Origin of the sequence: Bacillus sp. 275, assembly GCF_001999205.1 — a bacterium.
Taxonomy (GTDB): Bacteria; Bacillota; Bacilli; order Bacillales; family Bacillaceae; genus Bacillus; species Bacillus velezensis.
In genome coordinates this window covers 2,025,001-2,082,671 of the sequence record NZ_CP019626.1, presented here as the reverse complement: position 1 = coordinate 2,082,671, position 57,671 = coordinate 2,025,001, and the positions used below count along the sequence as shown (strand labels likewise).

The following is a 57,671-nucleotide window of genomic DNA, read 5'->3' as shown; positions in this document are numbered from 1 at the left end:
AATAGAAAAGAGCAGCTTAGACGACTGCTCTTTTGACGCCGCAATGTCTCTTTCAAGACCTGAATTTTCCATAAACTCTCCAAAATACACGTATATATTTTAACATAAGTCGAAATCGCAAGTAAAATGAGCGCGGACAGCCGCAATGTTCCATGTGAAACATGAAAACAGACAAACGGACATCCCAGTGAAAGAATGCCCGTTGTATCAGTGATCCTGATCATCCATGAAACCAGAAGTATCTCTGTTTTTCTTTTTGGTTTTTCGTACATATAACAAGACGATAACGATAAGTAAGAGAGTGGTCGCCTGCAAAACCCCGCTGCTGAAAAGGAAGAAGTTCTTTATCATGTCCCACATATAGTTTCACCTCTATTTCGTATTTCCTTTACATTGAGTTTCCCTTTCTGGAAACTTCAAAACATCAGGAACAACATCGGGACCGGGGCATATGCTGAAAGTGAAAATGAAGGATAAAGGAGATTCTTACACCATGACTGAGCGGAGAACATTAGCATGGCATGAAACGTTAGAACTGCATGAGTTAGTAGCTTTCCAGGCAAACGGACTTGTGAAATTAAAAAGAACAGAGCGGGACGTAAGCGATGCCAGATTAAAACAGCTCTACAGATTTTCCATCCATTCGCTGGAACAAAATCTGCGTGAACTGCTTCCTTTCTTCCCTGAAGCTCCCGCTTTTCGTGAGGATGAAACAGAAGAGCGCGCTGATTCCTCCTTTTACAGCGGCGGCCTGCTCATTCTGGCCAAAACATCTGTCCGCAATTATGCCGGAGCCATTACAGAGACGGCCACACCTCAATTAAGACACGTCTTCGTCAAGCACTTAAACGCGGCCATCAAGTGGCACCAAATGGTCTTTGAGTATATGGAAGAACGGGGTCAATATCCGGCTTACAACCTGAGCGAATTGCTGAAAAATGATGTACGCAATGCCAGAAAAGCCATCGCGATGAAATAAAAAAAAGCAGCAAGGAATTTAATCCTTTGCTGCTTCTTATTTTTGAGCGGACTGATCTTGAGGAGACGTTTTTTCCCGGTATGCCTCGAGAAACTCCCGGTTGGCATCTCCCCATTTCTTCATTTGCAAAACGATCGGTTCCAGCGACCTGCCGAATTCGGTAAGAGAATACTCCACCTTTGGAGGCACCTGCTGATATACCTCGCGATGCACGATGCCGTCCGCCTCAAGCTCGCGAAGCTGAAGCGTCAGCATACGCTGCGTAATGCTGGGGCAAATGCGCCGAAACTCATTAAACCGCTTTTTTCCGCCGATCATATGATAAAACAAAATACCCTTCCACTTTCCGCCGATAACGGAAAGCGTCAGTTCAACCGGACAACCTTCTTTATTCGGATATATGTTCATTTTTCATCCTCCATAGTACCTTTTTTGATACTATATGCTGATTAGCATCTGACTTACCCAGTATTTTACTCGCAACCCTCCCCACCTCTCAACAAAAATGCTTCTTTTTCACATCAATTTTTAAGGTTTTGAAGATTACACCCTCCTCAAGACGTGTTAAACTATAAAAAGATTGTTTACACTACAAAAAAGGACAAGGAGTTATTATGGAAAAAATTCTTATTTTCGGACATCAAAACCCAGACACAGATACCATTTGCTCTGCCATTGCCTACGCTGATCTAAAAAATAAACTCGGCTTCAATGCTGAGCCCGTCCGCCTCGGACAAGTCAACGGCGAAACACAATACGCGCTTGATTATTTTAAGCAGGAAAGCCCGCGTTTGGTGGAAACAGCCGCAAACGAAGTAAACGGCGTCATCCTTGTTGACCACAATGAACGCCAGCAAAGCATCAAGGATATCGAAGACGTTCAGGTTCTTGAAGTTATCGACCACCACCGTATCGCCAACTTCGAAACAGCGGAACCTCTTTACTACCGTGCTGAGCCGGTCGGCTGTACGGCTACGATCTTAAACAAAATGTACAAAGAAAATAACGTGAAAATCGAGAAAGAAATTGCGGGCCTCATGCTGTCAGCAATCATTTCCGACTCTCTGTTATTTAAATCTCCGACTTGCACGGAGCAAGATATCGCAGCGGCAAAAGAGCTTGCTGAAATTGCCGGCGTAGATGCGGAAGAGTACGGCTTAAACATGCTGAAAGCGGGCGCCGACTTAAGCAAAAAAACTGTGGAAGAACTGATTTCTCTTGATGCGAAAGAGTTCACGCTCGGCAGCAAAAAAGTCGAAATCGCCCAAGTCAACACAGTTGATATTGAAGATGTTAAAAAGCGGCAGCCGGAATTAGAAGCGGCTCTTTCAAAAGTAATTGCTGAGAAGAACCTTGACCTGTTCCTTCTCGTGATTACGGATATTCTGGAAAACGATTCCCTTGCGCTTGCCATCGGTGATCAAGCGTCAAAAGTGGAAAAAGCATTCAACGTGACTTTAGAAAACAACACGGCTCTTTTAAAAGGCGTCGTATCCAGAAAGAAACAAGTCGTTCCTGTTTTAACAGACGCGATTGCAGAATAACCAACACACCCCGGAAACCAGCCGGGGTGTTTTTTTATTGCTCATTCATCAGACGGCCGTTTCGTAAGCGCTTTCCTCCGAAAATCATTTTGACGGAATTTAATATACAATATATAATATATCACATGGAGGACGTTCATTTCCTAATTATTGTTAGTTACTATCACAACGTCAGAATCGGGGGTGTCTATCCTGGAAAAACACGCTGCTCTTTCTTATTCACGAACAACAGGCATTTGGCTTGTGCTGACAGGAGCTATCTTATGGGGGGTCTCGGGAACGGTTGCCCAGTATCTGTTCCAGCACCGCCATTTTAATACAGAATGGCTGACTTCAGTGCGCCTTCTGGTGTCAGGGGCGCTTCTGCTCGGCATCGCGTACCGCAAAGAAAAAGGACGGATATGGGCTGTTTGGAAAGACAGACGGGACAGAATTCCCCTTCTTTTATTCGGGATTTTCGGAATGTTAGGCGTTCAATACACCTACTTCGCGGCAATTGAGTACGGCAACGCGGCCGCTGCTACCGTTCTTCAGTATTTAGGGCCGGCGATCATTACATGCTTTTTAGCGATTCGCGCAAAGAGAATTCCTTCAGCAAAAGAGCTGCTCGCCGTCTTATTGGCGGTTGCCGGCACATTCATTTTGGTCACGCACGGGAATGTCGGAAGCCTGTCCATATCCGGTCTGGCCGTCTTTTGGGGCATCAGTTCGGCGTTTGCACTGGCGTTTTACACCCTTCAGCCGCATCGTCTGCTGAAGAAATGGGGATCGGCCATTATTGTCGGATGGGGCATGCTGATCGGCGGAGCCGCCCTCAGCTTGATCCGCCCGCCCTGGACATTTGAAGGCGAGTGGTCCTTTCCTGCATATGCCGCGATCGTGTTTATCATCATTTTCGGAACGCTCATCGCTTTTTATTGCTACTTGGAAAGCCTGAAATATCTGAGTGCCTCTGAAACCAGCCTGCTCGCCTGTGCAGAGCCGCTGTCGGCAGCTTTTTTAGCTGTGATCTGGCTGCATGTTCCCTTCGGAATATCAGAATGGCTGGGTACTTTGCTGATTTTAGCTACCATCGCTTTATTATCTATCAAGCAAAAATAATCTCTCTTTTTTAGAGAGGTTTTTTCCTAGGCCCAGAGCACCCATTAGTCTCAATTACCCATATATTAAAAGGCCTTTTTTCATTTTACTATCATCCAAAAGAGGAAAATAGACCAGTTGTCAATAGAATCAGAGTCTAATAGAATGATGTCGACAAGTAAATCATGCAGGATTGTTACTGATAAAGCAGGCAAGACCTAAAATGTGTTAAGGGCAAAGTGTATTCTTTGGCGTCACCCCATACATATTTTAGGTCTTTTTTTCTGTAACAAACCTGCCATCCATGAATGCAGGAGGATCGAATCGGCAGATCGCAAAAAAAGGTACATACAAAAGGAGACATGAACATGAACATCAAAAAATTTGCAAAACAAGCCACAGTTCTAACTTTTACGACTGCACTTCTGGCAGGGGGAGCGACTCAAGCCTTCGCGAAAGAAAATACCCAAAAACCTTACAAAGAAACGTACGGCGTCTCTCACATCACACGCCATGATATGCTGCAGATCCCTAAACAGCAGCAAAGTGAAAAATACCAAGTGCCTCAATTCGACCAATCAACAATTAAAAATATCGAGTCCGCAAAAGGACTGGATGTGTGGGACAGCTGGCCGCTCCAAAACGCTGACGGAACAGTAGCTGAATACAACGGCTATCACGTCGTGTTTGCTCTTGCCGGAAGCCCGAAAGACGCTGATGACACATCCATCTACATGTTTTATCAAAAAGTCGGCGACAACTCGATCGACAGCTGGAAAAACGCGGGCCGTGTCTTTAAAGACAGCGATAAGTTCGACGCCAACGATGAAATCCTGAAAGAACAGACACAAGAATGGTCCGGTTCTGCAACCTTTACATCTGACGGAAAAATCCGTTTATTCTACACTGACTTTTCCGGTAAACATTACGGCAAACAAAGCCTGACAACGGCGCAGGTAAATGTGTCAAAATCTGATGACACGCTCAAGATCAACGGAGTGGAAGATCATAAAACGATTTTTGACGGTGACGGAAAAACATATCAAAACGTTCAGCAGTTTATCGATGAAGGGAACTATACATCCGGCGACAACCATACGCTGAGAGACCCTCACTACGTTGAAGACAAAGGCCATAAATACCTTGTATTCGAAGCCAACACTGGAACAGATAACGGATACCAAGGCGAAGAATCTTTATTTAACAAAGCGTACTACGGCGGCAGCACAAACTTCTTCCGTAAAGAAAGTCAGAAGCTTCAGCAAAGTGCTAAAAAACGCGATGCTGAATTAGCGAACGGCGCCCTCGGTATCGTAGAATTAAACAATGACTACACATTGAAAAAAGTCATGAAGCCGCTGATCACTTCAAACACGGTAACTGATGAAATCGAGCGCGCGAATGTTTTCAAAATGAACGGCAAATGGTATCTGTTCACTGATTCACGCGGTTCAAAAATGACGATCGACGGTATTAACTCCAACGATATTTACATGCTTGGTTATGTATCAAACTCTTTAACAGGTCCTTACAAGCCGCTGAACAAAACTGGTCTTGTACTGCAAATGGGTCTTGATCCTAACGATGTAACGTTCACTTACTCTCACTTCGCAGTGCCGCAAGCCAAAGGCAACAATGTCGTGATCACAAGCTACATGACAAACAGAGGCTTCTTTGAGGATAAAAAGGCAACATTTGCGCCAAGCTTCTTAATGAACATCAAAGGCAAGAAAACATCCGTTGTTAAAAACAGCATCCTTGAACAAGGACAGCTTACGGTTAACAACTAATAACAACAAAAAGAAAATGCCGATACTTCATTGGCATTTTCTTTTATTTCTCAACAAGATGGTGAATTCAATCATGGCACGAAAATGGCCCGTTGTAATATTGATCTTTTTGGGTGCGTTCCTGTTTGTCGGCTTACTGCCGAACAAAAACCACAATTCCTCTGACACAAACACGGAGCATAAGAAAGATTACCGGGCGGCGTATCATTTTACGACCCCGGACAAATGGAAAAACGACCCTCAAAAGCCCATTTTTTTCGAGGGGAAATATCATTACTACTATCTTTATAATCGGGATTACCCGAACGGCAACGGCACAGAATGGCGGCACGCCGTATCAGAGGACTTGGTGCACTGGACGGACGAAGGCACGGCTATTCCGAAATACACCAACGAAAACGGCGATATATGGTCCGGTTCTGTCGTCATTGATAAACACAACACCGCGGGCTTCGGCAAAAACGCGCTGGTCGCCGTCACGACGCAACCGACAGCCAAAACAAAAGCCCAGGAACAATATTTATGGTACAGCACGGATAAAGGAAAAACGTTTACTTCCTATAGTGATCAGCCCGTTATGAAAAACCCGGGAACTAAGGATTTCCGGGACCCGAAAGTGATCTGGGATGAACAGGATGACAAATGGGTGATGGCCATGGCCGAAGGCGAAAAAATCGGTTTTTATGAATCACCTGATTTAAAAAATTGGACATACACGGGCGGTTTTATCACTCAGCAGATCGGCCTCATCGAATGCCCCGACCTTTATATGATGCGTGCAGATGACGGAACAGCCAAGTGGGTTCTGGGCGCAAGCGCAAACGGCAAACCCGCAGGCAAACCGAATACGTACGCGTATTGGACCGGAAACTTTGACGGGAAGGAATTTACCGCCGATCAAGAAGAACCGCAATGGCTCGATTACGGCTTTGACTGGTACGGCGGCGTCACATTTGAGGACGGTAATAGCGAAGATCCGCTGACAAAACGCTATGCGCTGGCATGGATGAACAATTGGGATTATCCGAATGAAACACCGACACTAAAAAACGGCTTTAACGGTACGGATTCTATCGTCCGTGAAATCCGCCTTCAGCAGCAGGAAGGCGGCACATACAGCCTAGTGTCAGAGCCGGTTGAAGCATTGAACCAATTAACCTCTTCAACTGACAGCATAGAACACAAACAGGTGAACGGTTCAGAGACACTGCCGATCAAAGGTGACACATATCAGCTTGATATGGATATCGCTTGGTCAGATATCAAAAATGCAGGCGTCAGACTCAGAGAATCAGCAGACCAAAGCCGGCATATTGATGTCGGTATTTCAGCAGAAGACGGCTACGCCTATGTGAACAGATCGTTTACAGACCAGCCTGATAAAACCGGTGCATACGCCGAAAGCAAAGCCCCATTTGACGGAAACAAAGGGCGCGTCCATCTGAAAATTCTCGTGGATAAAACAAGTATTGAAGTATTTGCAGACGACGGAAAAACCGTTTTGACAAATGAAGTGTTCCCAAAACACGAAGATCAGGGAATCACGCTCTTTTCTGAAGGCGGCTCCGCTGACTTTCAGCATATTGAGATGAAGCATCTCGGTTCGATTCATTCTTAGACGTCCCTCTTCATTTCTAACCAGCGCCCGGACTGTGGTAAAATGCAAATATGTATACTACGATTCATGAGGTGTTCCATTGGATAATCAAAACAAAGAACCTGTGCTGAAAAGAACCATCATGCGGGACGAAGTGTATCGCACACTCAGAAACTGGATCATAACGGGCAAGCTCAAACCGGAAACAAAGTTAAAGGACAAGGATTTGTCGGAAACATTGGGAATCAGCCGCACCCCGATACGGGAAGCCTTATTGCGGCTGGAAGATGACGGCTTGGTGATAACAAAAGCGAACAGATGGACGCTTGTCGCTCCGATTGAGTTAAAAGAAGCGGAAAACTTGTATTCCATCGTCTGGACGCTTGAAAAACTCGCATTGCAGCAAGCTCTCCCGCGTATGGACGATGCCGTGATTCAGGAATTGAAACAGCTGAATGAAAACCTTCTTCAAACAATGAAAGACGGCGATAAACTGGCCATCCTGGAAGCGGACAATGCATTTCACCATCGCATCATTCTGCTTGCGGACAACGCTGAACTTCACAAATTGCTAGTAAGCCTGAAAGTCAAAATTCAGAGACTGGAAATCCGCTATTTCAGTGAAAACGGCGCTTTAAACAGATCATATAATGAACACTCTGATATCATTCACGCATTAGAACAGCAAGATGCCGCCGCTGCTTTTACAGCGCTTGAAGCGAATTGGAAAAACAGTTTAGAACGGCTGCAGAACATGGCATAGCAAACGAAAAAGCCAAATCACTCATATGATTTGGCTTTTTTACGGATATCACAAGACAGCCGCGTTGGCTGTCTTGTTTACTTTTTGTTTATATATAAATACATACCGTAATCCGTCGGCACAGAAGCATACCCGATCTGTCTGAGCATGGCTGTTATATTCCCGCGATGATACGTTCCGTGGTTCACAACATGCAGGATCATATCGGCCGCTGCGGTTTTCATGATGTCACCTGACGGATGCTCTATTTCAAGGGGGAGATTGATATTTTCTTCCTTTTGCAAAAATAATTGATACCGGTCTGATAATTCCGAGAACATATCTTCCAGCTCTTCTATCTCTTTAGACAAGATGTCCTCTTTTTGCTGTTCAGCTGATTTCAGCGTATCCTCCAGACGCTCTCCGGAGAACACATCAAACCACCCCTTATCCGACAGATACACATGAGTCAATACACCGGCTATCGACGGAAAGACACTTTGAATCTCCTTACGGTACACATCCTCCGGAAGCTCTTTAAGCCGGGTGAATATTTGCTGATTTGCCCAAAGATGATAATCATACAATTGCAGTGCCAGATGTCCCACATTACCCTCTCCTCTCTCGATATATAGAACGTACGTTCCTCATTATACTACACTACATGCGGCTTTGTACCAATTTCTTCATTCGCAGCTGAGAAAATCCGATAAAAGCCGAAATTAATAAGAGGAGGCCTGCACCAATATAAATAAACCGCACGCCGAATACATCCGAGATAACCCCCGTTCCGATAATGGAAAACATAAAAATGAACTGAACTAAAGCTGATCTCGCCGCTAATATATTAACCCGTGTCTTTTCGGTCGTGATGTTTTGAAGCAATGTTTCCTGCGTGAGATCTCGTAATACACAAGCCGGCCCCATACACAGCACCAGAAAAAGGGCCGTAACGGCGCTTGTGATCAACCCATAAATAAACGTGAACATTCCATATGCCAAGGCTCCCGTCAGCATAAGCGGAATGAGATGATGCTGAAACTTACCGGATAACTTATAGATGATCAGTCCGCCGATCATTGTCCCTGCATAATAGACTCCGTTGACATACCCCCACCAAGCCTCTCCTTTATGAAGGACGTCATGCACATAAGTCAAGGACACAGACCCAATCCATATCATGCCTGCCCACGATTCGATCACATCCATCACAATGAGAACCCTGAGCTGTTTTTGCTGAAATAAATACACCCAGCCGCTTGCCGCATCTGCAAAAAGGGAACGTTCCCTGACTGCTGCCGGCGCACACATGCGTACTTGAAGAAACAGAATGATGCCCAAAACCGAAGAAACCAATAACATGACAGTGACGATCATTGTATCGCTCTCTCCCAAGAACGCTATGATGACGCCGCCGAGAGACCACCCCGCAAACTGAACGGTCTGATCCGCCGCAGATAATAAACCGTTCGCTTTCGCCCTTCGATCAGGAGGAATGATTTCCCCAATCAGCGCGCTTTTTATCGGAGCAAACCATCCGTTGCAAAAAGAAATGCCTCCGATCAGACAAAACATCAGAAAAAAGAATGCGGATGAACCGGTTTGGATGACAAAAAACAAACAGACTAACAGTGTGATCTGAATCAATTGAGAACCGATTAACAAAGAACGAAGCGTGAACCGGCCGGTGACCAGCGGCAAAACGGCGCTGCCCAATACGCGACATACAATGCTGACGAACGTCATAAGAGAGGCCATCGCCGTCGAACCGGTTTTTGTAAACAAAAACAAGATGACAGCCATCGTATAAAGTGAGAACCCCAAGTTGATAGCGGTCTGGCTGTATAAAATAGCGTAATACGCTCTCTTCATATTCATCTTCTCACTCCCTGATTATGTAAATCATACCATATTTGCCGATCAGCTCTCTTTTTTTTTAAAGAAGGTAGGTATGGAGTCAAAAAACAGCTGGCTGACATCGAAAATGTCATTAAGATTCCGGACAAAAACAAAAGCCGATGCGCGCAGGCATCGGCTTTCAAATTAACCTATCATCTCAAGAACAAGCGACACAAAAGCTTCAGCGGCCGGAAGCTGCCATTTTTTCTTTTTGACCAGCATATGAGAATAAAGCCGCTCGAACGGCTCAGACTGCTGAAGAATTTTCAGCTTCCCCGCTTTTACCTCTTCTTTTACCGTAATATAAGGTAAAACGGAGAAACCGAGTCCGCTCATCACCGTCTGCTTAATGGCCTCTATACTCCACAATTCCATTGTTTGTAAATGACTGATATCATGTTTGACGAGAAATCGTTCAAACATGGTCCGATAGCTGCATCCTTCTTCATTTGTAATAAAAAAGTGCTTGCCGCTTTGTTGATAGTCGTCAAAATGATCCGGTGCGTCACTGCCCGCCACGAGGACGATGCGTTCCTCCAATAAAGAATGATGTATGCATTTTTCCATTTGTATCTCCGGATATACCATAAATGCAATATCCACGCGGCCGCTTACTAATTCCACCTGATTCTGCCCGCATGTTCCGTTGCTCAATATGATATTGACGTTCGGATACTTTATGGAATATTCTCTGATAATCGGCCCCAGTCTGGAAATGGTCAAAGACTCCGGCGCCGCAATTTTTAAAACGCCCTTCACCTCGTGAATGCTTTGCATATTTTTGATCTTGTCATGGGCGGAAAGTAAATCCTCGGCTAACGGTATCAGCTCTCTCCCTAAAGGCGTCAGTTTCAGACGCCTTTTTTCGTACGTAAATAATGCGCCGCCGATCTCCTGTTCAAGCGCCTGAATATGAGTCGTAATCGTCGACTGCGTGTATCCCAGCTTCGCCGCGGCCCTTGTATAGCTTCCCTTATCTACAATGGCCTGAAATGTAATAAGATGTCTGATCTCCATATGAATTCACCTCTAAGATGTATCGAAAAAATCAATAATGCGATTTTATTTTTCAATTTTATTTATAACTATTCTTATCATACAATAAAAAACGGTTCCATCACATTAGCAAATGAAGGTGATTTAATGAGTATCATAGCTTTTCTTTCTTATGTCCTGATGACATCTATTACACCCGGACCGAGCAATATTTTAATGATGAATGAAGCGCGCAGAGCCGGCTTTATCGGTTCATGGCGTTTTAACGGCGGAATCCTGACGGGATTTGCAGTGCTCGGCATTCTCAGCGGTCTGTTTACCATGAGTGTTTATCATTGGATTCCCGTCGTGGAACCTTACTTTAAAATTGCCGGAGCCGTCTATTTGCTCTATTTGGCTTGGCAGATCTCGCTGCCCAAAACATCAAAAGGCGATTCTGAAAAAACCCGATCGTCTTTTCTATCGGGATTTCTGTTTCAAATGATCAATATAAAGAGTATTTTATTCTTTTTAACCTTAATGAGCGCTTTTATATTGCCATTTCAGCACACGTATCCATTGATTGCGTTCTGGCTCGCGTCGGCTATTCTCCTGGGCTGGGCGGCTTTACTGCTGTGGTCGGCGTTCGGCTCTGTTTTTAAACATCTCTTTGAGAAACACGATAAAGCGTTTCGCATCGTGATGTGTCTGCTGCTCATCTATTCTGCGGTAAGCATTTATCTGTAATTCAAAAAAGATCCGCCTAAGGAATGATTTTCAAAACAGAATAAAAAAGAGGGCTTCCTTTCCGGAAGCCCTCTTTCCGTCTGCTACGCCAATAAAAGAAAAATAAGCGCTAAAACTGCCGGAAGTCCTTGTTTTACGATAATTGATTTGTTTGAAGTAAAGCCTCCGAAAATGGCCGCGATGACCACGCAGATGACGAAAAACATTTGAATCATATGGCCAATCGGATCAGCTCCGAGGATCAGCCCCCAAATGAGGCCGGCAGCCAGAAATCCATTATACAGACCCTGATTTGCAAACATGACCGCTACATTCCGATCACCTTCTAAATGCTTCGGCAATTTGAAGGACCGCTTAGCTGCCTTCGAATTGATAAAAAACATTTCAAGTATCATGATAAATACATGTTCTAAAGCTACAATTCCGACGAAAACAGCTGCAATAATCTCCACTGTCCCTCTCCCCTCAGCTTCACTTCAACCTTATTTCCATTGTGCGATTGTTTCGATAGGAAGACGGTAGGAAGCATATCCTTCGTCTGCCGCTTTTCCGATTGATAACAGCATGACCGGTACATAACGCTCTTTATCCATTCCGAAAACCTCGGCAATCTTTTCTTTATCGTAGCCGCCGATCGGGTTTGTGTCATAGCCGTGCGCGCGCGCCGTAAGCATCAGCTGCATGGAAACGAGTCCTCCGTCAATCAGAATCGTTTCACGGTTCACTTGCTCCGGCAGTTTTTCAAAGTGTGCCGTCAACGCAGCGATTTGTCTGTCTTTTACTTCCTGCGGCATGTAGCCCAGTTCGACCGCTTTTGAATAAATTTCTTCTAAATAGTCATCACTGTTCATATCTGCGAAAACCGCGATCACCGCAGATGATGTGCTGACTTGTGTTTGGTTAAAGCTGGCAAGCGGCGCGAGTTTTTCTTTTCCTTCAGGGCTGTCAATGACGAGAAAACGCCACGGCTGCGCGTTGACTGAAGACGGTGCTGTCGTTGCTTCTTCCAGGATTTGAGTCATTTCTTCTTTGCTGATTTTTACGGCCGGATCGTAATTCCGAATGGAACGGCGCCCTTTCATAATGTCCATAAAGTCGTTTGTTTTCAGTTCTGTTTTCATGTGTAAAACACTCCTATGCTTTCATATTTTCTATATTATTCTGCATCTGTGACAATACGTTTTTTAACATACTGCGTTCTTCCTCGCTGACACCGGCAAGCATTTCCTTTATGAAACGCTCCTTCTCCTTTTTGGAAGCCTCAATTCTCTCCCGCCCCTGTTCAGTAAGCCGGACAAGTATAATTCGGTTGTCCTCGGGCTTCCGCCTTCTTGTGACCATTTCTTTGGCTTCAAGCTGTTTCAAGTGTCTTGTCACGGCTGCGCCATCAATATTTACCTTTTTCTGAAGATCGCTTTGGCTGATCTCATCGACGTAAAAAAGCACGGCGAGAAGCTCAAGGCGGGATTGGCTGATTCCGGTGCACGCTTCAAACTTCGTGCCGATCACTTTATGCAGTGATTGGAGCTGATATAAAATCTCGCCTTCCTCTGAACAACATACTGTCAAAACCCATCCCCACTTTCTTTTGCGCAATTAATTGACTAGTCAACGTTTGATATATCAATAATATACAGCCGTCATTCTATTTTTGCAAGTTTTTTCTCCTTTTTAAAAAAAAAGCTGCCGATTAACGGCAGCTCGCTTCTTAATGATTATGGACTTTTCTGAAATTACTGCCTTTTACTTCTGCGACATCATATACCGTCACAAAGGCTTGTTTATCAATGTCATTAATAATTTCTTTCAGTTTGGTTTCTTCTAAACGGTTGATAACACACGTGATTTCTTTGAATTTTTCATGAGAAAAACCGCCGTATGCTTCTTTATACGTAGCGCTCCGGCCCAATTCTTCACGAATGGTCTCTACCATTAATGCAGGCTCATTGGTGATAATCTGAAATGTTTTAGAACCGCTTAAGCCTTCCTCAACCACATGAATGACCTTAGACGCAATGTAGTAAGCAATGACGGAAAGCAATGCGCCTTGCAGCCCGAATACAAAAGAAACAAAAATAAACACAAACATGTTTAAAAATAAAATGAGGTCGCTCGTGCCAAACGGCAATTTCCGTGACAGAAGCACAGCCAGCATATCAATTCCATCTAAGGCGCCGCCGTTGCGCAATGCCAATCCCATTCCAAAGCCGAGAATAATCCCGCCGACAACGGTGATTAACAGGGTATCTCCCTCAATGATAGCCGGTGTGTGGTGGAAAAAACTCGTGCCTGCGGCAAGTGAGACAATACCGATAATTGATAGAAACGCAAAACCTTTACCGATTTGCTTATATCCTAACCAGACAAACGGTATATTGATCACCGCAATTAAGATCCCAAGAGGCAAATGAAACAGCTGTGAACCGACAATGCTGAGTCCGGTCACACCGCCGTCAGATACACTATTCGGAATCAATACGGTTTCCAGTCCATACGCGGCAATAATTCCGCCGATGATGACCATGATGGCCCGTACGATTGATTTCACTCTGAATTTCTTACGTCTTTGTTTTTCGATTGTACTCATATCATTCCCCGCTTCAATTATTTTGTCTTATTTAAATATACCATAATTGATACTTTTCGTTAAAAATAAGCCTATTGGCTATGTTGAAGCAGGAACCGAGGAAGGAGATGTCACAGATAACGTATCCATTTATGACTTTAATCATTCACAATGTAATCATTCACTAAAAGGAATTAATGACCATTAATAATCTCTTTTGTTTCCCTTCTTCACAAATTCCCAATCATATTCTATATTTTTTCTCACCCGCTGAAGAAGGCTGAAAATGGTTTCTTTTTCCTCAGATGTAAATCCGGACAGGGCTACCTCCGCAGAATGCTCTCCTTCTCTTTGCAATAACGGATAAACCTTTTTCCCTTTTTCAGTCGGAAACAGTTTTTTTATTTTTTTATTTTGATCATCAGGACGCTTTTCAATAAACCCCTGTATTTCCAGTTTTTTGATTGCCCTCGCCGCTGTTGTTCGGTCGACTTTAATCATTTCCGCCACTTTTTCCTGTATCACTCCCGGGTTTTCACATATACGCACAAGATAGAGATACTGCCCTTTTGTTAAGTCTAATTCTTTAAATTCAATATTGCTGATGGAATCCAATGCCCGTGCAATCATGCCGATTTCCCGCAAAATATCAGTCATATCTTTTCAAACCCTTCGTATTTTTGTTGCATTTACAATATAATTGTTTTATCGTTACTTCTATAAGACCACAAGCAAGCCGTGCAGTCCAGACTAATATGTGAAAAGGATTGGTTAATGATGAGGATAAAAAGAATAACGACGGAAATTGATTTACAAGCAGCGCTTGAGATTAGAAAAGCAGTTTTCATTGAGGAACAGCAAGTACCCGAATCCGATGAGTTTGATCAGTTTGATACGCTTCAGGAACAGTGCGGGCATGTTTTGGTTTATCATGAAAATCAGCCTGCCGGCACAGGACGTGTCCGCATCGTAAACCATACAGGCAAGCTCGAACGAGTCTGCATCCTGAAGCCTTACCGCAAATACGGATTGGGCAATGTCATCATACGCGAATTAGAAAACATGATAAAAGAAAAAGGCATCACCCAATGTAAACTGCATGGACAAACACAAGCGGAAGGCTTTTATCACAAACTGGGATATCAGACAGATTCACCGGAATTTATGGAAGACGGCATCCCGCATGTCTTGATGACAAAAGAGCTGTGAGCTGTCACTGAATGAGCAGCCAAACGGCTGTATGAATTATTTACCGAAAGCCTTGTATAAAGGCTTTTTTTCTTAGCCTGAAACTCAAATTAAAAGGTATGTGTGCTCCTCAGCCGGTGCTTGTCACAAATGACCGCCACAAAAAAATCAAAGCTGGAATAAAACTACCAATTTATAACATTTTGATTTCTTGAATAGTCCGATCAAAAGCTTTTAATCTATTAAAAATTAACAGTTAAAGAGATTACATAAAAGGCTGATTCTCTCTAATGTGGACTGCTGACGCGTTACATTTTTTCTATCTTCACATATCTTTAATACTACGTACGTTATAAATAGATTCCAGGAGGAGATATGAAGTGGAAGAAACGAGTATGGAGCCATCACGGCTCTGCAAAGAATTTGCTAGAATTCTCAATTCAACGCCCAGTGTCGTAAACGGCGTATGTACGGCGACAAGAACTCGAAGCAACATTCATCCGGTGGTACTCGGAAGAAGAGCCGAGGCATTTCCTTTTATTCCTCAGGCCTTTTCATTTGAAAGCATGGATCGGGAAGGCAGAGCTTTATGTTTAGGTGAAACTGTTTTACTGCAGGAAGAAGTGAACCCGTTAATGAGTGAGCTGCGCAAATTCGGTATCATCGTAACTGCCGTTCATAACCATTGGCTGTTTGATAAACCGCGTCTGATGTTTATGCATTTTGAATCAAATGATAAACCTCTCAATTTTGCAAGAAAAGTGAGAGAGGCCCTGAGAGTTCTAACTACTAAAACTGTGCGTGCGGTACCAAAAACTGACGGGGAAATGATTGAACGGCATGGTCTTTGTGACGAGTTCAACGATATTCTAGGCGGAACCATGCATACGTTTGAAAATGGAATTTGTACAGTAATGAGATCACGAACGAATATAAAACCAGTAGTACTGGGACGGCCCGGAAGATCATTCTTGCTCATTCCGCAAATGTTTTCATTTGAATCAATGACAAAAGACGGCCGTGCTCTCTGCAGCGGAGAAACTGTCATTCTGCAAAAAGAAATCAATCCATTTATCAGCGTTCTTCGGAAACATGATCTGATTGTAACGTCACTTCACAATCACTGGCTGTTTGATAAACCGAGACTGATGTATATTCATTTCGAAGCGATTGATAAACCTGTCAACTTCGCCTTAAAGGTGAGAAATGCTTTAAAAGTGCTTACTGATAAAGAGGTCAAAGCTTAGCATGTTTTGAAGTATCAAAAAGCGATTAAAATGATCGCTTTTACATATGATCAACCGAAAACAAAAAAGAGACCATATATAGGCCTGGCACGACATTTTTTATGATAAGCGAGACTATTAAAAAACAGCCTTATAGGCTGTCGTTTTGTGTATGTTCTATTGATGAGTTTATACTAATTCATCCCGCATTCCATACAAGCTCTTTATTTCTCAATGGTTTTCTACATGTCGTTGTGCAAACACCTTCTTAGCCACTGAAAGAGCATTAAGTACACGCGGGAATCCTGTATAAGGAACCAATTGGGTGATACTCTCTACAATCTCAGTCGGTGTTAATCCGGATGTAAGCCCTGTATTGATATGAAGTTCAAGCTGCGGCTCGGTTCCTTGCGTTACAAGGGATGAAATGGTAACAAGCGCACGTTGTTGATTGGTTAATCCCGGTCGTGAATATATATCTCCATAAGCAAATTCTATCATGTACTTACTTACATCTGGGGCGATATCTTTCAAGTCTTCAGAAATCTTTAAATGCGTAGAGATTTTATCATCGCTTGTTAAAGTGTACTCCATTAATTTGTCTAAACCTTGTTGGTAACGGCTTTGATCCATTTGAATTTCCTCCTGAAAGGTACTTATTTTCTGACATAAGATAATATATCGCAGCCCTCTCTAACCGTAAAATACATAAAAACTATAAAAATCATTCATTTTTTTCATGAGTTATCTTGATTTACGTAATTACTCTTACAAAAAAATGAAATATACCGGATAAATTCGCGTACTGCGTGTGAAACATATTTGCCTTTTTTTAAAATAATCGCCACTTTCCAAGGAATTGATGGATTAACAATGGAAATTGCCTTAACTAAACTTTGATCAGTCTTTTTCACTATAGACTGAGGAAAAATGGAAATACCTAGTTCTTCTCCAATCATTTCGCTGATAAAATCCCATTGAGAACTTTCATAAACGATATTTGGACGAAAACCGGCTCTAATACACTCTTGAATAATCCGATCGTGAAGAGAGAAGTCTTCACTAAACAGGATGAAAGGTTCATTTTTCAAGTCTTGCATTTCCACAATCTCTTTATGAACAAGCGGGTGAGCGGAATGAACGAAGAGCATCAGTTCTTCATTAAGCAATGGAATGATATCAAACTGCTCTTCGTCCACTGGTTCAATAACCACGCCAAGATCCAGTACCCCATCTTCAACCTCCTGTTTCACCTTGTTTCCCCCATGTTCTATCAGCTTGATGTTCACATCAGGATACAATTGTTTAAATCCTTTAATGATTTTAGGAAAAAACAAGACACCGATAAGCGGCGGTATTCCAATTTTCACTTTTCCTTTTTTTAAATGTAAAAGATCGTATAAGTTCGTCGATAAGTCATCTATTGACTTCATAATCATTTGGCCTTGCTCAAATACAATTTCGCCTGCATCTGTCAAAGCGATTTGTCTAGCTGAACGATCAATGAGCTCAACCTTTAATTCCTCTTCCAAACTTTTCACCATCTTACTTAAGGCAGGCTGTGACAAATGCAAATTTTCTGATGCCTTAGTAAAACTGTTGGATTTAGCAACTTCAAGAAAGTAAGTGATTTGGCGTATATCCATCGTATGATCTCCATTCCATAAGTTTAACGAATACATTATATTACTTTTATTCATTTTACTTATACAACTGCTGGGTGTAAACTTTTAGGAGACCAAAATGAATCCTGGAGGGGTTACTATGAGTAAATTATTGGAAAGTAAAGTTGCTCTTGTTACAGGCGCGGCGAGTGGAATTGGTTTAGAAATTGCACGTGAATTCGCTAAAGAAGGCGCAAAAGTTGTGATTTCCGATTTGAACGAAAAAGCCGTGCAACATGCAGCTGAGGAACTTACGGAACAAGGATACGAAGTCCTCTCTGCGGTTTGTGATGTAACAAACGAAGAACAAGTAGAAAAAAGTGTCTCTAAGACACTTGAAACCTTTGGACGATTGGATATTCTGGTAAACAATGCGGGGATTCAGCATGTGTCGGATATAGAAAACTTCCCGACTGATAAGTTTGAATTTATGCTGAAATTAATGCTTACTGCTCCTTTTAGTGCGACAAAAAGAGTATTCCCTTTGATGAAAAAACAAAAATTTGGCCGCATCATCAATATGGCTTCCATAAATGGTTTAATTGGTTTTGCAGGGAAAGCGGCTTATTGCAGCGCTAAACACGGTTTGATCGGTTTAACTAAAGTATCAGCATTGGAAGGAGCGGAATACGGAATTACCGTCAACGCCTTGTGCCCGGGATATATCGACACTCCATTGGTGCAAAACCAGTTAAACGATATTGCAGAGACTAGAGGCATTTCTAAAGAAAAGGTGTTTGAAGAAGTCATTTACCCCTTGGTTCCTCAAAAACGTTTGTTAGCCGTGCAAGAAATCGCTGATTACGCAGTATTCCTCGCCAGTGACAAAGCGAAAGGCGTTACAGGGCAGGCAGTCGTAATGGATGGCGGTTATACAGCCCAATAATCTGAATTTCATCTGCAGGAGTCATAGCGCTTTGGATTAAATGATTTACTCTTCAAGAACCAAGCCGATGGTTTTTTAGGAAAGACATAGCTATACAGATTGAAGTTTGATATATATTTGGTATATTAACTTAAGAAAAGCCGCCCTGTTGGCGGCTTTTTTACTGGTTTTCATGAGGGGAAAAGAAGCATTTGAAAAAGCGAAACGCGAAAACAAGCCGATTCTTGTCATTGATAGCATGTCTCTTATATATTTATCTGCTTGCCAATTCCTTAATCATCAAACCCAATTCATAAATTCCCTTTTGAAGATCTTCAAGAGATGCATAAGCATATGATAAGCGAATATAATTCCCTTTTTCTTGAGCATAGATACTGCCGAGATTGAGAAGTATCCCTTTTGTCAAAGCTTTTGTATAAAGTAATTTCATAGACAGTGGAGGCAATATTTTTACCCAGACAAAGAATCCTCCCTTCGGCATATTCCATGCAGCGACATTCTTCAAATTGGTTTCTAAGAGACTCATGATCAATTGCCTTCTCACCTTTAATTGACTTCTCACCTGTTCTAGATGCTGCTGGTATTCACCGGATGTAAACCACTCTGCCGCTACTCTCTGGGATAACGAACTGGAGCCGTAATCTGTTTGCATTTTTATGTCGGATAAACGTTCAATCACTGGTTCCGGCCCGACAATCCATCCAATCCTCAAGCCCGGACTTAACGTTTTCGATAAACTGCCTATGTAAAGCACATGCCCATTTTTATCTATTGTTTTAATAGGATCTGGAGGAATCTCATCTATCCATAACTCACGATAAATGTCATCTTCAATAATGGGAAGCTGTGCATTCTCACTTGCCGCAAGGATTTCTTCCCGTCTCTTTTTTGTCATTAAAATACCTGTCGGATTATGAAAACAAGGATTTGTATATAAGATAGCCCTCCCCCGCTCCCCCCTTGCCATGTGGATATGTTCCGGCAAAAGCCCATCGTTATCCATAGGAACTCCAGTCAGCTTCATACCGGCTGATTGAAATACGTGTAATGAATAAAGATAGGAAGGCTGATCGAGAAATACGGTCGATCCCCTTTGTAACAGCCCCATTGATATAAGCTGCAAGGCTTGCAGTGCGCCCGAAACAATAAGAATGGAAGAAGGAGACGCTTGAATGCCGATTGTTCTTAAATAGCCGCTTAATGCCTCTCTCAAAGGTAAATATCCTTTTGGTTCCTCATACCCGAATGCCTCTATGTTTTGAGATAACTTTCCCATGATCTCTTTCATAACAGCTAAAGGAAAAATCTCATGTGAAAGTTCTCCTTTACTGAGCTGTATAAGATCAGAATTCGATTCTGATTTATTGATCTCTTGAACGATTTTTTGGCTTGGCTGCTGGATTCCGGAGGTTACATACTGATCCCAATCGGGGGCGGAATTCTTAGCCAAAAGTGTCCATGTATTGTTCGTAACAACTGTCCCTTTACCCATTCTGCCTTCGATTAATCCATCCGCCGTCAATTCCTCTAAAGCTGTAATGACTGTGCTCCTGTTCACCTCAAAGTGTTTAGCAAGCGTGCGCTGGCTTGGAATCTTACTTCCAATCGGCCATTCTCCATTTCCTATTTTCTCTTTTATAAATTGAATGATTTGTATGTACTTAGGAAGCTTTTTCATCTTTTTTTCTTCTGGAGCGCTCATAAAAAGGATCCTCCTTAGAGTGGTTGGGTCAAAATCTATTTAACTGGTTGAAGTCATATCATCAAATCTTTATTAATATAGAAACACATTAAATAACTGGTTGGTTTTTGTAAAGAGGAGTGAGAAAGATGCAAAAGAAAACAGTTCGAATCGGTATATCTTACAGTCTGATGATTGGGTTGTGGGCATCAGCTTTCCCGGGAATTCGAGCGGGTTTGGAGAGTTACACGCCGGAACACCTCGCTTTGTTTCGCTTGTTGATTGGGTCAATGGCACTGTTGGTTTTTGCTGTTTTGACTCATATGCGTTTACCTGACATGAAGGATATCCCTGCTATTTTATCGTTAGGATTTTTAGGTTTTGCACTATATCACATTTTGCTGAATATCGGAGAAAAAACAGTCAGCGCAGGGACAGCAAGCTTACTCGTGACCATGACACCTATTTTTTCTGCAATGTTATCTCGTCTGTTTTTTGGTGAACATTTTGGGCTTTATAAATGGATTGGCTCTATCATAAGTCTATTGGGTGTGTCGATCATTTCATTTGGGGCAGGAAACTATACAAATTCAGTGAACGGCATTTTGTTAATCCTGCTGGCAGCTTTTTCGGAGAGTATTTATTTCGTTTTTCAAGCTCGCTATATAAAAAAATATGGATTTATTCCATTCGTTACATTCACTATTTGGGGCGGGACAATACCTATGCTTGTATTTCTGCCTGGCTTAGGGGAAGAGTTTTTGAACGCTTCAATGAACTCAACATTGTCTATCGTTTACTTAGGTTTATTACCAACGGTTGTGCCTTACTTTGCACTTGCGTATGTAACTTCACTCGTCGGTGCTTCAGAAGCAGCCATTTCACTTTATTTAACACCAGCCGTAGCCTTGGCCATTTCTTGGGTGTGGTTAGGTGAGGTACCTGCGTTTATTGCACTGACAGGCGGGATGGTTACAGTCGCCGGAGTGTGTTTCACCTATCTAACAGTAAATAAAACGATAAAGATTTTAAATCCTTACTTCTTATCTAAAAAGCAATAAGGTAGATGAAGTTTAACCCTGAAAATAGAGTCATAAGCAGTTCTCCTTTTTAATGACTTGGGTTTGGTTCACAAAGTTGAGTGTATGAATTTTTTTAGAGGATTGTGGTATGTTAAACATACAAATATTAATAGAAAGCAGGTGAGCCCATGCCAAACAATAGCAAACCCAACAGTTTAATCATGGAGAAGTCCCCCTATCTGCTCCAACACGCCCACAACCCCGTAAACTGGTATCCTTGGGGAGAAGAAGCCTTCGAAAAAGCAAAACGCGAAAACAAGCCGGTTCTTGTCAGCATCGGCTATTCGACGTGTCACTGGTGTCATGTAATGGCTCACGAGTCCTTTGAGGACGAAGAGATCGCCGGTATGTTAAACGATAAATTCATAGCCATCAAGGTTGATCGTGAGGAGCGGCCTGACGTGGATTCCGTGTATATGAGAATCTGCCAGCTGATGACGGGACAGGGCGGGTGGCCGCTGAACGTGTTCGTCACACCAGATCAGAAGCCGTTTTATGCGGGGACGTATTTTCCGAAGACGAGCAAATTTAACCGCCCGGGCTTTATCGATGTGCTTGAACATCTGTCCGAAACGTTTGCGAATGACCGGCAGCATGTCGAGGATATCGCCGAAAACGCCGCCGCTCATCTTGAAGTCAAGGTTCACCCGGCCGAGGGCATGCTTGGCGAACAGGCGGTTCATGACACGTATCGCCAGCTGGCCGGCGGGTTTGATACAGTGTACGGCGGGTTCGGCCAGGCTCCGAAATTTCCGATGCCGCATATGCTCATGTTTCTGCTTCGCTACTACAGCTATACGGGCAAGGAACAGGCTTTGGCCGGCGTAACAAAGACACTCGACGGCATGGCGAACGGCGGAATTTTTGACCACATCGGGTTCGGCTTTGCCCGCTACTCGACTGATAATGAATGGCTCGTGCCGCATTTTGAGAAAATGCTGTATGACAACGCCCTTCTCCTGACCGCATATACAGAAGCCTGCCAAGTCACAGGTAATGAGCGCTACAAACAGATTGCGATGCAGATCGTAACGTTTATTCAGCGGGAAATGATGCATGAAGACGGCAGCTTTTTCTCAGCTTTAGACGCTGATACCGAAGGCCGTGAGGGGAAATATTACATATGGTCTAAAAAAGAAATCATGAACCTTCTCGGTGATGAACTCGGCCCGCTTTACTGCAAGGTGTATAACATCACAGATCAAGGCAATTTTGAAGGCGAAAACATCCCGCACCTCATTTTCACGCGGCGTGAGGCCATCCTCGAAGAGACCGGCCTCACCGGACATGAGCTGGCCGAACGCCTTGAAGAGGCAAGAACAAAATTGCTGGAGGCCCGTGAAAACAGAAGCTATCCGCATACAGATGACAAAGTGCTGACCTCATGGAACGCGCTCATGATTGCCGGGCTGGCAAAAGCCGCAAAGGTATTTCACAAGCCTGACTTTCTCAGCATGGCGGAAACAGCGATCCGCTTTCTCGAACGGCACCTCATGCCGGACGGGCGCGTCATGGTCCGCTATCGCGAGGGCGAAGTGAAAAATAAAGGGTTTATCGATGATTACGCTTTTCTCATCTGGGCTTACCTTGAACTGTATGAAGCGGGTTTTAATCCGTCTTATCTGCAGAAAGCGAAAACGTTATGTACAAGCATGCTGGAGCTGTTCTGGGATGAACGGCACGGAGGTTTCTTCTTTACGGGGAATGATGCCGAGACCCTTCTTGTCAGGGAAAAAGAGGTTTATGACGGGGCCGTGCCTTCCGGAAACAGCGCGGCTGCCGTACAGCTGCTTCGTCTCGGCCGCCTGACGGGTGATATATCACTGATTGAAAAAGCCGAAGCGATGTTTTCCGTGTTCAAACGGGAAATAGAGGCCTATCCGAGCAGCAACGCTTTCTTCATGCAAAGCGTACTGGCACATACAATGCCCCAAAAAGAAATCGTTGTTTTCGGAAGGAAAGATGACCCGGACAGAAAACGTTTCATTGAGGCGCTTCAGGAGCATTTCACTCCCGCCTATACGATTCTCGCCGCAGAACATCCGGATGAGCTTGCCGGCATTTCTGACTTTGCCGCGGGTTATCAATTGATCGACGGGAAGACAACGGTCTACATTTGCGAGAATTTCGCCTGCCGGAGGCCGACGACGGATATTGATGAAGCGATGAACACCTTACAAATCAGCAGCAGAGCCTAGGCGGCCTGCTGCTTTTCTTTTTTCACAAAACGGAATGCGAGCCATGCGAAGATGATATTGATCACCAGAGTCGATATGCAATCATATATTTCATAGCCGCCGGCTGCTGTTGTAAATATCGACGGAATGCCGCCGTACACCGAATGATCCTCTGTGAGAAAGATAAATAAAAACATATTATTGGCAGCGTGACCGCCAAGAGACATCTCCAGACTGCCTGTTTTAATCGTGATAAAGGTCCAGATCATGCCAATGGTGACATATCCGATTCCCGCCCAGAGAGCTCCATTTTCCATTTCCGGATTTCCGAAATGAAGTGCGCCGAATAATCCGCCGATAATGACTGTCAGAACCACCGCGTTTGCCGTCAATTTTCCGGCGAACTGAAGCAGAAAACCGCGAAAGAGAAATTCCTCCGCAGAGGTTTGAATCGGCACCAATAAGACGGCCGCCGCTAACAGCAGCAGAAAACGTGAAGCATGGAATTCCTGAAGCATGAAACGATCCGGATGAATTGTAAAATCAATCAGCCCCGCGACAAACATCAGCACAACATATGTGCCGAATCCAAAGAAAATCCTCTTCCAGTTCAGCGACTGATTCGGTGTGATGATGGATAAAAACCGCCGCTTCATAATGAAACGAACCGCTATCCAAATGCCCGGAATCGCTATGAAATAGACGATATGCTGTAAATAAATATCCGCCAGCGGGTCACTTAATGCCCCCTCATCCCAATTTATCGTCAGTGAAGGATTGAAAGCGGACGTGAGAAACATATAAAACACGGTCAGTATGCTTCCGAAAAAGAACAAACCCACAATGACCAACAGAGAAAGAATATATCTCGATACACTATTTTTTCCCTCTGTGGGCCGTACAAACGTATTCATATTTATGCATCAACTTCCTTTCCTTCAACATTTTACAATATAAACAGAAACAGATATAGGAAATGTTATATGTTTTAAGAAGAAAGCGCTATGCCGTTTCCTTTGGCTCTGGTTATTTACACTCTGTTTTTGCCAAAAAAAGACCTTTATAATGTAGTCGTCAGATAAATTCACAGTATTTTCTGATTACAATTGCAAAGTCAGGGGGTTTTTATGAAACATCAGACATTCTCAAATGTAGCGAACCGATTAGACCGTCTCCCCATTTCACGTGTGCACTATCAAGTATTAACCGCTCTCGGAATCATCTATTTTTTTGATCTCGCTGATCTGTTTACGCTCAGCAACGTGGCTCCGGCGCTGATTGAGCATTGGGGCGTGAAGCTGTCCACCATTGCCGACATCACGGCCGCATCATTCCTGGGCATGTTTTTAGGCGCGTCCATCGGCGGAAGGCTGTCCGATCGGATCGGCAGGAAAAAAGCGCTGAATTGTTTTGTCCTTGTCTTTTCGATCTCATCTTTTCTGAATGCGCTGGCATGGGACATTCCGTCCTTAATGATTTTCCGCTTCTTGACCGGTCTCGGCGTCGCGGCCGCCATGATTGTGACGAACAGCTATTTGGCGGAATTTTTTCCATCCTCCGTACGGGGAAAATACATCTCCCTTTGCGCCATGATCGGACTAATCGGGGTTCCCGTCACAAACGTTGTTTCCGCTTTTGTCATTCCTTTAGGCTCATGGGGGTGGCGGCTCGTATTCGTATGGGGGGCGGCCGGTCTCATTTATTTCATTTTTATCCGCCGGCTTGAGGAATCGCCGCGCTGGCACGAAAATCGGGGCGCATATGATCAGGCAAACGCCATTATGAACCGTCTTGAAGCACGTATAGAGAAAGAAAAAGGCCCGCTTCCCGTGCCAAAAGAGGCGGCAGAAGTACATACAGTGAAGCACGCAGGCTACTTAGGGCTGTTTCAGGGCAGGAATTTAAAGATCACCATCATCCTGTCAGCGGTATGGATTCTTGAAACCTTTGGCTTTTACGGCTTTGCTTCATGGGTGCCCAGCCTGCTGAAAAGCAACGGCATCACCATGGAAAAAACGCTGTGGTACAATGTGCTTCACTCTGTCGGCGCGCCGCTTGGCGCATTGCTCGGTTCCATGATATCCGAGACGTTCCAAAGAAAATGGATTCTGGCCGCAAGCGCTTTTCTGACTGCCATTGCCGGACTGTTATACGGCATGACGTTTATTCCCGTCATGATTATTGTGTTTGGCTTTGTCGTTAACGTCACGGAACGGATCTTCACCTCAAATCTATACGCCTACACATCGGAGCCGTATCCTACGGAATATCGCTCGGCCGGGAGCGGGCTGGCGTACGGGCTCGGCCGTTTTTCCAATATATTCGGCTCCCTGCTCGTCGGATTTATTGCCGTTAAGCTCGGCTACATCAGCGTCTTTTTGTTCATCGGCGGCTGCTGGCTTCTGTGTTCCGTTTTGTTAATCCTCTTCGGCCCGAAAACAAATGCACAGCAAATTTAATCAAAAAAACAGTGCGGAATCACTCCGCACTGTTACACTGTGATTTCTATCAAATTGCCTTCCCCATCCTCTATCACGCTCTCATAATATCCGTCACCCGTCACGCGCGGGCCGCTTACAACCTGAAATCCATCATTTTTAAACGTTTCCGTCAATTCATTCACCCGCTCCTTGCTGCCTGTAGAAAATGCGAGATGCGCCCATCCGGTCATATTCTGTGCCGGAGCTTCATCAATGCCGCCTTTTTTCATAAGTTCCAGCCTGCATCCGGAGTCAAATGTCAGAAAATACGATTTGAAATCTTTTTTCTCATTATGATAAAGGTCATTGGCCTTGGCGCCGAAGTATGTCTCATAAAATTTTTTCATCCGTTCCAAATCTTTCACCCATATCGCTGCATGTTCAATTCGCATATGTCCGCCTCCCTTTTTTTCTCAATCTATTTATAAAGCATGAAACCCATTTCAGCTCAAGACTTTTTCCGCTGAAATTGATGCATAATTTGTTTTTTAGCTGTTTTTTCGTGAAAAAACAATAAAAATGCTTCCTTTCCGACCCGTTCCAAATGAAGTTCCAGGGATGGAATATTCAATGCCCGGCTGACGCTCAGATTTCCCTCGCCGATGATCTCCGCATCCCATTTCTGTTCTTTCGCAAACTGGTACAAGCCGGCAGCCACGTCATCACTGTGCGCATAGATGGCCGTCGGCGCCTTGTCGAAACCCCAGAAGTGCTCACCCGCACGCTTTCCGTCGTCCATATCATGGCATCCGACCAGAATGCGGGTTTCATCAAGAGAGCCGAAAACAGCCTTATATGCGGTTACCTTGTCGGCCGTACTCGGGCTTTTTTCCGCTTCCCGCACACATGTAAAAGCAACGTCTTGATGCCCGCGGTTTTTCAAATACAAAAAGCTTTCTCTGTATGCTGCCTGCCTGTCATTATAAGCGCAGGGAATCTCTTGATGCTGTGTATATTCACAAGCGACAATGGGACCGTATTCCAGGTAAGGCACGGCGGTCTCCCATTCATTCGCGCGGGACGTGACAATCAGTCCGTCAATCTTTTTCATTTTCAGCAGTTCGAAATAGGTCATCTCTATAGCGGGGTCATAATTGGTGGGGAGAAGGGTTGTCACGTAATCATGGGCAAACGCTTCCTTCGTGATACCGTTTACAATTTTGTCAAAGCAGGGATGGTCGCTGTACGGCAAAATCACACCGATTGTATTGGTCTTTCCGCGAATCAGATCAATGGCGGTTCGATTAGGGGTATAATCCAGCTCCTTCATCACTTGATTCACAAGACGCCTTTTCTCCTCAGATACGTACGGGTGTCGGTTTAATACGCGTGATACGGTGGCCACCGACACATTCGCCAGTTTCGCAATCTCTTTTATATTTGCCATGTGCTCCTCCATTTTCGGTGATAAAAAAGCAGCAAGAGTGGATTTCTCTTACTGCTATCTCATCATAAATCCACTGTCATTTCAACAGGGCAATGGTCAGAACCCATGATATCGGCACAAATGGCCGCTTGGCTGATCCGCTGCTTCAGTCTGTCTGAAACAATGACGTAATCAAGCCGCCAGCCGATGTTTTTCTCACGTGCGTTCGTCCTGTAAGACCACCAGGAATAGGCGCCTTCCCGATCAGGATATAAATAGCGGAATGAGTCGGTAAATCCGGCGCTCAGCAGGGCGCTGAACGCTTCCCGCTCCTGCTCCGAGAAACCGGCGTTCTTCCGGTTGGCTTTCGGATTTTTTAAGTCTATCTCCCTGTGTGCGACATTCAGATCGCCGCATAAGATCACGGGCTTCTTCCGGTCAAGCTTCTGCAGATAATCCTTAAAATCGGCTTCCCATTGAAGACGGTAATCAATTCGCTCTAATCCGCGTTTGGCATTCGGCGTGTAACAGTTGACGACAAACACGTTCTCAAATTCAAGCGTGATCACCCGTCCTTCTTGATCATGGTCGTCAATCCCCAGTCCATAGAACACGTGCAGCGGCTTTTCTTTCGAAAAAACAGCCGTGCCTGAGTAGCCTTTTTTCACCGCATAGTTCCAATAGGCGTGATATCCTTCAGGTTGTAATGATACTTGTCCGTCCTGTACTTTTGTTTCTTGCAGACATAGAATATCGGCTTCCGTTTCTTGAACGTAAGTATTGATATCTATCTTTTTCATCACGGCACGCAAGCCGTTTACATTCCAAGACATCAGTTTCATGTGATCCCTCCTGTCCGGCTCATCCGGTATTCCAGTGTTTCAATGTTTCTGCCCTCTAATGCCAGCAGCTGCTTTTTCATTTCTAAACCGCCTCTGAATCCGGTCAGTTTCCCGTTTTTTCCGATGACGCGATGGCACGGAACCGTAATCAGTACCGGATTTTTTCCAATCGCGGCGCCCACGGCTCTTACGGCTGCCGGTTTCTGAATCATTTTTGCTATATCCGAATAGGAGTATATCTCGCCGTACGGTATGTCCATAAGCGCTTTCCATACAGCAAGCTGAAATTCTGTCCCGTAAAGATCCAACGGCACGGAAAAAGCTGATCTGCCATTTTCAATGTACTCGGACAGCTCTGCCGTGTAAGGAGCCAGCTTTTCATCATCACGTGCCAATCGGTATTGCGGCAGTGATTTTTTTGCCCACTGCTCAAGCTCTTCAAAGCTTCCATAATTTGAGCCTATAAAGCAAAGCCCCTTAGATGTGGCGGCTGTATACAGGCTCCAATCATTCCGTGTGAAGAGTGTCCAATAGATCATAGGCTCTTTACTCATATTGAACCTCCCTGTCCCATTTTGGCCGTTTTTCTGTATTCTGTGGGCGAACTCCCGGTTCCCTTTTTAAAAAGGGTCGCGAAATGCGCTGTGTTTGGAATTCCGACAGTCAGAGCGATCTCCATGACTGTCATATCAGTATGCTTTAAAAGGTGTTCCGCCTTCGACAATCTTATTTTCTGTATATACGCAATCGGGGATATTCCCCTGATTTTTTTAAATGTCCGCTGTAAATGATAGGGGCTGCCGTGACACATTTCGGCCAGTACACTCAGAGTCAGGGATTCGTGATAATGGCGTTCAATGTATTCAATGATTTGAGCAATCCATTCTTCATCAGGAAGACGAAGACCGTTCGGCCGGCACCTTTTACAGGGTCGAAAATGTCTCTCGAGCGCTGCATCAGCCGTATCAAACACCAGCACGTTATCTTTATTCGGAACTCTCGATTTACAAGAAGGCCGGCAGAAAATCCCCGTCGTTTTTACCGCATAATAAAATACCCCGTCATAAGAAGCATCATTGTGTATGATTGCGCTCCACTTTTCATCAGTCAGGATATCTCTGTCTGTCTCCATCTCAGCCACCCCCTGTTCTTCAGTATAAACAAAATCATTGCATAAGTACGAGTTTTTGAATAGAGGAGCAAGATAACAAAGATAGGTGTCAGGAGCACTTCCATGTTTCATGTGAAACATTTCGGCAGGATGGAGAGGGACTGATATAAAAAAAGAGCAGGAGCCCGCAGGCTCTTGCTCTTTTCTTTCGGTTTACTCGCCAGTTACGTATGGAAGTAAAGCCATTTGACGTGCGCGTTTGATCGCGATAGTCAATTTACGTTGGTATTTCGCGTTTGTTCCAGTTACACGGCGAGGTAAGATTTTACCACGCTCAGAAACAAACTTTCTAAGAAGATCTACATCTTTGTAATCGATGTGCGTAATGCCGTTAGAAGTGAAGTAACAAACCTTACGGCGTTTCGCACGACCGCCTCTGCGTCCTCCTGCCATTGTCATTTCCCACCTTTCTCGTTATGAATATAGCGATAATCTATTAGAACGGAAGATCATCATCCGAGATGTCAATCGGCTTGCCGTCGTTGGCAAATGGATCATCATTAAAGCTGTTCCCTTGATTTCGTCTCTGGTTGTTCTGATTTCCGCCGAACGGATTATCATTTTGGCCTCCGCCAAAGTATTGGCCTCCGCCGCTGTTTCCTTCGTTGTATCCGCCTGATCCAGAACCGCCGCTGTTTTTAGGCTCAAGAAATTGAACACTTTCAGCTTGGACTTCTGTCACGAAGACACGCTGTCCCTGCTGGTTTTCATAATTTCTTGTCTGGAGTCGGCCGTCTACGCCGGCAAGGCTTCCTTTTTTAAGAAAGTTTGCAACGTTTTCGGCTTGTCTTCTCCAAGTGACACAATTAATGAAATCGGCTTCACGTTCTCCGGACTGGTTCGTGAATGTACGATTCACAGCAAGAGTAAACGTGGCGACAGCCGCACCGCTTGGCGTATAACGAAGCTCTGGGTCTTTTGTCAGTCTTCCGACTAATACAACTCGGTTAAGCATATGAAAGACCACCTTTTAACATTATATATTTCAAATTGCTTATTCTTCTTCTTTAACAACGATGTGGCGAATGATATCGTCACTGATCTTAGCTAAACGGTCGAATTCAGCAACCGCTGCAGCTTCAGACTGAACGTTTAAGATTTGGTAGAAACCGTCACGGAAATCGTTGATTTCGTAAGCAAGACGACGTTTACCCCAATCTTTTGTTCCAGTGATCTCCGCTCCGTTAGAAGTCAATACGTTGTTGAAACGCTCGATAACTGCCTTCTTTGACTCTTCGTCAATGTTCGGACGGATAATGTACATAACTTCGTACTTTTTCATCTGTTTGCACCTCCTTTTGGTCTAAGCGGCCCTATAATGGGCAAGGAGCAATAATTCTATTACTCACAAGTTTATATTATACCAAAGCTCTTGTCCCTTTACAACTGTGTCCTATACATTAAATCGGAAATGAATGACATCTCCGTCTTGGACTACATATTCTTTACCTTCCAGACGCACTTTTCCGGCTTCTTTCGCTCCGGACATTCCGCCGCCTGCCAAAAGGTCTTCATAAGCAACCGTTTCAGCGCGGATAAAGCCGCGTTCAAAGTCAGTGTGGATGATACCCGCACACTCAGGAGCTTTCATGCCTTTTCTGAATGTCCATGCGCGCACTTCCTGTTCGCCCGCCGTAAAGTAAGTCGCAAGGCCGAGGAGAGAGTATGACGCTTTAATCAGCTGATCAAGACCTGATTCTTCGATGCCGAGCTCCTCAAGGAACATTTGCTTTTCTTCGCCTTCCAATTCAGCAATTTCAGACTCAATTTTCGCACAGACGACGATAACTTCGGCGTTTTCACCCGCGGCGTACTCCCGGATTTTCGCAACATATTCATTATCTGAAGGATCAGCCACTTCATCCTCGCTTACATTTGCTACATAAAGCACGGGTTTTGACGTAAGCAAATGAAGCTGCTTCACAAGCTTTTGCTGTTCTTCCGTAAATTCAACGGAACGGGCAGGCTTTTCTTGTTCGAAAGCTTCTTTTAATTTAGACAGAATGTCAAATTCAAAAACCGCTTCTTTGTCTTTTTGCTTAGCAAGCTTGCTTACACGCGTGATGCGTTTTTCGACTGTCTCCATGTCGGCAAGAATCAATTCAAGATTGATCGTTTCAATATCGTCAATCGGATCGACTTTCCCTGACACGTGCGTAATATTGTCATCAGCGAATGCGCGTACAACGTGGCAGATCGCATCTACCTGACGGATATGAGAAAGAAACTTATTTCCGAGTCCTTCACCTTTTGATGCGCCTTTTACGATCCCCGCGATATCAGTGAATTCAAACGCAGTCGGCACCGTTTTTTTCGGGTTCACCAATTCAGTCAGCTTTTGCAGACGTTCATCCGGCACTTCCACGATTCCCACGTTCGGATCAATTGTACAGAACGGGTAGTTGGCTGATTCGGCACCAGCCTGGGTAATTGCATTAAATAACGTCGATTTTCCGACATTCGGCAAACCGACAATTCCAGCAGTTAAAGCCATTCTTTCATCTCCTCTATATCAAACCATCATCGTATAAACGTATTGTAAACCTAGAGCAATTATAAGGAGGTTCATAGGAAAAGACAAGCTGAGAAAAAAGCATTTCCCGCCCTCTCTCTCCTTAGATTATCCTTTTTTAACCGCTACCAGACAGTCAAAAAGCGTACTTCCCATTCCATTATCGGAATTTGAATCCTTTGTGAGCATGTTGACGGAGCCCCCGAATGCCGCCCACATGCCTTCATCTATATTCACCGTCTTCGGGTGAGCCTGCTTCATGATTTTCACCCTGCCGCGCAGACGGCCGCGGTCATTGTATACCTCTGCCGTATCTCCATCTTGAAGTGAAAGCTCCTCGGCGATATCCGGCGACAGATCCACCTGAATCTGCTGAAGCTTTTCAATAAACGGCACGTGCTGTGAATGATTGGAGCGCTGCGGGTGAATGGACAGCAGCGTATACGGATATTTCCCGGCCAGTCCGGCGTCATGATAAACAGACTCCTCCGGCACTTCCAATTGAGGGAGGCCGCTGTATCCTTTCTCTTCTGCCAGTGACGAGACGAATTCAAATTTTCCGCTCGGGGTTAAAAATTGAAAATCACTCCACGGAACCTGTTTGACCGGAAGCGGCATATGTCCTTTTTCCTTTAATTGCTCAAGGGTGATTCCTTCTTTCTCCAAAGAAGAGAGCCCCATTTTCAAGAAATCTTCCGTACTGTAATCAAAGAGCTCCCCGAATCCGAGACGCTTTGCGAGCTCCGTCCAGATCCATCGGTCTGATTTTGCCTCTCCCTGCGGTTCCGCAAGCTTCTTGCCATATTGAACATAGTGATGATACATGCTGGAATAATAAATATCTTCCTCTTCGAAAACAACGGCTGTCGGCAGCACATAGTCACAGAGCTTCGCCGTATCGGTCATGACCGAATCAATGGCCACTGTGACCGGTGTTTTTTCAAATGCTTCCTTCACTTTTTTTGTATTCGGCACCTGTGTCAGCGGATTGCCGCACGTCACGATGATCATCTCAATCGGCGGATCGGCTGCATTCAGCGCCTCTTCGGCTTGAGTCATCATCGAAAACGTTCTCGAACTTTTCTTCAGATCAGGACGGGTGAGCTCGGCCTTTGCAAAGCTTTCACCGACTTGCACATTTCCGAAGTTTGCGCCGCCGCCTTTGATACCGACATTTCCGCTCGCCGCAGCTAAAGCGTCAATCCACCGTATCGTCCCGCCCCCGTTTTTATATCTCTGCATCCCAAGACCCATAAAAGTGGAGGCGGGACCGTCAGCATATAAATCAGCAAGATATTCAATCACTTCTAAAGACGTTTCTGTTTTCTCAATGATCTCCTCAATAGAAATCGTCTGCAGAAGCTTTTCTATTTCTTCAAAACCGACCGAATGCCTTTGGATGAAATCGGAATCGGTTCTGCCGGTTTGGCATAATATTTTTAAAACACCCGCCGCAAGCCAGCCATCCATGCCGGGTTTAACGGATATATACCGATCGGCAAGCTTGGCAGTCGGGTTAAAAATAGGATCAATGACCGTCAGTGTCGCTCCTTTTTTCTTCACCTGCTGCAGATGATGATAGAGGTGCATATTCGTCCGGGACACGTTTCTGCCCCATACGATCACATGCTTGCTGTGATAAATATCAAGCGGTCCATGCCCGTAAGAACGCCCGAAATCCCAGCGCTGCGCTTCAATACCGGAACCCCAGCAAATGCTGCCCGCAATCTCCGTTACACCGCCGTATCCATTGAAAAAACGCTGGTCGAGCGCCTTCAAAAGACCGTTATTGGCGTAATCATGACTGTGCAGCACTGCGGCAGTGCCCAACGTCTCCTTAATCACCGCCATTTTTTCAGCAATTTCATCTAACGCCTGCTCCCAGGAAACGCGGACAAATTCGCCGTCTTTCTTTTTTAAAGGAAAACGAAGCCGTTCCGGCGCATTCGTTTTCGTCTCCAGCATTCTGCCACGGCCGCAAATTTTCCCTTCTGTAATGGGATGATTCGGGTCTCCGTCTACTTTCGTCACTTTTCCATCCTCAACTGTCACCAAAAAGCCGCAGCTGTCCCAGCAATTCAGCGGGCACGCTGACTGATGCACTTTGCTCATCGGGCCTCTTCCTCTCCTCTATATGAAAAAGCATGAGCGCCAGCCCTTATGATGTAGGCTCCTCATGCTTGACGAGTACTTTTTTCAGCTTTCTCTCAAAATCTCTTCTCGGAATCATGACACTGTGGGAACAACCCGTGCATTTAATCCGAATATCCATTCCCATCCGAATGATTTTCCACCTGTTTTCACCGCAAGGATGCGGTTTCTTCATTTCAACAATATCATTCAGGCCAAAGTCTTTATCCGCCAAGACCCTTCACCTCTCTCCATAGACTGCTTTATTTATTGTACAAAAAAAAACAGGATAAGAGCAACGGCCGCACTCAAAATGAGCATTATACTTTTTTCCATCTCCCTAAAATAGGGTAAAGAAGAAGACATACCAGCAAATAAAGACTTAAAAGCCCGTAAATGGGATATAAAATCGCGATCAAATCTGAAAAACCGATTGTCGTAAAAGGCACCATCACAGCTAACAGAAGAGATACGAGCGTCCATCTCGGCAATTTCACAAATGCAAGCATGCGGCTGGACAGCCCGAACAGACCGGTCACGGTTGTCGTATAGATGGCTAAAAAAAGCACGGCGGCCATACAAAGAAATAACGGATAAGGAGCGCCTTCAAGGACGGCGAAAAGAGGAATCTCATACTGTGTAAGACTGCCTGAAAGCTGTACAAGCGTTTCATTGTAAACAAATGAAATCATACCGAAAATCAGCCCGCTTGCAACGCTTGCGATTTTCGCTTCTCCCAGTCCCTTCATATCTTTTCCGATTGAAGAAAGAACAGCGACAACAGAAAGGATGTTTAAGGACGTGAAGGTAATGCTTGCCGGCCAATTATACTGGCGGGTCAAATCTATCGTCCACGTGTAATGATGGGTTGTCTGAAAAAAGACCAATGCATATAACAGCCCCGCTACAAGAATCGGTATCAAAATACTATTCAGAGATAATATTCCTTTTATATCCCAAAAGAATAAACCGACGGTCACAATGCAAAGAAGAAAAATACCGATCCAAAACGGCAGCTTGTACATTTGCAGCGTCACACCGCCGCCGGCAATCATAACCATCGTCATTGAAAACAAATAAAACATAATAAGCACATCATAGACTTTAGCAAGAGCCGGCCCCATCAGATGCTCAAGCACAGGTAAAAAGTGCGTTGATTGAACCCGATAGCTGATCTTCAACACAATATAAGCCGAAATCGTAAACATGACTGTAAACAATACAATAGCCAGTCCGCTTTCGACACCGAAAAACTGCCATATTTCCTGCCCGCTTGCATACCCAGCCCCAATCTGGCTGCTTAATATGAGCAGCATCCACTTCATCCCGGCTCTCCACACCCTCATCACCTCATAAAATTTCTGATCATCTCCGCATATTGCTACTATATTGAGTGACAGCGGCAATCATTCATACAAATGGGACAAATATGGTATGATACCGACGATTGACTATTCAGAAAAATTCACTTATGCAAGGAGCTCAAACCATGTACATCAGGCGTTTAACCGCAAATGATACCCAGCCTTATTCCGATATCAGGCTCAAAGCTTTAAAAGATCACCCGGACGCATTTGCCGTCAGCTACGATGAGGAGAAAGAATGGCCGTCCGAAAAATTTAAAGCCAGGCTTGAAGCCGACAATGCCATCGTGCTTGGCGCCTTTGAAAAAGACAGACTGATAGGAATCCTCAAGATCTCCAAGCATGCGCTGTTTAAACTAAGACACATTGCAGTTATCGGTTCTATGTATATTTCCCCCAAACACCGAGGGTCAGGCGCGGGAAAAGCTTTAATGACGGAAGCCATCAGCCGAGCAAAAAAGATGAAGGACACAGAACAGCTTCATCTCTCTGTTACCTCAACAAATGAACCCGCAAAAAAACTCTACGCCCAGTTAGGATTCATTCTCTTCTCTACAGAAAAAAGAGCGCTGAAATTAGATCATCAGCGATATGTCGATGTAGATCAAATGGTCTTATTTCTTTCATGAACTTAGAGAACAATCGCTCTGGGTTCTTTTTTCTATCCCGCTCTTTTCAAACAACCGGCATGCTGATCACGACATAAGCATAAAAAAAGGAAGCGCTGGATATACTGTAAACAACCATACAACACCAAAAACAACAATGTAATACTCGTATGACATGACAAGGAAGTGAACCTTATGAATCGAAAAGGCGGGCTTTTTTCTCAAGAACGGGCAAAACAATATGTATCTCATACGGATTCTTCTGCTGCGAATCAAATACAAGCGATCCTTACTTCATCTTTACGTAAAGCAGCCGGCAGACCGTTAGTCACCGTGTGTATCGGCACAGATCGGTCGACCGGAGATTCATTAGGTCCGCTCGTAGGAACAAAGTTAGAAAAAATGAATTTAGGCAGATTGCACGTTTACGGCACGCTGTCAGATCCTGTTCACGCCGTCAATATGAAAGACAAGCTGAAAGATATTCAACATCTACATAAAAATCCGTTTATTATAGCGGTTGATGCTTGTTTAGGCCGCGTCAAAAGCGTAGGGTCATTTCAAATCGGCGATGGGCCGCTGAAGCCCGGAGCAGGTGTTCAAAAAGATCTTCCTGAAATCGGTGACGTCCATATCAATGGAATCGTCAATGTCAGCGGGTTTATGGAGTATTTTGTCCTGCAGAATACGAGGCTTCATCTTGTTATGAGCATGGCAAATGTTTTAGCAGAGGGGTTACAGCTGACAGATAAATCAGAAGGCCGGCAGGAACGGCTCAGTCCGTTTCATAAGTTGACAAGACGTATATAAAAAACCATCTTTTTTTAAAAAGATGGTTTTTACGCTTCTCTTTCAGACAATAGTTCTAGGATACGTTCAAGATCTTCATTTGAGAAAAACTCAATCTCAATCTTCCCTTTTTTCTTTTGTCTCTTAATATTTACTGTTGTTCCGAAATAATTTTGCAAATACGATTCCCGCTCTTTTAACACAACATCTTGAACAGGTTCTTTTTTCTTTGTTTCACGTGGAACATTGTTGTTTAACTGCTGAATCAGCTGCTCAAGCTGACGGACGTTCAGCTGTTCTTCAACCACTTTCTTCACAAGCGGTTCAAGCTTGTTTTTATTTTTCAAACCAAGCAAGGTTCTGCCGTGTCCCATGGATAACGTACCTTCTGCAATGAGGTTCTGGATGCTTTCCGGCAGCGTCAGCAGTCTTAAATGGTTGGCAATATGAGGCCTGCTTTTCCCGAGCCGTTTAGCGAGCTGTTCCTGGGTTAAATCCAAATGCTTCAGCAGTGAGTCATATGCCAGAGCTTCTTCAAGCGGTGATAAGTCTTCACGCTGAAGGTTTTCCAAAAGAGCGATTTCCCGCATCAGCGATTCAGATAAATCCCGCACGATGGCCGGCACTGTCTCTTTACCGGCAAGTTTTGCGGCGCGGTAACGGCGTTCGCCGGCTACAATATCATAGCCCTTCAATGATTTTCTCACGATAATGGGCTGAAGAATGCCATGCTGAATGATGGATTCCTTCAGTTCAGCTAATGACTCATCGTCAAATTGTTTTCTTGGCTGATAAGGATTGGGACGTAAATCACTGATTTTAATCTCTTCCACTGTCTCTTCAGACAAATCAACCTGATTAAACAACGCGTTAATCCCTTTTCCGAGCCCGCCTTTAGCCATTTGCTGCCACTTCCTTTGCTAAATCTAAATATACTTCCGCACCTCTCGAACGCGGATCGTATAATATGATCGGCTTGCCGTGACTCGGCGCCTCACTTAAACGGACATTTCGAGGAATAATGGTTTGATACACTTTATCTCTAAAGTATTTCTTTACCTCTTCTATCACTTGAATGCCGAGATTCGTTCTGGCATCAAGCATCGTCAGAAGCACTCCTTCTATCATTAAGTCGGTATTTAAATGTTTTTGCACAAGCCGAACTGTATTTAATAATTGACTCAATCCTTCAAGAGCGTAGTATTCGCACTGAACCGGGATAACGACTGAATCTGAAGCGGTAAGCGCATTAATCGTTAATAACCCGAGAGACGGAGGACAATCAATAATCATGTAATCGTAATTTTGTTTCACTGATTCTAATGCTCTTTTCAGCCTGACCTCCCGTGAGATCGTCGGAACCAATTCGATTTCCGCTCCCGCAAGCTGGATCGTGGCCGGAATGACATCTAAGTTCTCTACTGAAGTCGGTTTAATAATATCTGTAACATCTGCATCATCTACTAAAATGTCGTACACACAATGATCCACATCGGCTTTTTCAATCCCTAATCCGCTCGTTGCATTGCCCTGCGGATCAATATCAACAAGAAGAACCCTTTTACCTATGTAAGCCAAGCAAGCCCCCAGATTAACAGAAGTCGTCGTCTTCCCGACTCCGCCTTTTTGGTTCGTAATTGCTATGATTTTTCCCACGATGTCACCTACCTTCACATGAACATGTACTGTCTTGTTTCTATCTTATCAAAAAAAGAGTAAAGCGTTTTATTTTTTTCATAATTTGTTTATCAGCAAGTGAAAAAAATGTAAACCAAAAAGACACTTTCTAATATAAGTTCTCCGATGAAGCGACTTTTTTGACTGTAAAAAGACAATTCACGACACAAAAAGATAAAATTTTACATATATAATGTATAGTGCACAATAAATCTATCATTATCTCAAAATAGTTTTTTTAATTAAAATAAAAACTCCCCTGCTGATCAGGAGAGTTTTTATTTAGGTATCCGAATGGTAAGCTGGATGTACTCTTCGAATTCTTCTTCTTCAGTATTCAGTCTGACGCCGCTGTCTTCTACCATAGACAGTGACTGACGAATCGTATTCATCGCAATTCTTGTATCCCTGCTGAACGCTTTGCGTCTCGGCTTTGGTTTCTGCTTATTCTGTTCAAGCATTTTCACCACTCTGTCTTCCGTCTGCTTGACGTTTAAGCTTTTCTCAATGATTTCCGCAAGCAATGTGACCTGAAACTCCGGCTGTTTGAGCGGAATCAGTGCTCTTGCATGACGTTCCGTAATTTTTTTCTCCATAATCGCATCCTGGACGGGTTCCGGGAGCTTTAACAATCGGAGCTTGTTCGCAATCGTTGACTGGCCTTTTCCTAAGCGCTGCGCCAAGGCTTCCTGTGTTAAATCATGAAGTTCTAACAGCCTTGCGTACGCATGAGCTTCCTCAATGGAGGACAATTCTTCCCTTTGCAGGTTTTCAATCAAAGCGACAGATGCTGTTTCCGTATCAGAAAAATCTTTAATAATTGCGGGAATCTTCTCCCATTCAAGCGTCTGTACCGCTCTCCAGCGCCTTTCACCCGCAATGAGCTCATATTGTCCTTCATCTTCTGTATGTCTGACAACAATCGGCTGAATGATGCCGTGTGTATGGATAGTCATTGCTAACTCTTTGATTTTTTCATCTGAGAAAATGGTGCGTGGCTGAAAACGGTTGGGAACGATAGCATGTACCGGTATTTCGAGTATCTCTTCTTTATTTGTATCATGCTCAGCTATCTCCGGTTCCTCTTCCTTCTCACCAAACCCGAAGAAACGAGAGAATGAATGCTTCATGTACCTACACCACCTTTAAAAACTGCCATTTTTATAATTCTATTTTCTCATGGTTTTTCCTGCTGTATCTTCATCAATTTTGCAGAAAATATGATGGAATTGTCACATCAGGCTGTCTAAATTACCCTTCAATTGGCGATTTATTTGGAGTACCCGGTTTTCTCGGATATTTTTTCGGAGTGCTTTTCGTCTTACGAATGATCATGATGTTCCGTTCACTTTCTTCAACAGGAAGTGTAAAGGAATGAACTTGTTCAAGCTCTCCTCCCAATACTTTAATCGCCTTTTGCCCCGCTTTCAGCTCTTCATCAGCTGCTGCTGCCTTTAGTGCGGCAAATACGCCGTTTTTCTTGGCCAGCGGCAGACAAAGCTCACTCAGGACCGACAGACGCGCCACCGCACGGGCCGTCACGAGATCGAAGCTTTCCCGTACGTCTTTCCGTTGTCCGAATGTCTCCGCTCTGTCATGGACAAATGTCGTATGCTCTAATTGTAAAGCATCAGAGAGAGTTTCCAAAAACGTAATCCGCTTATTCAGTGAATCGACGATGGTGACATGCAGATGCGGGAAGCAGATTTTGATGGGCAGGCTCGGAAAACCGGCGCCGGCGCCGACATCACAAAGAGTGGTGACCTTTTCAAAATCAATATAAAATGCCGCCGTTATCGAATCATAAAAATGCTTGAGATAAACTTCCTTTTTCTCAGTGATGGATGTCAGATTCATTTTTTCGTTCCATTCCACGAGCATCCGGTAATACAACTCGAATTGCTCCAGCTGGCGGTCAGAAAGGGAAATCCCTTTCTCCGCTAAACTGGATGTAAATTCCTCTATATTCATGCCGTCATCCTTTCTATTCAGCTACCTTGGCAATACGGCCCTGCTCCAGGTATACCAGCAGGATTGAAATGTCTGCCGGATTGACGCCGGAAATACGGGACGCTTGAGCAACTGATAAAGGACGCACTTCTTTCAGCTTTTGACGGGCTTCAGTAGCAATTCCTTTAATGGCGTCATAATCAATCCGATCAGGGATTTTTTTGTTTTCCATTTTCTTCAGCTTTTCCACTTGCTGCAAGGATTTTTCGATATATCCTTCATATTTCACCTGAATTTCCACTTGTTCCGCCACATCTTGCGGAACCGGAGAATCTGCAGGCGCAAGTTTTGTCACTGTTTCATAGTTCATTTCCGGACGTTTCATTAAATCTGTGCCGCGCACTCCGTCTTTCAGCTCGCTTCCGCCGAGTGAACGGATATATTCCTGATTCTCAGGAGACGGCTTGATAATAACAGACCAGAGACGTTTTTTCTCCGCCTCGATCGCCGCTTTTTTCTTCTCAAACGCTTCATAGCGCTCATCAGAAATTAAGCCGATATCGTGGCCGATTTCCGTCAGACGAAGATCCGCGTTGTCGTGACGGAGCAGCAGTCTGTATTCCGCCCGTGAAGTCAGCAGACGGTACGGTTCATTGGTTCCTTTCGTTACCAAATCATCAATCAATACACCGATATAAGCATCGGAACGGCTGAGGATCACTTCTTCTTTTCCAAGCGCTTTGCGGCCTGCGTTGATCCCTGCCATAATTCCTTGCCCGGCTGCTTCCTCATAACCTGATGTACCGTTAATTTGACCGGCCGTGTACAGGTTAGGGATTTTTTTCGTCTCCAGTGTAGGCCAGAGCTGCGTCGGTACAATCGCGTCATACTCAATCGCGTATCCGGCTCTCATCATCTGCACCTTTTCCAGTCCCGGAATGGTCGCCAGCATCCGCTGCTGCACGTCCTCAGGAAGACTCGTGGATAAACCTTGAACGTATACTTCCTGCGTATTTCTGCCTTCCGGCTCAAGGAAAATCTGATGACGCGGTTTATCATTAAACCGAACGACTTTATCTTCAATCGAAGGGCAGTATCTCGGTCCCGTTCCTTTAATCATACCGGAATACATTGGTGAACGATGCAGGTTGCTGTCGATGATCTCATGAGTCTCAGGACTCGTGTAAGTCAGCCAGCAAGGCAGCTGATCGGTAATGTATTCAACCGTTTCATATGAGAAAGCGCGCGGAACCGGGTCCCCCGGCTGGATTTCTGTTTTGCTGTAATTAATGGAATCGCTTGAGACACGAGGAGGCGTGCCCGTTTTAAAACGGACGAGATCAAAACCGAGCTCCTCTAAGTGCTCAGAAAGTTTAATAGACGGCTGCTGGTTATTCGGACCGCTTGAGTAAGACAGATCACCGAGAATGATCCGCCCTCTTAAATACGTTCCGGTTGTCAGCACGACCGTTTTTGCCTTATATTCAGCACCGGTTTGCGTAATGACACCGCGGCACTCCCCGTCTTCAATGATTAAACGCTCGGCAATCCCTTGAAGAAGTGTCAAATTCGGTGTTTTTTCCAGCGTATGCTTCATTTCGTGCTGATATTGGAATTTATCCGCCTGCGCACGCAGCGCCCGTACGGCCGGACCTTTTCCTGTATTCAGCATTCTCATTTGAATATGAGTTTTATCTATATTTCTAGCCATTTCTCCGCCGAGCGCATCAATTTCGCGGACGACGATCCCTTTCGCGGGGCCGCCGACAGACGGATTACATGGCATAAACGCAACCATATCAAGATTGATCGTCAAAACAAGCGTTTTGGCTCCCTGGCGCGCGGATGCGAGGGCAGCCTCAACACCGGCATGCCCGGCGCCGATGACAATCACGTCGTATTGGCCTGCTTCATACCCCATGGTTTTTTCCTCCCTTTTATTTACCTAAACAAAATTGTGAAAAGAGCTGATCAATTAAGCTTTCGTGGACGGCATCACCGATGATTTCGCCCAGCAGCTCCCAGCACCTTGTCAAATCAATTTGCACCATATCAATCGGAACATCCTGTTCAATTCCGTTCAGCGCATCATCAATCGCTTGCTTTGCCTGATGCAGAATCGAGATATGACGGGTGTTGCTGACATAGGTGAGATCTCCGCTTTCGATCGCTCCTGTATAAAATAGCGAATGAATCGCTTCCTCTAAATCTTGAATGCCTTCTTCTTTCAGCAATGAGGTCGTAACGACAGGCCGGCCTTTCGCCAGTTCCTTGACGCGCTCAGCGTCAATCTTAGCCTCAAGATCCGTCTTATTCATAATGACAATGACGTCCATTCCCTCAACCGCTTCAAACAATTTCACATCTTCTTCAGAAAGCTCTTCGCTGTGGTTCAGCACAAGCAAAATGAGATCCGCTTCCTTCAGAACCTGCCGTGACCGTTCCACACCGATTCTTTCGACGATGTCTTCTGTCTCACGGATTCCGGCGGTATCGACAAGCCGAAGCGGCACGCCTCGGACATTGACATATTCCTCAATCACATCACGCGTCGTTCCCGGAATATCGGTTACGATCGCCTTCGTTTCATGGACAAGGCTGTTAAGCAGAGAGGATTTTCCGACGTTCGGACGGCCGATGATCACGGTAGACAGTCCCTCACGCAAAATTTTCCCCTGCTCAGACGTACGGAGCAGCGCCTCGATTTCTTTCTTCACGCCGCTTGCCTTCTCCACTAAAAGCTGATGCGTCATTTCTTCGACGTCATCATATTCCGGATAATCTATATTAACCTCAACATGGGCAAGTGTTTCTAACAACTCATCACGCAGACGGCGGACAAGCGCGGAAAGCCGTCCTTCCATCTGGTTCATGGCGACATTCATGGCACGGTCCGTTTTGGCCCTGATCAGATCCATCACCGCTTCCGCCTGTGATAGGTCAATCCGTCCGTTTAAAAATGCGCGCTTCGTAAACTCACCGGGTTCTGCCAGTCTCGCACCTTCTCTTAAAGCAAGCTGGAGCACCTGATTAACCGTCACAATACCCCCATGACAGTTGATTTCAATGACATCTTCCCTTGTGAATGTTCTGGGCGCTCTTAAAACAGACACCATGACTTCCTCAATAATCCGTCCCGTCGTGCTGTCCGCGATATGCCCGTAATGAATGGTATGCGATTCTGCCGAACTGAGCGTTTTGCCTTTCGGACCCTTGTACATTTTGTCGGCGATCTTTACGGCTTCAGGGCCGCTCAGCCGAACGATCGCAATCGCGCCTTCACCCATCGGAGTTGAAATCGCTGCAATTGTATCCATGCTGTTCACCTCTCTTTATCTCTGTTTCCATCTATATAAAAAATTTTATTTACGCCAAAATTAAAAGATAACATAGTTTGGTTTGAAGTGGAAGATACGTTATCCACAAAGGCAGAAATTCATCCCTTATTACTTTAACTTATCCACATGTGAATAACAATTAATTTTATTTCCTAAAACCTTTTTTATCAACAGCATAGACCGAAAAAGAAAAAACTTAAACGCAAAAAGTGCGATTCTGCTTAGGAATAGAGCCATTTTTACCAATAAAAAAACCGAAGTTCCGATTTTACCCGGACTTCGGTTTTCTGCTATCTTTATGGGAAATAACGAGATGGCGGTACCGGCCTTCACCGGTAGAAAACGTTTTGATATTTGGATGCTTTGACAGCGCGTCATGGATGATTTTTCTTTCACCTGACGGCATCGGTTCTAAATGCACATCTTTTTTCGTTTTCGACACTTGCTTGGCCAGCCTGTTTGCCAGCTGCTCCAGAATTTCTCTTCTTTTCCGCCGATAATTCTCAGCGTCGACAACGGCTTGGCGATACTGGCCGGAGCCGCGGTTCAAAACAAGCTGCGTCAATGTTTCCAGGGCATTGAGTGTTTGTCCTCTTTTGCCAATAAGCAGCGCCGCTTTTTCACCTTTAATGTGAAAACAGACTGTTTTCTTGTTTTCTTCCGTAACAATCTCAGAAGGTCCGGCAATGGAATGGATGATTTCTTCCAAATACACTTTCGCTTCATGAACAGGATTTTTTTTCTCTTCCAGTTCTACGATCGCATTCTTTTTACCGAAAATACCCAAAAACCCTTTGTATTCTTCTTGCACCACCGTTATTTCTACTTGATCTTTCGTCAGTTGAAGTTCCTGAAGGCCTGATTGAACTGCTTCTTCGACATTCCGTCCCGCAGCAGTCACCTTCTTCACTTTTTCTTTCCTCCCGCTTTCTGCGTTTCCGGATCGTGTTTAATGTCAGGTCCTTTAATAAGGAATGTCTGAGCAATCATAAACAGGTTTCCGACTACCCAATACAGAGAAAGCGCGCTCGGGAAGTTGATCGCAAATACGATGATCATGATCGGCATAATCCATACCATCATTGCCATTTGAGGATTCTGAGTCGGATTTCCGGCCATCATCAGCTTCTGCTGGACAAAAGTGGCCACACCGGCAACGATAGGAAGAATATAGTAAGGATCCTTCTCTCCTAAATCAAACCATAAAAAGCTGTGCTGTGATATGGCTTGCGTACGCATAATGGCATGGTAGAATCCGATCAAAATCGGCATTTGAATCAGGATCGGGAAACATCCCGCCAGCGGGTTTACCCCGTGCTTTGAAAACAGGGCCATTGTTTCCTGCTGAAGCTTCTGCTGCGTTTTTTGATCTTTAGAGCTGTATTTTTCTCTGAGCTTCTGCATTTCAGGCTGCAGCGCCTGCATCGCTTTTGAGCTTCGAAGCTGCTTGATCATCAGCGGCAGAATCAGCAGACGAATTAAAATCGTAACGATGATGATCGATAAACCATAGTTATCGCCCGTCAGTTTCGCTACGTACGTAATGACTTCTGACAATGGATACACAACATATTTGTCCCAGAAATGCGGACTATTCGCCGTAATCGGCTCTTTCACACTCGAGCACCCGGCCAGCAGCACGAGCATACCGACCATACTCAGTAGTAACCATATTCTCCTTTTCAAGAACGTTTCCTCCTATACCAATCTTTATGAACCTTGTATGTATTTTAGCATCTTTCAGTTTCAAATGGCGTTCATTTTTCGCCAAATAAAAGGAAGCGCTTTTAAAAACGTGAAGAAAACAAAATATGAGCTATTTTGACGAAGATTTCTTATATAATGAGGTTTTTCTGAATAAGTGCTGCAGACTCTTTTTCGTTTCTTCAAAACTGAGGTCGCCGGCGGGTTTTCTTGCGATAATAATAAAATCTTTCGGCTTGAGCAGCTCTTTTTCCTCCTGAACAGCCTGTCTGATTAACCGCTTCACCCGATTGCGCACGACGGCATTGCCGATTTTTTTACTGACAGAAAGCCCTACCCGGAGCTCTTCCTGTTTCGGCTGATCAAGCGTATACAGCACGAACTGGCGGTTTGCCATAGACGTTCCGCGTTTAAACACTTTTTGAAAATCTTCATTTTTCTTTAACCGATTTCGCTTCTTCACTTTAATTCACTCCGATATTCACTCGCAGAAACTTTTATTTCTATCTAAAAAAAACGGGCCGCCGGAATACTGAAGAAATTTCTCCAGTACCGGGCGACGCATGACATCTCACTCTCTTAATGTGAAAAAAGACCACTGACATTATTCAGTGGCCTAAGCTGATAATACTTTTCTGCCTTTGCGGCGACGGCGTGCTAATACTAGACGACCGTTTTTTGAACTCATACGGCTTCTGAAGCCATGAACTTTACTGCGTTTACGGTTATTCGGTTGGAATGTTCTTTTCATTTATGACACCTCCCTCGAGGAATAGCTGTTAAAGACAGTCTTACTTATTATATTTGTGCTGCCTATTCATTGTCAACTTCAGCAGTGCTTTTATTTCTTACAACCATAATAGGATAACATACCTTAACCAGTTTAGAAACCTTATTTTTCATATTCCTTTTTTTAACGCAAAAAAAAAAGCCGCGCTCCCCCGAAAAAACGACATGTGGATAATTTTTTGGCCTTTTTTTAATATCCACAGTCGTTATCGACAACATTTTCACATTGCTAACTCCTGTGGACAAAGATTTTTCAACAAGTTGTCAGGTTTGTGGATAAGATTACGAGAACCATTGCAAGTCCTCGCTTAATTTGATATTATATTTGTGTTTTAACTCTTAATTACTTATCCAGCCCATTCTCTTTATCCACAAACTGTGGATAAGTTGTGGATTGTTTTCACACAGCTTGTGTAGATTGTTGTCCACAACTTGTGGAATTTGTCGAAAAGCTGTTTTTCTACTATACTATATGTTTTCAACATTTCGTGTGTACGAATGGTCAGAGCCATATGCTCTTTTTTTGTGTTCTATAACAGGAAAAGGGCGCGGATTTTTAAAGAAAAGGAGGGCTGTGCCGGATAATGGAGAATATATTGGATCTTTGGAATCAAGCTCTAGCTCAAATTGAGAAAAAGCTAAGCAAACCGAGTTTCGAAACTTGGATGAAGTCGACGAAAGCCCATTCGCTGCAAGGGGATACCTTAACCATCACCGCTCCCAATGAATTTGCCAGAGACTGGCTGGAGTCCAGGTACTTACATCTCATTGCAGATACCATATACGAATTAACCGGGGAAGAATTGAGCGTCAAATTTGTCATTCCTCAAAATCAGGACGAAGAAAACTTTTTACCGAAACCGCAAGTGAAAAAAGCGGCAAAAGAGGAACCGTCTGATTTTCCCCAAAGCATGCTCAACCCGAAATATACATTCGACACATTCGTCATCGGATCGGGAAACCGATTCGCCCATGCAGCATCACTGGCTGTGGCGGAAGCACCCGCTAAAGCGTATAACCCTTTATTTATATACGGGGGAGTCGGCTTAGGAAAAACTCACTTAATGCACGCGATCGGCCATTATGTCATTGATCATAATCCTTCAGCCAAAGTGGTGTACCTGTCTTCTGAAAAATTCACAAATGAATTCATCAACTCAATCCGCGATAATAAAGCCGTTGATTTCCGCAACCGCTATCGGAACGTTGATGTACTTTTGATAGATGATATTCAATTTTTAGCCGGAAAAGAACAAACACAGGAAGAGTTTTTCCATACATTCAACACGCTTCATGAAGAAAGCAAACAAATCGTGATTTCCAGCGACAGACCGCCGAAAGAGATCCCGACCCTTGAAGACCGCCTTCGTTCGCGGTTCGAATGGGGATTGATTACGGATATCACACCCCCGGATCTGGAAACGCGGATTGCCATCCTGAGAAAAAAAGCGAAGGCGGAAGGTCTTGATATTCCGAACGAGGTCATGCTTTACATCGCGAATCAGATTGACAGCAACATCCGCGAACTGGAAGGGGCATTAATCCGGGTTGTCGCCTATTCATCCTTAATCAATAAAGACATTAACGCAGACCTGGCTGCAGAAGCATTGAAAGATATCATTCCGTCTTCTAAGCCGAAGGTCATTACGATAAAAGAGATTCAGCGGATTGTCGGACAGCAGTTCAACATTAAGCTTGAAGATTTCAAAGCGAAAAAGCGCACGAAATCCGTGGCGTTCCCAAGACAAATTGCGATGTATCTTTCAAGAGAAATGACGGATTCTTCTTTGCCTAAAATCGGGGAAGAATTTGGCGGCAGAGACCATACAACCGTCATTCACGCCCATGAAAAGATTTCAAAACTGCTGATTGATGACGAGCAGCTTCAGCAGCAGGTGAAAGAAATAAAAGAACTGCTTAAATAATAGTGCCCTCGGATGAATGGGGGAAAGTGTGAATAACTTTTTCATAGCCATGCACAGTCTGTCCACATGTGGATAGGCTGTGTTTCCTGTCTTTTTCACAACTTATCCACAAATCCACAGGCCCTACTATTACTACTGCTATTTTTAAAATATATTAATTATATTATCCGTTAGGAGGATAAACATGAAATTTACGATTCAAAAAGATCGTTTAGTCGAAAGTGTACAAGACGTTCTAAAAGCCGTTTCATCCAGAACCACAATTCCCATTCTCACCGGTATTAAGATCGTCGCCTCAGATGAAGGAGTATCTTTCACGGGAAGTGACTCTGATATTTCAATCGAGTCATTCATTCCGAAAGAAGATGATGATAAAGAAATCGTGACGATCGATCAGCCGGGAAGTATCGTGCTGCAAGCCCGTTTCTTCAGCGAAATCGTTAAAAAACTTCCGATGGCGACTGTTGAAATCGAAGTTCAAAATCAATATTTAACGATTATCCGTTCCGGAAAAGCCGAATTTAATTTAAACGGCCTTGATGCAGATGAATATCCGCATCTGCCGCAAATCGAAGAGCATCATGCCATTCAGATTCCGACGGATCTTTTGAAAAACCTGATTCGCCAAACCGTGTTCGCTGTGTCCGCCTCAGAAACACGCCCTATCTTAACAGGTGTAAACTGGAAAGTCGAAAACGGTGAATTATTATGCACTGCCACGGATAGCCACCGACTCGCTTTAAGAAAGGCGAAGCTTGATATTCCGGAAGACAGCTCTTATAACGTGGTCATTCCCGGGAAAAGCTTAACTGAGCTGAGCAAAATTCTTGATGACAACCAAGAACTGGTTGATATCGTCATTACAGAAACCCAAGTTCTGTTCAAAGCGAAAAACGTATTGTTCTTCTCAAGATTGCTTGACGGAAACTATCCGGACACGACCAGCTTAATTCCGCAGGAAAGCAAAACGGAAATCGTCGTGAACACGAAGGAATTTTTACAGGCGATAGACCGTGCTTCTTTATTGGCGAGAGAAGGCCGCAACAACGTTGTAAAGCTTTCTGCCAAACCGGCGGATTCGCTGGAGATTTCATCAAATTCTCCGGAAATCGGGAAAGTGGTCGAAGCTGTGCTGGCTGACCAGATTGACGGCGAGGAATTAAATATTTCATTCAGTCCAAAATATATGATGGACGCACTGAAAGTACTTGAAGGAGCGGACATCCGTATCAGCTTTACGGGAGCGATGAGACCGTTTCTTATCCGTACGCCGAATGATGAAACCATCGTTCAGCTCATCCTTCCGGTCAGAACGTATTAATCAAACAGAATGTGCTGCCGGCTTAGTTCGGCAGCTTTTCTATTCATCAGCCGCTCCCTCAAGTTTTCCCTTTCCTTATTTCAGGATTTTTTAGTACAATTAGATATTAGTGATATTTGAAAGAGGTCGATAATATGGCAAATCCGATTTCGATTGATACAGAAATGATTACGCTTGGCCAGTTTTTAAAATTAGCCGATGTGATTCAGTCCGGCGGCATGGCGAAGTGGTTTCTGAGCGAGCATGAGGTGACTGTCAACAATGAACCTGACAATCGCCGCGGCAGAAAGCTTTACGTTGGAGACGTGGTCGCGATTGAAGGATTTGGTTCATTTCAAGTCGTCAATTAAAGCGGGTGACAGCGGTTGTATATCCAAAATTTAGAATTAACATCCTACCGTAATTATGAGCGCGCTGAGCTTCAATTCGAAAACAAGGTGAATGTGATCATCGGGGAAAATGCCCAAGGCAAAACCAATCTGATGGAAGCCATCTATGTCCTTTCGATGGCAAAATCACACCGCACCTCAAATGACAAAGAACTTATACGGTGGGACGAAGACTATGCTAAAATAGAAGGAAGAGTGATGAAGCGAAACGGGGACATCCCGATGCAGCTTGTCATCTCCAAAAAAGGTAAAAAGGGCAAGGTCAATCATATAGAGCAGCAAAAACTCAGTCAGTATGTCGGAGCGCTGAACACCATTATGTTTGCCCCTGAGGATTTAAATCTCGTCAAAGGAAGCCCTCAGGTGAGGAGGAGATTTCTCGATATGGAGATCGGGCAGGTTTCTGCCGTTTATCTGTATGATTTATCTCTGTATCAAAAAATCCTTTCACAGCGGAATCATTTTCTGAAACAGCTGCAAAGCCGGAAACAGACTGACCGGACCATGCTTGACGTTCTCACTGATCAGCTGATTGAAGCAGCCGCAAAAGTTGTCGCCAAACGTCTGCAGTTTACGGCGCAGCTTGAAAAATGGGCGCAGCCGATCCATTCCGGCATTTCCCGGGGACTTGAAGAACTGACGCTTAAGTATCACACGGCGCTTGATGTATCAGATCCCAAAGATTTGTCGAAAATAGGTAACAGCTACCAGGAGTCTTTTTCGAAATTAAAAGAAAAAGAAATAGAACGAGGCGTCACATTATTCGGACCGCATCGGGATGATGTCCTTTTTTATGTGAACGGACGCGATGTGCAGACGTACGGTTCGCAGGGACAGCAGCGTACGACGGCTTTGTCTTTGAAGCTGGCCGAAATAGATTTGATTCATGAAGAAATCGGAGAATACCCCATTTTACTTTTGGATGATGTACTAAGCGAGCTGGATGATTACCGACAGTCCCATTTGCTTCATACGATCCAAGGCCGTGTGCAGACATTTGTCACCACGACAAGCGTGGATGGCATTGACCACGATACCTTACATCAAGCAGGAATGTTCCGTGTGGAAAACGGTACGTTAGTGAAGTGAAGAAATGAGGTGAGCGATTGTATATTCATTTAGGTGACGACTTTGTCGTTTCAACACGCGATATCGTCGGCATTTTTGACTGCAAGGTCAATGTATCGCCGATCGTTGAAGAATTTCTGGACAGACAGAAAGAAAAAGTAGTGCCGTCCGTAAACGGCACGCCAAAGTCTATCGTAGTCACGACTGAGAATATATATTACTCTCCCTTATCTTCCGGCACACTGAAGAAACGTGCGCAATTTATGTTAGAAATAGATTCTTAGCGGATCTTTACAATGAATATATCGTTTAAGAAAAGTGTAGGTGAATGTGCATGGCTATGGAACAGCAGCAAAATAGTTATGATGAGAATCAGATACAGGTATTAGAAGGTTTGGAAGCTGTTCGAAAGAGACCGGGGATGTACATCGGATCAACTAACAGCAAAGGCCTTCACCACTTGGTGTGGGAAATCGTCGACAACAGTATTGACGAAGCCCTGGCCGGTTATTGTACAGATATTAACATCGAGATTGAAAAAGATAACAGCATTACCGTTAAGGACAACGGGCGCGGCATTCCGGTCGGTATCCAGGAGAAGATGGGCCGCCCTGCGGTTGAAGTCATCATGACCGTTCTCCACGCCGGCGGTAAATTTGACGGAAGCGGATATAAAGTATCCGGCGGTCTTCACGGTGTAGGGGCGTCTGTCGTAAACGCCTTGTCGACCACTCTTGACGTTACGGTTCATCGTGACGGAAAAATCCACTATCAGGCGTACGAGCGCGGTGTACCTGTGGCCGATCTTGAAGTGATCGGTGATACTGATAAGACCGGAACGATTACGCACTTCGTTCCGGATCCGGAAATTTTCAAAGAAACAACCGTATACGACTATGATCTGCTTTCAAACCGTGTCCGGGAATTGGCCTTCCTGACAAAAGGCGTAAACATCACGATTGAAGACAAACGTGAAGGACAAGAACGGAAAAACGAGTACCACTACGAAGGCGGAATCAAAAGCTATGTTGAGTACTTAAACCGTTCCAAAGAAGTCGTTCATGAAGAGCCGATTTATATCGAAGGCGAGAAAGACGGCATAACGGTTGAAGTTGCATTGCAATACAACGACAGCTATACAAGCAATATTTATTCTTTCACGAATAATATCAACACATACGAAGGCGGCACGCACGAGGCCGGATTTAAAACCGGTCTGACCCGTGTCATAAACGACTATGCAAGAAGAAAAGGGATTTTCAAAGAAAATGATCCGAATTTAAGCGGGGATGATGTGAGAGAAGGGCTGACTGCCATTATTTCAATTAAGCACCCTGATCCGCAATTCGAAGGTCAGACGAAAACGAAGCTCGGCAACTCCGAAGCGAGAACGATCACTGATACGCTGTTTTCTTCTGCGCTGGAAACATTCCTTCTTGAAAATCCGGACTCAGCCCGCAAAATCGTTGAAAAAGGTTTAATGGCCGCAAGAGCGCGGATGGCAGCGAAAAAAGCGCGGGAATTGACCCGCCGCAAAAGTGCGCTTGAGATTTCCAATCTGCCGGGCAAACTGGCGGACTGTTCTTCTAAAGATCCGAGCATTTCCGAGCTGTATATCGTAGAGGGTGACTCTGCGGGCGGATCAGCGAAACAGGGACGGGACCGTCATTTCCAAGCCATTCTGCCGCTGCGCGGTAAGATTCTGAACGTTGAGAAAGCCAGACTTGATAAGATTCTCTCAAACAATGAGGTCAGATCAATGATCACGGCCCTCGGAACAGGAATCGGAGAAGATTTTAATCTTGAAAAAGCGCGTTATCATAAAGTGGTCATCATGACGGATGCCGATGTTGACGGCGCCCACATCAGAACGCTTTTATTAACGTTCTTCTACAGATACATGCGGGAAATCATCGAAAACGGCTATGTCTACATTGCCCAGCCGCCGCTTTATAAAGTGCAGCAGGGAAAACGGGTGGAATACGCTTATAACGATAAGCAGCTTGATGAGCTGTTAAAAGAGCTTCCGCAATCACCTAAGCCCGGCCTCCAGCGTTATAAAGGTCTTGGAGAAATGAACGCGACTCAGCTTTGGGAAACGACAATGGACCCTGCGACCAGAACGCTTCTGCAAGTCAATCTTGAAGATGCAATGGACGCTGACGAGACTTTTGAAATGCTGATGGGTGACAAAGTAGAACCGCGGAGAAACTTCATAGAAGCAAACGCCAGATACGTGAAAAATCTTGATATTTAACCAAGAAAGCCTTATTTTCGTTAAGAAATAAGGCTTTTTTCTCAAAGCGGCTTCTAAAGCCTCTGAAAACCCGCAAAACCCGTATATTCTACTAAATTAATGTGTATAAACACAAGTTTATTGATATAATGGAGAATAGTGAAATCGTATTGAAGATCATAATGGACAATCTACTCCCACATTATTTCATGTGATACTTCAGGGAGGTTTTTTTAATGAGTGAACAAAACACACCACAAGTACGTGAAGTCAATATCAGTCAGGAAATGCGGACATCCTTCCTGGACTATGCAATGAGCGTTATCGTATCCCGGGCGCTTCCGGATGTGCGTGACGGTCTGAAGCCGGTTCACAGACGGATTTTGTACGCAATGAATGATTTAGGCATGACCAGTGACAAACCATATAAAAAATCTGCCCGTATCGTCGGTGAAGTTATCGGTAAGTACCACCCGCACGGTGACTCAGCGGTTTACGAATCAATGGTCAGAATGGCGCAGGATTTTAACTACCGCTACATGCTTGTTGACGGACACGGCAACTTCGGTTCGGTTGACGGCGACTCAGCGGCCGCGATGCGTTACACAGAAGCGAGAATGTCAAAAATCGCAATGGAAATTCTGCGTGACATTACGAAAGACACGATTGACTATCAAGATAACTATGACGGTTCAGAAAGAGAACCTGCCGTCATGCCTTCGAGATTTCCGAATCTGCTCGTAAACGGAGCTGCCGGTATTGCGGTCGGAATGGCGACAAATATTCCTCCGCATCAGCTTGGGGAAGTCATTGAAGGCGTGCTTGCCGTAAGTGAGAATCCTGAGATTACAAACCAGGAGCTGATGGAATACATCCCGGGCCCGGATTTTCCGACTGCAGGTCAGATTTTGGGCCGGAGCGGCATCCGCAAGGCATATGAATCCGGACGGGGATCAATCACAATCCGGGCTAAGGCTGAAATCGAAGAGACATCATCGGGAAAAGAAAGAATTATTGTCACAGAACTTCCTTATCAGGTGAACAAAGCGAGATTAATTGAAAAAATCGCAGATCTTGTCCGGGACAAAAAAATCGAAGGAATTACCGATCTGCGTGACGAATCCGACCGTAACGGAATGAGAATCGTCATTGAGATCCGCCGTGACGCCAATGCTCACGTCATTTTGAATAACCTTTACAAACAAACGGCCCTGCAGACGTCTTTCGGAATCAACCTGCTGGCGCTCGTTGACGGACAGCCGAAGGTACTAAGCCTGAAACAATGTCTGGAGCATTATCTTGATCACCAAAAGGTTGTGATCCGGCGCAGAACGGCTTACGAACTCCGCAAAGCGGAAGCGAGAGCTCACATTCTGGAAGGTTTAAGAATTGCTCTCGATCATTTAGATGCCGTTATTTCTCTTATCCGCAATTCCCAGACGGCTGAAATTGCGAGAACAGGTTTGATCGAACAATTCTCACTGACTGAAAAACAAGCGCAAGCCATTCTGGATATGCGCCTTCAGCGATTAACCGGTCTGGAGCGCGAAAAGATTGAAGAGGAATATCAATCACTTGTTGCGCTTATCGCCGAACTGAAAGATATTTTAGCCAATGAAGAAAGAGTTCTTGAGATCATCCGTGAAGAACTCAATGAAATCAAAGAGCGTTTCAATGATGAGAGACGCACTGAAATCGTGACGTCGGGTCTTGAAACAATTGAAGATGAAGATCTTATCGAGAGAGAAAATATCGTCATCACACTGACCCATAACGGCTATGTTAAACGTCTCCCGGCGTCCACATACCGCAGCCAAAAACGGGGCGGAAAAGGCGTACAGGGAATGGGAACGAATGAAGATGACTTTGTGGAACACTTAATTTCCACATCAACGCACGATACGATCCTGTTCTTCTCTAATAAAGGGAAGGTATACCGTTCTAAAGGATATGAAATCCCTGAATACGGCCGTACGGCAAAAGGCATTCCGATTATTAACCTTCTGGAGGTTGAAAAAGGCGAATGGATTAATGCTATTATTCCGGTCAGCACGTTTGATGAGGAGCAATACCTCTTCTTTACGACCAAACAAGGGGTGTCGAAACGTACGGCACTGTCCCAGTTTGCGAATATACGGAATAACGGGCTGATCGCCCTAGGTCTCCGGGAAGACGATGAACTGATGGCCGTCCGCCTGACTGACGGCAAGAAACAAATCATCATCGGAACGAAGAACGGTTTGCTGATCCGTTTCCCTGAAGAAGATGTAAGACAAATGGGACGCACAGCTGCGGGTGTTAAAGGCATCACGCTGACATACGATGATGTCGTTGTAGGCATGGAGATTCTTGAAGAAGACTCCCACGTCCTCATAGTGACAGAAAACGGCTACGGCAAACGCACGCCGGCTTCAGAATACAGAGTTCAAAGCCGGGGCGGAAAAGGCCTTAAAACATGTAAAATCACTGACAGTAACGGTCCGTTAGTAACCGTGAAAGCAACAAAAGGCGAAGAGGACTTAATGATTATTACGGCAAGCGGCGTGTTAATCAGAATGGATATTAATGATATCTCCACTACGGGACGCGTAACACAAGGCGTCCGTCTGATCCGCATGTCTGATCAAGAGCATGTAGCCACTGTGGCGCTTGTGGAAAAGAATGAAGAAGAGCCGGAAGAAACGGAAGAAGTATAAACGTAAAAGCGCAGCTGCAACAGGCTGCGCTTTTACTATATAAAGAAATGAAAAAAAGCTTTGACACATAGCGATGATACTGATATAATCATTTTTGTTGTCTTTTTAATAGAAAGGCAAGCCTAGCGAAAATATTTTTTAAAAAAGTATTGACCTAGCAAACTAAAAATGTTATGATTAAGAGGTCGCTTCGAGAGAAGCAACAAAGTTCTTTGAAAACTAAACAAGACAAAACGTACCTGTTAATTCAAAGTTTTAAATAAATCGCACAGCGATGTGCGTAGTCAGTCAAACTACTTTATCGGAGAGTTTGATCCTGGCTCAGGACGAACGCTGGCGGCGTGCCTAATACATGCAAGTCGAGCGGACAGATGGGAGCTTGCTCCCTGATGTTAGCGGCGGACGGGTGAGTAACACGTGGGTAACCTGCCTGTAAGACTGGGATAACTCCGGGAAACCGGGGCTAATACCGGATGGTTGTCTGAACCGCATGGTTCAGACATAAAAGGTGGCTTCGGCTACCACTTACAGATGGACCCGCGGCGCATTAGCTAGTTGGTGAGGTAACGGCTCACCAAGGCGACGATGCGTAGCCGACCTGAGAGGGTGATCGGCCACACTGGGACTGAGACACGGCCCAGACTCCTACGGGAGGCAGCAGTAGGGAATCTTCCGCAATGGACGAAAGTCTGACGGAGCAACGCCGCGTGAGTGATGAAGGTTTTCGGATCGTAAAGCTCTGTTGTTAGGGAAGAACAAGTGCCGTTCAAATAGGGCGGCACCTTGACGGTACCTAACCAGAAAGCCACGGCTAACTACGTGCCAGCAGCCGCGGTAATACGTAGGTGGCAAGCGTTGTCCGGAATTATTGGGCGTAAAGGGCTCGCAGGCGGTTTCTTAAGTCTGATGTGAAAGCCCCCGGCTCAACCGGGGAGGGTCATTGGAAACTGGGGAACTTGAGTGCAGAAGAGGAGAGTGGAATTCCACGTGTAGCGGTGAAATGCGTAGAGATGTGGAGGAACACCAGTGGCGAAGGCGACTCTCTGGTCTGTAACTGACGCTGAGGAGCGAAAGCGTGGGGAGCGAACAGGATTAGATACCCTGGTAGTCCACGCCGTAAACGATGAGTGCTAAGTGTTAGGGGGTTTCCGCCCCTTAGTGCTGCAGCTAACGCATTAAGCACTCCGCCTGGGGAGTACGGTCGCAAGACTGAAACTCAAAGGAATTGACGGGGGCCCGCACAAGCGGTGGAGCATGTGGTTTAATTCGAAGCAACGCGAAGAACCTTACCAGGTCTTGACATCCTCTGACAATCCTAGAGATAGGACGTCCCCTTCGGGGGCAGAGTGACAGGTGGTGCATGGTTGTCGTCAGCTCGTGTCGTGAGATGTTGGGTTAAGTCCCGCAACGAGCGCAACCCTTGATCTTAGTTGCCAGCATTCAGTTGGGCACTCTAAGGTGACTGCCGGTGACAAACCGGAGGAAGGTGGGGA

General features: G+C 44.7%; 58 protein-coding genes and 1 rRNA gene (1 of these 59 running past the window's edge). 23 read left to right on the top strand and 36 right to left on the bottom strand.

Annotated elements, in window-relative coordinates:
• Positions 1–207: 207 nt before the first annotated feature.
• Complete coding sequence (locus BZ167_RS20135) at positions 208–360, bottom strand: hypothetical protein (protein WP_004393059.1); 153 nt, start codon at positions 358–360, stop codon at positions 208–210.
• Between the two features lie 133 nt (positions 361–493).
• Here BZ167_RS20135 and BZ167_RS09960 point away from each other — a divergent pair, with 133 nt between their 5' ends.
• A complete protein-coding gene (locus BZ167_RS09960) occupies positions 494–979 on the top strand; it encodes a spore coat protein (RefSeq protein WP_007407913.1) in 486 nt (161 codons plus the stop codon).
• 36 nt (positions 980–1,015) lie between these two features.
• Here the strand turns inward: BZ167_RS09960 and BZ167_RS09955 are convergent, their stop codons facing one another.
• A complete protein-coding gene (locus BZ167_RS09955) occupies positions 1,016–1,387 on the bottom strand; it encodes a winged helix-turn-helix transcriptional regulator (protein WP_007615010.1) in 372 nt (123 codons plus the stop codon).
• 206 nt (positions 1,388–1,593) lie between these two features.
• Between BZ167_RS09955 and BZ167_RS09950 the strand changes: the two genes are divergently transcribed.
• The 5 genes from BZ167_RS09950 to BZ167_RS09930 all read left to right on the top strand — a co-directional run bounded on the left by BZ167_RS09950 (position 1,594) and on the right by BZ167_RS09930 (position 7,753).
• Positions 1,594–2,523, top strand: coding sequence for a manganese-dependent inorganic pyrophosphatase (locus BZ167_RS09950; RefSeq protein WP_004393053.1), 930 nt, complete (start codon positions 1,594–1,596; stop codon positions 2,521–2,523).
• A gap of 183 nt (positions 2,524–2,706) precedes the next feature.
• Positions 2,707–3,624: an EamA family transporter gene (locus BZ167_RS09945; protein WP_279586901.1), complete on the top strand. Its 918-nt coding sequence runs from the start codon at positions 2,707–2,709 to the stop codon at positions 3,622–3,624.
• 347 nt (positions 3,625–3,971) lie between these two features.
• Entirely contained in the window at positions 3,972–5,393 is a 1,422-nt protein-coding gene (locus BZ167_RS09940; protein WP_015418628.1) for a glycoside hydrolase family 68 protein, read from the top strand.
• 73 nt (positions 5,394–5,466) lie between these two features.
• Positions 5,467–7,011, top strand: a complete 1,545-nt coding sequence (locus BZ167_RS09935) for a glycoside hydrolase family 32 protein (protein WP_077392043.1) — start codon at positions 5,467–5,469, stop codon at positions 7,009–7,011.
• A gap of 79 nt (positions 7,012–7,090) precedes the next feature.
• A complete protein-coding gene (locus BZ167_RS09930; RefSeq protein ID WP_064115189.1) occupies positions 7,091–7,753 on the top strand; it encodes a GntR family transcriptional regulator in 663 nt (220 codons plus the stop codon).
• 77 nt (positions 7,754–7,830) lie between these two features.
• On the opposite strand, the gene BZ167_RS09925 is transcribed toward BZ167_RS09930, so the two are convergent.
• The 3 genes from BZ167_RS09925 to BZ167_RS09915 form a co-directional block, all read right to left on the bottom strand.
• Positions 7,831–8,340: a DinB family protein gene (locus tag BZ167_RS09925; protein WP_077392042.1), complete on the bottom strand. Its 510-nt coding sequence runs from the start codon at positions 8,338–8,340 to the stop codon at positions 7,831–7,833.
• 52 nt (positions 8,341–8,392) lie between these two features.
• Entirely contained in the window at positions 8,393–9,610 is a 1,218-nt protein-coding gene (locus tag BZ167_RS09920) for an MFS transporter (RefSeq protein ID WP_077392041.1), read from the bottom strand.
• Between the two features lie 165 nt (positions 9,611–9,775).
• Positions 9,776–10,648 carry a LysR family transcriptional regulator gene (locus BZ167_RS09915; RefSeq protein ID WP_031379208.1) on the bottom strand — a complete coding sequence of 291 codons (873 nt, stop codon included), beginning with the start codon at positions 10,646–10,648 and terminating at the stop codon, positions 9,776–9,778.
• Positions 10,649–10,774: 126 nt separating this feature from the next.
• Between BZ167_RS09915 and BZ167_RS09910 the strand changes: the two genes are divergently transcribed.
• Positions 10,775–11,353, top strand: coding sequence for a LysE family translocator (locus BZ167_RS09910; RefSeq protein WP_012118916.1), 579 nt, complete (start codon positions 10,775–10,777; stop codon positions 11,351–11,353).
• A gap of 83 nt (positions 11,354–11,436) precedes the next feature.
• On the opposite strand, the gene BZ167_RS09905 is transcribed toward BZ167_RS09910, so the two are convergent.
• The 5 genes from BZ167_RS09905 to BZ167_RS09885 form a co-directional block, all read right to left on the bottom strand.
• The gene (locus tag BZ167_RS09905) at positions 11,437–11,805 is read right to left on the bottom strand and encodes a DUF1304 domain-containing protein (RefSeq protein WP_015240972.1); all 369 of its coding nucleotides are present in this window, start codon (positions 11,803–11,805) and stop codon (positions 11,437–11,439) included.
• 30 nt (positions 11,806–11,835) lie between these two features.
• Positions 11,836–12,474: a nitroreductase family protein gene (locus tag BZ167_RS09900; protein ID WP_004393039.1), complete on the bottom strand. Its 639-nt coding sequence runs from the start codon at positions 12,472–12,474 to the stop codon at positions 11,836–11,838.
• A 13-nt stretch (positions 12,475–12,487) separates the two neighbouring features.
• A complete protein-coding gene (locus tag BZ167_RS09895; protein ID WP_193392832.1) occupies positions 12,488–12,949 on the bottom strand; it encodes a MarR family winged helix-turn-helix transcriptional regulator in 462 nt (153 codons plus the stop codon).
• Positions 12,950–13,061: 112 nt separating this feature from the next.
• Positions 13,062–13,940, bottom strand: coding sequence for a YitT family protein (locus BZ167_RS09890; RefSeq protein ID WP_015418633.1), 879 nt, complete (start codon positions 13,938–13,940; stop codon positions 13,062–13,064).
• 183 nt (positions 13,941–14,123) lie between these two features.
• Complete coding sequence (locus tag BZ167_RS09885) at positions 14,124–14,576, bottom strand: MarR family winged helix-turn-helix transcriptional regulator (protein ID WP_061861070.1); 453 nt, start codon at positions 14,574–14,576, stop codon at positions 14,124–14,126.
• 120 nt (positions 14,577–14,696) lie between these two features.
• Between BZ167_RS09885 and BZ167_RS09880 the strand changes: the two genes are divergently transcribed.
• Both BZ167_RS09880 and BZ167_RS09875 read left to right on the top strand, forming a co-directional pair.
• Positions 14,697–15,128 carry a GNAT family N-acetyltransferase gene (locus BZ167_RS09880; RefSeq protein WP_061861071.1) on the top strand — a complete coding sequence of 144 codons (432 nt, stop codon included), beginning with the start codon at positions 14,697–14,699 and terminating at the stop codon, positions 15,126–15,128.
• A gap of 359 nt (positions 15,129–15,487) precedes the next feature.
• Positions 15,488–16,354, top strand: coding sequence for a DUF1259 domain-containing protein (locus BZ167_RS09875; protein WP_061861072.1), 867 nt, complete (start codon positions 15,488–15,490; stop codon positions 16,352–16,354).
• 210 nt (positions 16,355–16,564) lie between these two features.
• On the opposite strand, the gene BZ167_RS09870 is transcribed toward BZ167_RS09875, so the two are convergent.
• On the bottom strand, positions 16,565–16,966 hold the full coding sequence (locus tag BZ167_RS09870) for a carboxymuconolactone decarboxylase family protein (protein WP_007409882.1): 402 nt from the start codon (positions 16,964–16,966) through the stop codon (positions 16,565–16,567).
• Positions 16,967–17,070: 104 nt separating this feature from the next.
• Complete coding sequence (locus BZ167_RS09865) at positions 17,071–17,979, bottom strand: LysR family transcriptional regulator (RefSeq protein ID WP_032875365.1); 909 nt, start codon at positions 17,977–17,979, stop codon at positions 17,071–17,073.
• A 118-nt stretch (positions 17,980–18,097) separates the two neighbouring features.
• On the opposite strand from BZ167_RS09865, the gene BZ167_RS09860 reads away from it, so the two are divergent.
• A complete protein-coding gene (locus BZ167_RS09860) occupies positions 18,098–18,883 on the top strand; it encodes a 3-hydroxybutyrate dehydrogenase (RefSeq protein ID WP_007409884.1) in 786 nt (261 codons plus the stop codon).
• Between the two features lie 253 nt (positions 18,884–19,136).
• On the opposite strand, the gene BZ167_RS09855 is transcribed toward BZ167_RS09860, so the two are convergent.
• On the bottom strand, positions 19,137–20,585 hold the full coding sequence (locus tag BZ167_RS09855; protein ID WP_015418637.1) for an aminotransferase-like domain-containing protein: 1,449 nt from the start codon (positions 20,583–20,585) through the stop codon (positions 19,137–19,139).
• Between the two features lie 128 nt (positions 20,586–20,713).
• Between BZ167_RS09855 and BZ167_RS09850 the strand changes: the two genes are divergently transcribed.
• Together BZ167_RS09850 and BZ167_RS09845 are read left to right on the top strand one after the other, a co-directional pair.
• Positions 20,714–21,625: a DMT family transporter gene (locus BZ167_RS09850; protein WP_061861073.1), complete on the top strand. Its 912-nt coding sequence runs from the start codon at positions 20,714–20,716 to the stop codon at positions 21,623–21,625.
• A gap of 149 nt (positions 21,626–21,774) precedes the next feature.
• Positions 21,775–23,844: a thioredoxin domain-containing protein gene (locus BZ167_RS09845; RefSeq protein WP_061861074.1), complete on the top strand. Its 2,070-nt coding sequence runs from the start codon at positions 21,775–21,777 to the stop codon at positions 23,842–23,844.
• Here BZ167_RS09845 and BZ167_RS09840 read toward each other — a convergent pair.
• Positions 23,841–24,737: a CPBP family intramembrane glutamic endopeptidase gene (locus BZ167_RS09840; protein ID WP_053573843.1), complete on the bottom strand. Its 897-nt coding sequence runs from the start codon at positions 24,735–24,737 to the stop codon at positions 23,841–23,843. The two genes, BZ167_RS09845 and BZ167_RS09840, sit on opposite strands and share 4 nt — an antisense overlap.
• 213 nt (positions 24,738–24,950) lie before the next feature.
• On the opposite strand from BZ167_RS09840, the gene BZ167_RS09835 reads away from it, so the two are divergent.
• Entirely contained in the window at positions 24,951–26,282 is a 1,332-nt protein-coding gene (locus tag BZ167_RS09835) for an MFS transporter (protein ID WP_077392040.1), read from the top strand.
• Between the two features lie 32 nt (positions 26,283–26,314).
• On the opposite strand, the gene BZ167_RS09830 is transcribed toward BZ167_RS09835, so the two are convergent.
• The 12 genes from BZ167_RS09830 to BZ167_RS09775 all read right to left on the bottom strand — a co-directional run bounded on the left by BZ167_RS09830 (position 26,315) and on the right by BZ167_RS09775 (position 35,670).
• The gene (locus BZ167_RS09830; RefSeq protein ID WP_033574266.1) at positions 26,315–26,695 is read right to left on the bottom strand and encodes a VOC family protein; all 381 of its coding nucleotides are present in this window, start codon (positions 26,693–26,695) and stop codon (positions 26,315–26,317) included.
• Between the two features lie 56 nt (positions 26,696–26,751).
• On the bottom strand, positions 26,752–27,690 hold the full coding sequence (locus BZ167_RS09825; protein WP_033574265.1) for a LacI family DNA-binding transcriptional regulator: 939 nt from the start codon (positions 27,688–27,690) through the stop codon (positions 26,752–26,754).
• Positions 27,691–27,752: 62 nt separating this feature from the next.
• Positions 27,753–28,511: an exodeoxyribonuclease III gene (xth, locus tag BZ167_RS09820; RefSeq protein ID WP_033574264.1), complete on the bottom strand. Its 759-nt coding sequence runs from the start codon at positions 28,509–28,511 to the stop codon at positions 27,753–27,755.
• Complete coding sequence (locus tag BZ167_RS09815) at positions 28,508–29,065, bottom strand: methylated-DNA--[protein]-cysteine S-methyltransferase (RefSeq protein WP_033574263.1); 558 nt, start codon at positions 29,063–29,065, stop codon at positions 28,508–28,510. Before BZ167_RS09815 ends, xth begins: the two co-directional genes overlap by 4 nt.
• A complete protein-coding gene (locus BZ167_RS09810) occupies positions 29,062–29,643 on the bottom strand; it encodes a bifunctional transcriptional activator/DNA repair enzyme AdaA (protein WP_033574262.1) in 582 nt (193 codons plus the stop codon). The genes BZ167_RS09815 and BZ167_RS09810 overlap by 4 nt, the downstream gene beginning before the upstream one ends.
• Before the next feature lie 192 nt (positions 29,644–29,835).
• A complete protein-coding gene (gene rpsR, locus BZ167_RS09805) occupies positions 29,836–30,075 on the bottom strand; it encodes a 30S ribosomal protein S18 (protein WP_004392983.1) in 240 nt (79 codons plus the stop codon).
• A 43-nt stretch (positions 30,076–30,118) separates the two neighbouring features.
• Positions 30,119–30,637, bottom strand: a complete 519-nt coding sequence (gene ssbA / locus BZ167_RS09800) for a single-stranded DNA-binding protein SsbA (protein WP_004392979.1) — start codon at positions 30,635–30,637, stop codon at positions 30,119–30,121.
• A gap of 39 nt (positions 30,638–30,676) precedes the next feature.
• On the bottom strand, positions 30,677–30,964 hold the full coding sequence (rpsF, locus tag BZ167_RS09795; protein ID WP_004392977.1) for a 30S ribosomal protein S6: 288 nt from the start codon (positions 30,962–30,964) through the stop codon (positions 30,677–30,679).
• 111 nt (positions 30,965–31,075) lie between these two features.
• Positions 31,076–32,176 (bottom strand): redox-regulated ATPase YchF, encoded by a 1,101-nt coding sequence (ychF, locus tag BZ167_RS09790; protein WP_004392975.1) that lies wholly within the window; start codon positions 32,174–32,176, stop codon positions 31,076–31,078.
• A gap of 126 nt (positions 32,177–32,302) precedes the next feature.
• Positions 32,303–34,306: a molybdopterin-dependent oxidoreductase gene (locus tag BZ167_RS09785; RefSeq protein WP_060673742.1), complete on the bottom strand. Its 2,004-nt coding sequence runs from the start codon at positions 34,304–34,306 to the stop codon at positions 32,303–32,305.
• A gap of 46 nt (positions 34,307–34,352) precedes the next feature.
• Positions 34,353–34,559, bottom strand: coding sequence for a DUF951 domain-containing protein (locus BZ167_RS09780; RefSeq protein ID WP_004392973.1), 207 nt, complete (start codon positions 34,557–34,559; stop codon positions 34,353–34,355).
• Between the two features lie 85 nt (positions 34,560–34,644).
• Positions 34,645–35,670, bottom strand: coding sequence for a YkvI family membrane protein (locus BZ167_RS09775; protein ID WP_088005468.1), 1,026 nt, complete (start codon positions 35,668–35,670; stop codon positions 34,645–34,647).
• 143 nt (positions 35,671–35,813) lie between these two features.
• On the opposite strand from BZ167_RS09775, the gene BZ167_RS09770 reads away from it, so the two are divergent.
• Together BZ167_RS09770 and yyaC are read left to right on the top strand one after the other, a co-directional pair.
• A complete protein-coding gene (locus BZ167_RS09770) occupies positions 35,814–36,317 on the top strand; it encodes a GNAT family N-acetyltransferase (protein ID WP_077392039.1) in 504 nt (167 codons plus the stop codon).
• 174 nt (positions 36,318–36,491) lie between these two features.
• Entirely contained in the window at positions 36,492–37,106 is a 615-nt protein-coding gene (gene yyaC / locus BZ167_RS09765) for a spore protease YyaC (protein ID WP_004392969.1), read from the top strand.
• Between the two features lie 29 nt (positions 37,107–37,135).
• Here yyaC and BZ167_RS09760 read toward each other — a convergent pair whose 3' ends face one another.
• The 10 genes from BZ167_RS09760 to rpmH all read right to left on the bottom strand — a co-directional run bounded on the left by BZ167_RS09760 (position 37,136) and on the right by rpmH (position 46,505).
• Positions 37,136–37,987: a ParB/RepB/Spo0J family partition protein gene (locus tag BZ167_RS09760; protein ID WP_004392966.1), complete on the bottom strand. Its 852-nt coding sequence runs from the start codon at positions 37,985–37,987 to the stop codon at positions 37,136–37,138.
• Positions 37,980–38,741, bottom strand: a complete 762-nt coding sequence (soj, locus tag BZ167_RS09755) for a sporulation initiation inhibitor protein Soj (RefSeq protein WP_007409899.1) — start codon at positions 38,739–38,741, stop codon at positions 37,980–37,982. The genes BZ167_RS09760 and soj overlap by 8 nt, the downstream gene beginning before the upstream one ends.
• A gap of 299 nt (positions 38,742–39,040) precedes the next feature.
• Positions 39,041–39,892, bottom strand: coding sequence for a nucleoid occlusion protein (gene noc, locus BZ167_RS09750; RefSeq protein ID WP_007409900.1), 852 nt, complete (start codon positions 39,890–39,892; stop codon positions 39,041–39,043).
• Between the two features lie 121 nt (positions 39,893–40,013).
• On the bottom strand, positions 40,014–40,733 hold the full coding sequence (gene rsmG, locus BZ167_RS09745) for a 16S rRNA (guanine(527)-N(7))-methyltransferase RsmG (RefSeq protein ID WP_007409901.1): 720 nt from the start codon (positions 40,731–40,733) through the stop codon (positions 40,014–40,016).
• Positions 40,734–40,746: 13 nt separating this feature from the next.
• Complete coding sequence (gene mnmG / locus BZ167_RS09740; protein WP_061861078.1) at positions 40,747–42,633, bottom strand: tRNA uridine-5-carboxymethylaminomethyl(34) synthesis enzyme MnmG; 1,887 nt, start codon at positions 42,631–42,633, stop codon at positions 40,747–40,749.
• A 16-nt stretch (positions 42,634–42,649) separates the two neighbouring features.
• The gene (gene mnmE / locus BZ167_RS09735; protein WP_077392038.1) at positions 42,650–44,029 is read right to left on the bottom strand and encodes a tRNA uridine-5-carboxymethylaminomethyl(34) synthesis GTPase MnmE; all 1,380 of its coding nucleotides are present in this window, start codon (positions 44,027–44,029) and stop codon (positions 42,650–42,652) included.
• Positions 44,030–44,318: 289 nt separating this feature from the next.
• On the bottom strand, positions 44,319–44,960 hold the full coding sequence (gene jag, locus BZ167_RS09730; protein ID WP_015418654.1) for an RNA-binding cell elongation regulator Jag/EloR: 642 nt from the start codon (positions 44,958–44,960) through the stop codon (positions 44,319–44,321).
• Complete coding sequence (gene spoIIIJ / locus BZ167_RS09725) at positions 44,957–45,706, bottom strand: YidC family membrane integrase SpoIIIJ (RefSeq protein ID WP_007409906.1); 750 nt, start codon at positions 45,704–45,706, stop codon at positions 44,957–44,959. Before spoIIIJ ends, jag begins: the two co-directional genes overlap by 4 nt.
• Positions 45,707–45,866: 160 nt before the next feature.
• Complete coding sequence (gene rnpA / locus BZ167_RS09720) at positions 45,867–46,217, bottom strand: ribonuclease P protein component (protein ID WP_004392944.1); 351 nt, start codon at positions 46,215–46,217, stop codon at positions 45,867–45,869.
• A gap of 153 nt (positions 46,218–46,370) precedes the next feature.
• Positions 46,371–46,505 (bottom strand): 50S ribosomal protein L34, encoded by a 135-nt coding sequence (gene rpmH, locus BZ167_RS09715; RefSeq protein WP_003178075.1) that lies wholly within the window; start codon positions 46,503–46,505, stop codon positions 46,371–46,373.
• Positions 46,506–47,127: 622 nt separating this feature from the next.
• Here rpmH and dnaA point away from each other — a divergent pair.
• The 8 genes from dnaA to BZ167_RS09670 form a co-directional block, all read left to right on the top strand.
• Positions 47,128–48,468, top strand: a complete 1,341-nt coding sequence (dnaA, locus tag BZ167_RS09705; RefSeq protein WP_007409908.1) for a chromosomal replication initiator protein DnaA — start codon at positions 47,128–47,130, stop codon at positions 48,466–48,468.
• 184 nt (positions 48,469–48,652) lie between these two features.
• Complete coding sequence (gene dnaN, locus BZ167_RS09700; RefSeq protein ID WP_007409909.1) at positions 48,653–49,789, top strand: DNA polymerase III subunit beta; 1,137 nt, start codon at positions 48,653–48,655, stop codon at positions 49,787–49,789.
• A 134-nt stretch (positions 49,790–49,923) separates the two neighbouring features.
• Complete coding sequence (gene rlbA / locus BZ167_RS09695) at positions 49,924–50,139, top strand: ribosome maturation protein RlbA (protein WP_004392910.1); 216 nt, start codon at positions 49,924–49,926, stop codon at positions 50,137–50,139.
• Between the two features lie 15 nt (positions 50,140–50,154).
• The gene (recF, locus tag BZ167_RS09690) at positions 50,155–51,267 is read left to right on the top strand and encodes a DNA replication/repair protein RecF (protein WP_007409910.1); all 1,113 of its coding nucleotides are present in this window, start codon (positions 50,155–50,157) and stop codon (positions 51,265–51,267) included.
• Positions 51,268–51,284: 17 nt separating this feature from the next.
• On the top strand, positions 51,285–51,530 hold the full coding sequence (gene remB, locus BZ167_RS09685) for an extracellular matrix regulator RemB (protein ID WP_004392908.1): 246 nt from the start codon (positions 51,285–51,287) through the stop codon (positions 51,528–51,530).
• A gap of 56 nt (positions 51,531–51,586) precedes the next feature.
• Positions 51,587–53,503 carry a DNA topoisomerase (ATP-hydrolyzing) subunit B gene (gene gyrB, locus BZ167_RS09680; RefSeq protein WP_014720600.1) on the top strand — a complete coding sequence of 639 codons (1,917 nt, stop codon included), beginning with the start codon at positions 51,587–51,589 and terminating at the stop codon, positions 53,501–53,503.
• A 215-nt stretch (positions 53,504–53,718) separates the two neighbouring features.
• A complete protein-coding gene (gene gyrA, locus BZ167_RS09675; RefSeq protein ID WP_061861079.1) occupies positions 53,719–56,178 on the top strand; it encodes a DNA gyrase subunit A in 2,460 nt (819 codons plus the stop codon).
• Positions 56,179–56,476: 298 nt separating this feature from the next.
• Positions 56,477–57,671: ribosomal RNA gene (locus tag BZ167_RS09670) — 16S ribosomal RNA — on the top strand; it runs 355 nt beyond the window's last position.

What these genes read in the sequence shown, in the direction of transcription:
- BZ167_RS09840 (WP_053573843.1), bottom strand. Translation starts at nt 24,737, where the DNA reads ATGAATACGTTTGTACGGCCCACAGAGGGAAAAAATAGTGTATCGAGA.
- BZ167_RS09885 (WP_061861070.1), bottom strand. Translation starts at nt 14,576, where the DNA reads ATGACTGATATTTTGCGGGAAATCGGCATGATTGCACGGGCATTGGAT.
- BZ167_RS09855 (WP_015418637.1), bottom strand. Translation starts at nt 20,585, where the DNA reads ATGAGCGCTCCAGAAGAAAAAAAGATGAAAAAGCTTCCTAAGTACATA.
- BZ167_RS09880 (WP_061861071.1), top strand. Translation starts at nt 14,697, where the DNA reads ATGAGGATAAAAAGAATAACGACGGAAATTGATTTACAAGCAGCGCTT.
- ychF (WP_004392975.1), bottom strand. Translation starts at nt 32,176, where the DNA reads ATGGCTTTAACTGCTGGAATTGTCGGTTTGCCGAATGTCGGAAAATCG.
- gyrB (WP_014720600.1), top strand. Translation starts at nt 51,587, where the DNA reads ATGGAACAGCAGCAAAATAGTTATGATGAGAATCAGATACAGGTATTA.
- rpsR (WP_004392983.1), bottom strand. Translation starts at nt 30,075, where the DNA reads ATGGCAGGAGGACGCAGAGGCGGTCGTGCGAAACGCCGTAAGGTTTGT.
- BZ167_RS09870 (WP_007409882.1), bottom strand. Translation starts at nt 16,966, where the DNA reads ATGGATCAAAGCCGTTACCAACAAGGTTTAGACAAATTAATGGAGTAC.
- BZ167_RS09915 (WP_031379208.1), bottom strand. Translation starts at nt 10,648, where the DNA reads ATGGAGATCAGACATCTTATTACATTTCAGGCCATTGTAGATAAGGGA.
- BZ167_RS09890 (WP_015418633.1), bottom strand. Translation starts at nt 13,940, where the DNA reads ATGAGTACAATCGAAAAACAAAGACGTAAGAAATTCAGAGTGAAATCA.
- BZ167_RS09830 (WP_033574266.1), bottom strand. Translation starts at nt 26,695, where the DNA reads ATGCGAATTGAACATGCAGCGATATGGGTGAAAGATTTGGAACGGATG.
- rpsF (WP_004392977.1), bottom strand. Translation starts at nt 30,964, where the DNA reads ATGAAAAAGTACGAAGTTATGTACATTATCCGTCCGAACATTGACGAA.
- noc (WP_007409900.1), bottom strand. Translation starts at nt 39,892, where the DNA reads ATGAAGCATTCATTCTCTCGTTTCTTCGGGTTTGGTGAGAAGGAAGAG.
- BZ167_RS09860 (WP_007409884.1), top strand. Translation starts at nt 18,098, where the DNA reads ATGAGTAAATTATTGGAAAGTAAAGTTGCTCTTGTTACAGGCGCGGCG.
- BZ167_RS09775 (WP_088005468.1), bottom strand. Translation starts at nt 35,670, where the DNA reads ATGAGGGTGTGGAGAGCCGGGATGAAGTGGATGCTGCTCATATTAAGC.
- ssbA (WP_004392979.1), bottom strand. Translation starts at nt 30,637, where the DNA reads ATGCTTAACCGAGTTGTATTAGTCGGAAGACTGACAAAAGACCCAGAG.
- BZ167_RS09910 (WP_012118916.1), top strand. Translation starts at nt 10,775, where the DNA reads ATGAGTATCATAGCTTTTCTTTCTTATGTCCTGATGACATCTATTACA.
- BZ167_RS09770 (WP_077392039.1), top strand. Translation starts at nt 35,814, where the DNA reads ATGTACATCAGGCGTTTAACCGCAAATGATACCCAGCCTTATTCCGAT.
- BZ167_RS09920 (WP_077392041.1), bottom strand. Translation starts at nt 9,610, where the DNA reads ATGAATATGAAGAGAGCGTATTACGCTATTTTATACAGCCAGACCGCT.
- BZ167_RS09950 (WP_004393053.1), top strand. Translation starts at nt 1,594, where the DNA reads ATGGAAAAAATTCTTATTTTCGGACATCAAAACCCAGACACAGATACC.
- mnmE (WP_077392038.1), bottom strand. Translation starts at nt 44,029, where the DNA reads ATGGATACAATTGCAGCGATTTCAACTCCGATGGGTGAAGGCGCGATT.
- BZ167_RS09900 (WP_004393039.1), bottom strand. Translation starts at nt 12,474, where the DNA reads ATGAAAACAGAACTGAAAACAAACGACTTTATGGACATTATGAAAGGG.
- spoIIIJ (WP_007409906.1), bottom strand. Translation starts at nt 45,706, where the DNA reads ATGGTCGGTATGCTCGTGCTGCTGGCCGGGTGCTCGAGTGTGAAAGAG.
- gyrA (WP_061861079.1), top strand. Translation starts at nt 53,719, where the DNA reads ATGAGTGAACAAAACACACCACAAGTACGTGAAGTCAATATCAGTCAG.
- xth (WP_033574264.1), bottom strand. Translation starts at nt 28,511, where the DNA reads ATGAAACTGATGTCTTGGAATGTAAACGGCTTGCGTGCCGTGATGAAA.
- dnaA (WP_007409908.1), top strand. Translation starts at nt 47,128, where the DNA reads ATGGAGAATATATTGGATCTTTGGAATCAAGCTCTAGCTCAAATTGAG.
- dnaN (WP_007409909.1), top strand. Translation starts at nt 48,653, where the DNA reads ATGAAATTTACGATTCAAAAAGATCGTTTAGTCGAAAGTGTACAAGAC.
- BZ167_RS09940 (WP_015418628.1), top strand. Translation starts at nt 3,972, where the DNA reads ATGAACATCAAAAAATTTGCAAAACAAGCCACAGTTCTAACTTTTACG.
- BZ167_RS09760 (WP_004392966.1), bottom strand. Translation starts at nt 37,987, where the DNA reads ATGGCTAAAGGCGGGCTCGGAAAAGGGATTAACGCGTTGTTTAATCAG.
- BZ167_RS20135 (WP_004393059.1), bottom strand. Translation starts at nt 360, where the DNA reads ATGTGGGACATGATAAAGAACTTCTTCCTTTTCAGCAGCGGGGTTTTG.
- BZ167_RS09850 (WP_061861073.1), top strand. Translation starts at nt 20,714, where the DNA reads ATGCAAAAGAAAACAGTTCGAATCGGTATATCTTACAGTCTGATGATT.
- BZ167_RS09835 (WP_077392040.1), top strand. Translation starts at nt 24,951, where the DNA reads ATGAAACATCAGACATTCTCAAATGTAGCGAACCGATTAGACCGTCTC.
- BZ167_RS09845 (WP_061861074.1), top strand. Translation starts at nt 21,775, where the DNA reads ATGCCAAACAATAGCAAACCCAACAGTTTAATCATGGAGAAGTCCCCC.
- BZ167_RS09955 (WP_007615010.1), bottom strand. Translation starts at nt 1,387, where the DNA reads ATGAACATATATCCGAATAAAGAAGGTTGTCCGGTTGAACTGACGCTT.
- yyaC (WP_004392969.1), top strand. Translation starts at nt 36,492, where the DNA reads ATGAATCGAAAAGGCGGGCTTTTTTCTCAAGAACGGGCAAAACAATAT.
- BZ167_RS09785 (WP_060673742.1), bottom strand. Translation starts at nt 34,306, where the DNA reads ATGAGCAAAGTGCATCAGTCAGCGTGCCCGCTGAATTGCTGGGACAGC.
- rpmH (WP_003178075.1), bottom strand. Translation starts at nt 46,505, where the DNA reads ATGAAAAGAACATTCCAACCGAATAACCGTAAACGCAGTAAAGTTCAT.
- BZ167_RS09825 (WP_033574265.1), bottom strand. Translation starts at nt 27,690, where the DNA reads ATGGCAAATATAAAAGAGATTGCGAAACTGGCGAATGTGTCGGTGGCC.
- mnmG (WP_061861078.1), bottom strand. Translation starts at nt 42,633, where the DNA reads ATGGGGTATGAAGCAGGCCAATACGACGTGATTGTCATCGGCGCCGGG.
- BZ167_RS09865 (WP_032875365.1), bottom strand. Translation starts at nt 17,979, where the DNA reads ATGGATATACGCCAAATCACTTACTTTCTTGAAGTTGCTAAATCCAAC.
- rsmG (WP_007409901.1), bottom strand. Translation starts at nt 40,733, where the DNA reads ATGAATATAGAGGAATTTACATCCAGTTTAGCGGAGAAAGGGATTTCC.
- BZ167_RS09935 (WP_077392043.1), top strand. Translation starts at nt 5,467, where the DNA reads ATGGCACGAAAATGGCCCGTTGTAATATTGATCTTTTTGGGTGCGTTC.
- BZ167_RS09810 (WP_033574262.1), bottom strand. Translation starts at nt 29,643, where the DNA reads ATGGAGACAGACAGAGATATCCTGACTGATGAAAAGTGGAGCGCAATC.
- BZ167_RS09815 (WP_033574263.1), bottom strand. Translation starts at nt 29,065, where the DNA reads ATGAGTAAAGAGCCTATGATCTATTGGACACTCTTCACACGGAATGAT.
- rlbA (WP_004392910.1), top strand. Translation starts at nt 49,924, where the DNA reads ATGGCAAATCCGATTTCGATTGATACAGAAATGATTACGCTTGGCCAG.
- BZ167_RS09960 (WP_007407913.1), top strand. Translation starts at nt 494, where the DNA reads ATGACTGAGCGGAGAACATTAGCATGGCATGAAACGTTAGAACTGCAT.